Annotated in this window: 48 protein-coding genes and 1 tRNA gene (1 of these 49 running past the window's edge); 27 read left to right on the plus strand and 22 right to left on the minus strand. The window is 63.6% G+C overall.

Annotated features, from left to right (window positions below):
* Positions 1-84: 84 nt before the first annotated feature.
* Complete coding sequence (locus tag AC1RTP_RS14740; RefSeq protein ID WP_498608377.1) at positions 85-1,743, minus strand: amidohydrolase; 1,659 nt, start codon at positions 1,741-1,743, stop codon at positions 85-87.
* 93 nt (positions 1,744-1,836) lie between these two features.
* Between AC1RTP_RS14740 and AC1RTP_RS14745 the strand changes: the two genes are divergently transcribed.
* From AC1RTP_RS14745 to AC1RTP_RS14755, 3 genes are all read left to right on the plus strand, one after another.
* Entirely contained in the window at positions 1,837-2,475 is a 639-nt protein-coding gene (locus AC1RTP_RS14745; protein WP_498608708.1) for a glutathione S-transferase family protein, read from the plus strand.
* 65 nt (positions 2,476-2,540) lie between these two features.
* Entirely contained in the window at positions 2,541-2,912 is a 372-nt protein-coding gene (locus tag AC1RTP_RS14750; protein WP_498608378.1) for a BlaI/MecI/CopY family transcriptional regulator, read from the plus strand.
* Positions 2,902-4,074, plus strand: coding sequence for a M56 family metallopeptidase (locus tag AC1RTP_RS14755; protein ID WP_498608379.1), 1,173 nt, complete (start codon positions 2,902-2,904; stop codon positions 4,072-4,074). The genes AC1RTP_RS14750 and AC1RTP_RS14755 overlap by 11 nt, the downstream gene beginning before the upstream one ends.
* A gap of 121 nt (positions 4,075-4,195) precedes the next feature.
* On the opposite strand, the gene AC1RTP_RS14760 is transcribed toward AC1RTP_RS14755, so the two are convergent.
* The 3 genes from AC1RTP_RS14760 to ada form a co-directional block, all read right to left on the minus strand.
* Complete coding sequence (locus AC1RTP_RS14760; protein ID WP_498608380.1) at positions 4,196-4,780, minus strand: hypothetical protein; 585 nt, start codon at positions 4,778-4,780, stop codon at positions 4,196-4,198.
* Between the two features lie 144 nt (positions 4,781-4,924).
* Positions 4,925-5,668: a 2OG-Fe(II) oxygenase gene (locus AC1RTP_RS14765; RefSeq protein ID WP_498608381.1), complete on the minus strand. Its 744-nt coding sequence runs from the start codon at positions 5,666-5,668 to the stop codon at positions 4,925-4,927.
* Entirely contained in the window at positions 5,665-6,747 is a 1,083-nt protein-coding gene (gene ada / locus AC1RTP_RS14770) for a bifunctional DNA-binding transcriptional regulator/O6-methylguanine-DNA methyltransferase Ada (protein ID WP_498608382.1), read from the minus strand. Before ada ends, AC1RTP_RS14765 begins: the two co-directional genes overlap by 4 nt.
* A 132-nt stretch (positions 6,748-6,879) precedes the next feature.
* Between ada and hutC the strand changes: the two genes are divergently transcribed.
* The 8 genes from hutC to AC1RTP_RS14810 all read left to right on the plus strand — a co-directional run bounded on the left by hutC (position 6,880) and on the right by AC1RTP_RS14810 (position 17,803).
* Positions 6,880-7,602: a histidine utilization transcriptional repressor HutC gene (gene hutC, locus AC1RTP_RS14775; protein ID WP_498608383.1), complete on the plus strand. Its 723-nt coding sequence runs from the start codon at positions 6,880-6,882 to the stop codon at positions 7,600-7,602.
* 53 nt (positions 7,603-7,655) lie between these two features.
* Positions 7,656-12,344: a PAS domain S-box protein gene (locus tag AC1RTP_RS14780; protein WP_498608384.1), complete on the plus strand. Its 4,689-nt coding sequence runs from the start codon at positions 7,656-7,658 to the stop codon at positions 12,342-12,344.
* Positions 12,337-12,747 (plus strand): response regulator, encoded by a 411-nt coding sequence (locus AC1RTP_RS14785; protein ID WP_498608385.1) that lies wholly within the window; start codon positions 12,337-12,339, stop codon positions 12,745-12,747. Before AC1RTP_RS14780 ends, AC1RTP_RS14785 begins: the two co-directional genes overlap by 8 nt.
* A 149-nt stretch (positions 12,748-12,896) precedes the next feature.
* Complete coding sequence (trxA, locus tag AC1RTP_RS14790) at positions 12,897-13,223, plus strand: thioredoxin TrxA (protein ID WP_055933746.1); 327 nt, start codon at positions 12,897-12,899, stop codon at positions 13,221-13,223.
* 138 nt (positions 13,224-13,361) lie between these two features.
* On the plus strand, positions 13,362-14,624 hold the full coding sequence (gene rho / locus AC1RTP_RS14795; protein ID WP_028101995.1) for a transcription termination factor Rho: 1,263 nt from the start codon (positions 13,362-13,364) through the stop codon (positions 14,622-14,624).
* Positions 14,625-14,923: 299 nt separating this feature from the next.
* Positions 14,924-15,193 (plus strand): type B 50S ribosomal protein L31, encoded by a 270-nt coding sequence (locus tag AC1RTP_RS14800; protein WP_498608386.1) that lies wholly within the window; start codon positions 14,924-14,926, stop codon positions 15,191-15,193.
* Between the two features lie 90 nt (positions 15,194-15,283).
* Positions 15,284-17,008, plus strand: a complete 1,725-nt coding sequence (locus tag AC1RTP_RS14805; RefSeq protein WP_498608387.1) for an ArnT family glycosyltransferase — start codon at positions 15,284-15,286, stop codon at positions 17,006-17,008.
* Between the two features lie 57 nt (positions 17,009-17,065).
* Positions 17,066-17,803: a substrate-binding periplasmic protein gene (locus tag AC1RTP_RS14810; RefSeq protein WP_498608388.1), complete on the plus strand. Its 738-nt coding sequence runs from the start codon at positions 17,066-17,068 to the stop codon at positions 17,801-17,803.
* Positions 17,804-17,818: 15 nt separating this feature from the next.
* Here AC1RTP_RS14810 and AC1RTP_RS14815 read toward each other — a convergent pair whose 3' ends face one another.
* On the minus strand, positions 17,819-19,006 hold the full coding sequence (locus AC1RTP_RS14815) for a DUF4382 domain-containing protein (protein WP_498608709.1): 1,188 nt from the start codon (positions 19,004-19,006) through the stop codon (positions 17,819-17,821).
* A 373-nt stretch (positions 19,007-19,379) separates the two neighbouring features.
* Here AC1RTP_RS14815 and AC1RTP_RS14820 point away from each other — a divergent pair, with 373 nt between their 5' ends.
* The gene (locus AC1RTP_RS14820; RefSeq protein WP_498608389.1) at positions 19,380-21,293 is read left to right on the plus strand and encodes an AAA family ATPase; all 1,914 of its coding nucleotides are present in this window, start codon (positions 19,380-19,382) and stop codon (positions 21,291-21,293) included.
* Between the two features lie 6 nt (positions 21,294-21,299).
* Here AC1RTP_RS14820 and AC1RTP_RS14825 read toward each other — a convergent pair whose 3' ends face one another.
* Both AC1RTP_RS14825 and AC1RTP_RS14830 read right to left on the minus strand, forming a co-directional pair.
* The gene (locus AC1RTP_RS14825; protein WP_498608390.1) at positions 21,300-21,686 is read right to left on the minus strand and encodes a hypothetical protein; all 387 of its coding nucleotides are present in this window, start codon (positions 21,684-21,686) and stop codon (positions 21,300-21,302) included.
* A 68-nt stretch (positions 21,687-21,754) separates the two neighbouring features.
* Entirely contained in the window at positions 21,755-22,153 is a 399-nt protein-coding gene (locus tag AC1RTP_RS14830) for a hypothetical protein (protein WP_498608391.1), read from the minus strand.
* Between the two features lie 532 nt (positions 22,154-22,685).
* Between AC1RTP_RS14830 and AC1RTP_RS14835 the strand changes: the two genes are divergently transcribed.
* Positions 22,686-22,770, plus strand: a tRNA-Leu gene (locus tag AC1RTP_RS14835).
* A gap of 44 nt (positions 22,771-22,814) precedes the next feature.
* Here AC1RTP_RS14835 and AC1RTP_RS14840 read toward each other — a convergent pair.
* The 8 genes from AC1RTP_RS14840 to AC1RTP_RS14875 all read right to left on the minus strand — a co-directional run bounded on the left by AC1RTP_RS14840 (position 22,815) and on the right by AC1RTP_RS14875 (position 33,842).
* Positions 22,815-25,472 (minus strand): ATP-binding protein, encoded by a 2,658-nt coding sequence (locus AC1RTP_RS14840; RefSeq protein WP_498608392.1) that lies wholly within the window; start codon positions 25,470-25,472, stop codon positions 22,815-22,817.
* Positions 25,473-25,533: 61 nt separating this feature from the next.
* The gene (locus tag AC1RTP_RS14845; RefSeq protein WP_498608393.1) at positions 25,534-25,929 is read right to left on the minus strand and encodes a GtrA family protein; all 396 of its coding nucleotides are present in this window, start codon (positions 25,927-25,929) and stop codon (positions 25,534-25,536) included.
* 3 nt (positions 25,930-25,932) lie between these two features.
* Positions 25,933-27,411 (minus strand): hypothetical protein, encoded by a 1,479-nt coding sequence (locus tag AC1RTP_RS14850; RefSeq protein WP_498608394.1) that lies wholly within the window; start codon positions 27,409-27,411, stop codon positions 25,933-25,935.
* The gene (locus tag AC1RTP_RS14855) at positions 27,408-27,899 is read right to left on the minus strand and encodes a hypothetical protein (protein ID WP_498608395.1); all 492 of its coding nucleotides are present in this window, start codon (positions 27,897-27,899) and stop codon (positions 27,408-27,410) included. The genes AC1RTP_RS14850 and AC1RTP_RS14855 overlap by 4 nt, the downstream gene beginning before the upstream one ends.
* A 3-nt stretch (positions 27,900-27,902) precedes the next feature.
* Entirely contained in the window at positions 27,903-29,843 is a 1,941-nt protein-coding gene (locus tag AC1RTP_RS14860) for a hypothetical protein (RefSeq protein ID WP_498608396.1), read from the minus strand.
* Positions 29,843-30,274, minus strand: a complete 432-nt coding sequence (locus AC1RTP_RS14865) for a GtrA family protein (protein WP_498608397.1) — start codon at positions 30,272-30,274, stop codon at positions 29,843-29,845. Before AC1RTP_RS14865 ends, AC1RTP_RS14860 begins: the two co-directional genes overlap by 1 nt.
* A 17-nt stretch (positions 30,275-30,291) precedes the next feature.
* Positions 30,292-32,277 (minus strand): hypothetical protein, encoded by a 1,986-nt coding sequence (locus tag AC1RTP_RS14870; RefSeq protein ID WP_498608398.1) that lies wholly within the window; start codon positions 32,275-32,277, stop codon positions 30,292-30,294.
* Positions 32,274-33,842 (minus strand): NAD(P)/FAD-dependent oxidoreductase, encoded by a 1,569-nt coding sequence (locus AC1RTP_RS14875; protein WP_498608399.1) that lies wholly within the window; start codon positions 33,840-33,842, stop codon positions 32,274-32,276. Before AC1RTP_RS14875 ends, AC1RTP_RS14870 begins: the two co-directional genes overlap by 4 nt.
* Positions 33,843-34,043: 201 nt before the next feature.
* Between AC1RTP_RS14875 and AC1RTP_RS14880 the strand changes: the two genes are divergently transcribed.
* Positions 34,044-35,903: a DUF3857 domain-containing transglutaminase family protein gene (locus tag AC1RTP_RS14880; protein WP_498608400.1), complete on the plus strand. Its 1,860-nt coding sequence runs from the start codon at positions 34,044-34,046 to the stop codon at positions 35,901-35,903.
* On the opposite strand, the gene AC1RTP_RS14885 is transcribed toward AC1RTP_RS14880, so the two are convergent.
* Positions 35,894-36,349, minus strand: a complete 456-nt coding sequence (locus tag AC1RTP_RS14885; protein ID WP_498608401.1) for a DUF2214 family protein — start codon at positions 36,347-36,349, stop codon at positions 35,894-35,896. The two genes, AC1RTP_RS14880 and AC1RTP_RS14885, sit on opposite strands and share 10 nt — an antisense overlap.
* Before the next feature lie 11 nt (positions 36,350-36,360).
* A complete protein-coding gene (locus tag AC1RTP_RS14890) occupies positions 36,361-38,676 on the minus strand; it encodes an NADP-dependent malic enzyme (protein WP_498608402.1) in 2,316 nt (771 codons plus the stop codon).
* Between the two features lie 355 nt (positions 38,677-39,031).
* Here AC1RTP_RS14890 and AC1RTP_RS14895 point away from each other — a divergent pair, with 355 nt between their 5' ends.
* Genes AC1RTP_RS14895 through AC1RTP_RS14905 form a run of 3 tightly spaced genes read left to right on the plus strand, consistent with a single transcriptional unit; the run spans position 39,032 to position 40,818 of the window.
* A complete protein-coding gene (locus tag AC1RTP_RS14895; protein WP_498608403.1) occupies positions 39,032-39,199 on the plus strand; it encodes a hypothetical protein in 168 nt (55 codons plus the stop codon).
* Between the two features lie 34 nt (positions 39,200-39,233).
* On the plus strand, positions 39,234-40,199 hold the full coding sequence (thiL, locus tag AC1RTP_RS14900; protein ID WP_498608404.1) for a thiamine-phosphate kinase: 966 nt from the start codon (positions 39,234-39,236) through the stop codon (positions 40,197-40,199).
* A gap of 49 nt (positions 40,200-40,248) precedes the next feature.
* Positions 40,249-40,818 carry an RDD family protein gene (locus AC1RTP_RS14905; RefSeq protein ID WP_498608405.1) on the plus strand — a complete coding sequence of 190 codons (570 nt, stop codon included), beginning with the start codon at positions 40,249-40,251 and terminating at the stop codon, positions 40,816-40,818.
* Here AC1RTP_RS14905 and AC1RTP_RS14910 read toward each other — a convergent pair.
* Positions 40,742-41,584 (minus strand): DUF6597 domain-containing transcriptional factor, encoded by an 843-nt coding sequence (locus AC1RTP_RS14910; protein WP_498608406.1) that lies wholly within the window; start codon positions 41,582-41,584, stop codon positions 40,742-40,744. The two genes, AC1RTP_RS14905 and AC1RTP_RS14910, sit on opposite strands and share 77 nt — an antisense overlap.
* A gap of 30 nt (positions 41,585-41,614) precedes the next feature.
* Here AC1RTP_RS14910 and AC1RTP_RS14915 point away from each other — a divergent pair, with 30 nt between their 5' ends.
* The gene (locus AC1RTP_RS14915; RefSeq protein ID WP_498608407.1) at positions 41,615-42,067 is read left to right on the plus strand and encodes a DUF3224 domain-containing protein; all 453 of its coding nucleotides are present in this window, start codon (positions 41,615-41,617) and stop codon (positions 42,065-42,067) included.
* Positions 42,068-42,262: 195 nt separating this feature from the next.
* Here the strand turns inward: AC1RTP_RS14915 and AC1RTP_RS14920 are convergent, their stop codons facing one another.
* From AC1RTP_RS14920 to AC1RTP_RS14930, 3 genes are read right to left on the minus strand one after another with little or no spacing between them, the layout of a single operon-like run.
* Positions 42,263-44,857, minus strand: a complete 2,595-nt coding sequence (locus AC1RTP_RS14920; protein ID WP_498608408.1) for an EAL domain-containing protein — start codon at positions 44,855-44,857, stop codon at positions 42,263-42,265.
* Positions 44,854-46,881 (minus strand): sensor histidine kinase, YfiR-like protein-associated, encoded by a 2,028-nt coding sequence (locus AC1RTP_RS14925; RefSeq protein ID WP_498608409.1) that lies wholly within the window; start codon positions 46,879-46,881, stop codon positions 44,854-44,856. The genes AC1RTP_RS14920 and AC1RTP_RS14925 overlap by 4 nt, the downstream gene beginning before the upstream one ends.
* On the minus strand, positions 46,878-47,405 hold the full coding sequence (locus tag AC1RTP_RS14930) for a TOL_0243 family YfiR-like periplasmic protein (RefSeq protein ID WP_498608410.1): 528 nt from the start codon (positions 47,403-47,405) through the stop codon (positions 46,878-46,880). Before AC1RTP_RS14930 ends, AC1RTP_RS14925 begins: the two co-directional genes overlap by 4 nt.
* A 252-nt stretch (positions 47,406-47,657) precedes the next feature.
* Here AC1RTP_RS14930 and AC1RTP_RS14935 point away from each other — a divergent pair, with 252 nt between their 5' ends.
* Positions 47,658-48,140 (plus strand): CinA family protein, encoded by a 483-nt coding sequence (locus tag AC1RTP_RS14935; RefSeq protein WP_498608411.1) that lies wholly within the window; start codon positions 47,658-47,660, stop codon positions 48,138-48,140.
* 6 nt (positions 48,141-48,146) lie between these two features.
* On the opposite strand, the gene AC1RTP_RS14940 is transcribed toward AC1RTP_RS14935, so the two are convergent.
* Positions 48,147-50,114 carry a 3'-5' exonuclease gene (locus AC1RTP_RS14940; RefSeq protein ID WP_498608412.1) on the minus strand — a complete coding sequence of 656 codons (1,968 nt, stop codon included), beginning with the start codon at positions 50,112-50,114 and terminating at the stop codon, positions 48,147-48,149.
* Positions 50,115-50,133: 19 nt separating this feature from the next.
* Between AC1RTP_RS14940 and AC1RTP_RS14945 the strand changes: the two genes are divergently transcribed.
* The 8 genes from AC1RTP_RS14945 to AC1RTP_RS14980 form a co-directional block, all read left to right on the plus strand.
* Complete coding sequence (locus tag AC1RTP_RS14945; protein ID WP_498608413.1) at positions 50,134-51,030, plus strand: metallophosphoesterase family protein; 897 nt, start codon at positions 50,134-50,136, stop codon at positions 51,028-51,030.
* Between the two features lie 14 nt (positions 51,031-51,044).
* A complete protein-coding gene (locus AC1RTP_RS14950; protein WP_498608414.1) occupies positions 51,045-51,773 on the plus strand; it encodes a P-loop NTPase family protein in 729 nt (242 codons plus the stop codon).
* Positions 51,773-52,192: a hypothetical protein gene (locus AC1RTP_RS14955; RefSeq protein WP_498608415.1), complete on the plus strand. Its 420-nt coding sequence runs from the start codon at positions 51,773-51,775 to the stop codon at positions 52,190-52,192. The genes AC1RTP_RS14950 and AC1RTP_RS14955 overlap by 1 nt, the downstream gene beginning before the upstream one ends.
* Before the next feature lie 99 nt (positions 52,193-52,291).
* A complete protein-coding gene (locus AC1RTP_RS14960; RefSeq protein WP_498608416.1) occupies positions 52,292-52,609 on the plus strand; it encodes an ArsR/SmtB family transcription factor in 318 nt (105 codons plus the stop codon).
* The gene (locus tag AC1RTP_RS14965) at positions 52,606-53,634 is read left to right on the plus strand and encodes a cation diffusion facilitator family transporter (RefSeq protein WP_498608417.1); all 1,029 of its coding nucleotides are present in this window, start codon (positions 52,606-52,608) and stop codon (positions 53,632-53,634) included. Before AC1RTP_RS14960 ends, AC1RTP_RS14965 begins: the two co-directional genes overlap by 4 nt.
* A 192-nt stretch (positions 53,635-53,826) precedes the next feature.
* Positions 53,827-55,098 carry a dicarboxylate/amino acid:cation symporter gene (locus tag AC1RTP_RS14970; protein ID WP_498608418.1) on the plus strand — a complete coding sequence of 424 codons (1,272 nt, stop codon included), beginning with the start codon at positions 53,827-53,829 and terminating at the stop codon, positions 55,096-55,098.
* Positions 55,099-55,123: 25 nt separating this feature from the next.
* Complete coding sequence (locus AC1RTP_RS14975) at positions 55,124-56,227, plus strand: porin (RefSeq protein ID WP_498608419.1); 1,104 nt, start codon at positions 55,124-55,126, stop codon at positions 56,225-56,227.
* Between the two features lie 25 nt (positions 56,228-56,252).
* Positions 56,253-57,671, plus strand: the 5' portion of a protein-coding gene (locus tag AC1RTP_RS14980; RefSeq protein ID WP_498608420.1) for a sensor histidine kinase. 423 nt of this gene lie beyond the right edge of the window; only the first 1,419 of its 1,842 coding nucleotides appear in the window; it begins with the start codon at positions 56,253-56,255; its stop codon lies beyond the right edge, outside the window.

Here is a 57,671-nt window from a genome sequence, read left to right on the forward strand (position 1 = left end):
GTGTAGAAGAGAAAGGACACGGGCTCTGCCGCTTGCGGCAGAGCCCGTGTCCGTTTGCTCGACCTGACCCCGACTTTTATCCCGCTATTTACGGAAGACTTGCTTGCCGCCGACCCAGGTTTCTAAAACGTTAATTTTGCCGATTTGTTCAGCGGGGACTTTGAACAGGTCTTTGTCGGTGAGGATGAAGTCGGCCCATTTGCCTTTTTCCAGCGAGCCGACGGATTGCTCCTGGTGCGCGGCCCAGGCGGCGTCCAGGGTGAAGCAGCGGAACGCTTCGGTCAGCGTCATGGCCTGGTCTTTGTACCAGCCGCCGGTCGGTACGTCCTGCATGTCCTGGCGCGTGACTGCGGCGTGGATGCCTTGCAGTGGATTTGGCGACTCGATCGGGAAGTCGGAGCCGCAGGCGATGCGGCTGCCCTGCTTGAGGAAGGTGTGCCAGGCGTAGGCGCCTTTGATGCGCTGCGGGCCGACGCGCTGTTCGGCCATGTTCTGGTCGGAGGTGGCGTGGGTTGGCTGCATCGAGGGCACAATGGCCAGTTGCTTGAAGCGCGGGATGTCGCTCAGCTGGACGACCTGCGCGTGCTCGATGCGGTGGCGCTTGGCGGCCAGCGGGTACTGCTTGCCCAGTTGTTCGAAGCTGTCCAGGATTTGCTTGTTGCCGGCATCGCCAATGGCGTGCACATTAACCTGGTAGCCGGCCTTCATGGCCTTTTCCATCTTGTCGTGGATGGCGAGGTCGGTGTTGAACAGCAGGCCGCGGGTGTGCGGCGCGTCGCTGTATGGTTCGATCAGCGCGGCGCCGCGGCTGCCCAGGGCGCCGTCGGAATACAGCTTGACGGCGGCCAGCGCGTAGTGGCCGTCGGCGTAGGATTTCAGCGGGCCGTTCTTCGACAGCTTTTCGAAGTCGGGGCCGACGTCGCCGATCATGGCGTAGACGCGGGTGGTGAGCTTGCCGTGGTCGGCGTAGTCGCGGAACAGGCGGTCGGAGCCCGCGTCGATGCCGGCGTCGTGCACGCTGGTAAGGCCGACGCTGGAAAGCATGCCCAGGGCGCCGTCAAGCATGGCGCGCGCTTCGCTCTCGGTCGGCTTGGGCAGGATCTTGTAGACATGCTCCATCGCGGTGTCGACCAGGATGCCGGTGGCGTTGCCGTTGGCATCGCGTTCGATCTTGCCGCCTTCGGGATCCTTGGTGTCGCGCGTGATGCCGGCTGCTTCCAGCGCCTTGGTGTTGACCCACATGGCGTGGCCGTCGATGCGCTCCATGGCGGCAGGGCGGTCGCTCACCACCGCATCAAGTTCGGCGGCCGTCGGGAAGCGGCCCAGCTTCCAGATTTCCTGGTTCCAGCCCTTGCCGATCACCCATTTGCGTTGCGAGTTGGCTTGCGCGAATTTGGCGACCGATGCTTGCGCCGCCGCCAGCGAAGTCGGGCTGTACAAGTCGGCGCTGGTGGCTACTTCACCCAGTCCGAAAACGTGGCCGTGGGCGTCGATCAGGCCAGGCAGCACGGTCTTGCCCTGCACGTCGATGCGCTTAAAGCCCTTGGCTTTGGCGGCGACTTCCTTTGCGCTGCCGACTGCGACCAGCTTGCCCTTGTCGTCGAAGGCTAGCGCCTTGAACTGCACCAGCTGGCCTTTGGCGTTAAGAGTGTAGCCGTTGGCGTTGTCGATCATGGTGCCGGCGGTGGCAGTGGCGGAAAGGGCCAGCGCGGCGGCGGCCAGCAGGGTGCGGCGGAAGTGCATGGATTCGGTCCTTTCGAATTTGAAAGCAAGATCCAGAGTGTAGCGTGCTTCGTGCGCTGGTCCAATGTCGCTTTGCACAATGGAGCCTTGAATATGTTGACGCTTTTCGATTACCTGCCTTCGCAGAACGCCTACAAAGTCCGCCTGCTGCTGTCCCACCTTGGCCTGCCCTATCGCACGGAGCTGGTGAGCATCTTCGAGCGTGAGGGCCAGCGCGCCGAATACCTCGCGGTGAACCCGTCCGGCGCGGTGCCGGCGCTGCAGCTGGAGGATGGACGGGTGCTGGCGGAGTCCAACGCCATCCTCACCTACCTCGCAACGGGCACCCCTTATTACCCGGACGACGCATACGCGGCGGCCAAGGTGCAGCAGTGGATGTCGTTCGAGCAGGACTACGTGCTGAGCATCGCTTCGCTGCGGCACTGGACCATGACGGGTAAGCTGGCGCGCCGGCCGGCGGCGCTGGTAGCGATGCGGCGCGGGGGCGGGCTGCGGGCGCTGCAGATCCTGGAGCGCGAACTGGCGATGCGACCGTTCATCGCGGGCGAGGACTACACCATCGCCGACATCTCGCTGTTCGCCTACACCCATCGCGCGGACGAGGCGGGACTGCCGCTGCGCGAGTTCCCGCACGTTTGCGCGTGGATCGAGCGGGTGCGGGCGCAACCTGGCTTCCTCAACGAGCACCATCCCTATTCCATCGATCCGCATTCTTCGTCCGAACTGCCCTGAGCAGCGCCTTGACATGATCGATTACAAGTGTAATCATGCGCCATCGATTACACGCGTAAATGAATATGTCCATCCAGATCAGTGAAGCCGAGGCACTCGTCATGGAGGTGCTGTGGCAACAACACCCGCAGGGCGCCGACGAGATATGCGCGGCGTTGGCGGCGCAGCAATGGCAGGACGCCACCGTCAAAACCCTGCTGAACCGCTTGCTGAACAAGGGCGCCATCAGCGCCGAGAAGGATGGGCGACGCTACCTGTATGCGCCGCTACTCAAGCGCGAGCAATGGCTGGCCGCCGAGAGCAAGGGTTTCCTCGACCGTCTGTTCGACGGCAAGGTGGCGCCGCTGGTGGCCCACTTCAGCCGCCATCGCAAGCTCAGTAAATCCGACATCGCCGAGCTGAAACGCCTGATCGGGGAGCTGGACGATGGCAAATGAATTGCTGTGGCGCGCCTTGCTGGCCAGCCTGTTCGCCAGCGCGATGATGCTGCTGTTGCGCCGTCCGCTGCGCGCCGTGTGCGGCGCCGGGGCGGCTTATGCTGCCTGGGCCATCGTTCCGGCCAGCATGCTGGCAGCGCTGCTGCCGCACAGCGACGCTACCGTGCATTGGGCGATCGGCGTGCCGGCCGCACCGGCCGCACTACAGGCGGTGCAGGCCCGCGCCAATGCTGTCGTCTGGCCGTGGCACACCTGGCTGGTCAAGGCCTGGCTGGCCGGCGCGCTTGTATTGGCAGCCCGCTTTGCCTGGCAGCAGTGGTGCTACCAGCGCGGCTTGCGGCGCGGTCCTGCGTCGGCGCGTGTGCTGCGCAGCGGGATGGCAGGCTGCGGGCCGGTGCTGCTTGGCGTGTGGCGTCCGCGGCTGGTCCTGCCTGCCCGCTTCCGCCAGGACTATGTCCATGCGGAGCGGCGGCTGGTGCTGGCCCATGAACGCATCCACGCTGAACGCGGCGACTTGTGGGCTAACGCGGCTTGTGCGCTGCTGCAATGCCTGGCCTGGTGCAATCCGCTGATCCATCTTGCTGCCGCACGCTTCCGCCTTGACCAGGAACTGGCGTGCGACGAAACCGTCCTGCGCCGCCACGGCCAGGCGTCCACTTATGCCCGCGCCCTGCTTAAGACGCAGCTGTCGGCGCAAGGCATTCCCCTGGCTTGCCAATGGCAGGCCGCCCATCCACTGAAGGAGAGAATCGTGAACTTGAAGTCGACCATCACCCCGGCCCAGCGTCTGGCCGGCCGTTTTGCCGCCGGTATGTTGCTGGCCGCCTGCAGCCTCGCTACCTGGGCGGCGCAAGCCGGCACTACGGCGGATAAGCATTACTTGGTGACGCTGAGCATGCTGGGTAGCAATCCGACCGTTTTGATGAAAGCGGGCGAGCCGGCCGAGATCGCGATGGGCCAGGGGGCCGATGAGTGGCGTACTCGCCTGGTCGTCACGCCGCACGAGGGCCAGGTGCAATTGCGCGCCCTGGTTACCCACGGCGGAAAGCAGGTCGACGACTATACGGTGGTTGGCCCGCTTGAGCAGGATATTTTCATCGGCTCCAAAGACGTGGAAGAGTTCAAGGCTAAGCTGCGCGTGCGCGAAAAGACTGGCGCTTAAGCTGTTCGTTCAGGGCGGCGGCGAGAACACGTGCGAGGTGTTCTCGTTTAGGGGACCAAAACAAAGTGTCTGAAACTTTGTCTGAAACTGCCTGAAACCGTCCTGAAATTGTCTGAAACAGCTAATCATCAGGAAGGATGTCCGTGCGCCGCTCTAACTTGCCTTGGCGTCGGGTGGCAGCCTTTTCAATCAATGCCAGCGCGTTTCGCAGGCTTTGCGCCATGACAGCGGGCGCCGTTGCGGGCTCATACGGGCGAAATGCCGGAACAGGTTCCGCACGTGGGCTGCGCAGTTGTTCCTGGCGAATGAAGGCGGCGTTCTTCCAGTAGCGCTGGCCGGGAAGGCGCAACCAGAGGTCGCGCCATGCATTGCGAGCCGTACCCGCGACCTCGGCGGCGAATTGGTTCGGCGTCATGGGCCTGCCATCGTAGATCACGGCATCACCGACGACCTTCGCAAACGCATGGCATCCCCGGTAGAGCATTTTCAATTCCGTTCCCTCGGGCAGGAACAGCCGCTTCCATTGATAGCCGGGGAGTGGCTTATCGCCGGTGCTGGTCTCGCCGCGCGCGGCCGCAAGCCACGCAGCGAGCGCGCCTTCGACGATCTCGAGCAGGTCGCGCTCGTCCCCAAATTCTTGCAGATAGTTTGCTAACTCGAGAAATAGTGCACTCGAAATTTGCACTGACACAAGTTTGCGGCTCATGATTTTCCTCCCTTGAACGAATAGTCCTTAGACATGGGAGGAAAACCTAAGTTCAGACAATTTCAGAACGGTTTCAGGCAGATTCAGACAAGGTTTCAGACAATTTGTTTTGGCCCCCTAAACAAGGTCACCTTTCGCGAGTCCTCAATCGGCATCGTGGAAGATGATGCCTAGGGTATGGCGATGGCCGCCGCGCAGGCGGCTGACGCCGTGCCGCATATTCACGCGGTAAGTGCCCCGCGCCCCTGGAACAGGGCGATGAAACACCGGGAAGATCACGCAATCGCCCTGCCGCAAAGGCACCACTTCCACGCGCGACTGCATGCGCGGGCGCTGCTCCGTCAAAACGAACTCGCCGCCCTCAAAATCCTGGCCCGGCTGCGACAGCAGGAAAGCCGCCTGCAGCGGAAACACATGCTCGCCATATAGATCCTGGTGCAAGCAATTGAAGTCCCCCACCCCGTACTGCAGCAGCAGCGGCGTTGGCCGGGTCTGGCCGGCGGCATGGCAGCGCGCGATGAATTCCGCATGCACTGAAGGAAAGCGCGGCTCCAGCCCCATGGCCGCGTACCAACGGTTGGCAATCGGCGCCAGGTGCGGATACAGCGCGCCGCGCAGTTCCGCCACCAAGTCCGGCAATGGATAGCGGAAGTATTGGTACTCCCCCTTGCCGAAGCCGTAGCGCTGCATGATGACCCGGCTGCGATACAGCTCCAACTGCGAATACCCCGCCGCCAGCTGCATGCACTCCTCCGGCGACAGCACGCCGCGCACCAGTGCACAGCCATATTCATCGAGATCGGCAGCGATTTGCCGCCAATTGAAAGCAGCCAGGCGCGGCGAAGCTTCCGCCGCAACCAGCGGCGGCGCAAACAAATCGCCCGTCATGCCGCCGCCTCGTCCGCCCTCGCTTCAGCCTCGCGTTCAAGCAAGGCCGCCTTGCGCTCAACGCCCCAGCGGTAGCCGGAAATCGAACCATCGTTGCGCACCACGCGATGGCAGGGAATCGCCACCGCAATCGCATTGGCAGCACAAGCGCCCGCCACCGCACGCGCCCCTTTGGGCGCCCCGACCCGCTGCGCCAGTTCAGCATAGCTGACCGTCTCGCCCGCCGGAATCTCGCGCAAGGCTTGCCAGACGCGCTGCTGGAAGGCCGTGCCGCGCACATCAAGCGGCAGATCGAGGCCAATCTGCGGCGCTTCGACAAAGGCGATCACACGCGCCACCACCTGTTCATACGCGCCCTCCGCGCCGCGCAGCTCCGCCTGCGGGAAGCGGTCCTGCAAATCATGCGCCAGCGCCTGCGGGTCGTCGCCCAGCAAGATGCAGCAGATACCGCGCTCGGTACTGGCCACCAGGATCGCTCCCAGCGAGCACTGGGCGATGGCAAAGCGGATCACCGCCCCGCGCCCGCCCGCGCGCCACGCCGACGGCGTCATGCCCAGTGCGCCCGGCGTGGCGGCATAAAAGCGCCCGCTGGAATTGAAGCCCGCCGCATAAATCGCATCGGTGACGGAAGCCTCCTCGGCCAGCCCCTGCTGCATGCGCCGCGCACGCGCCGCCGCCGCATAGGCTTTCGGCGTCAGGCCGGTGTGGGCTTTGAACACGCGGTGGAAGTGGAAGCGGCTCATGCCGCCGGCCTGCGCCAGCGCCTCGAGGTCGGGCGCCGTTTCGGCAGCATCGATCAGGCGGCACACCTGGGCCACCATGGCCGCGTGGCGCTCGGCCAGCGGCGACTGCTCCGGCTTGCAGCGCTTGCAGGGGCGGAAGCCGGCCGCCTCGGCAGCGGCAATGCTGGCGTGGAATGCCACGTTCTCGCGCAGGGCCGGGCGCGCGCCGCAGGAAGGGCGGCAAAACACGCCGGTGCTGCGCACGGAATAATAGAACTGGCCATCGGCCGCGCTGTCGCGCGCCTGCACGGCGGCCCAGCGCTCGTTGTCGGTCAGGAAACGGTTCTTCGGGTTCATCGTTAGCTCCAGTCGGTAGTATGCCACCATGCTAGGCAGCCCGTCGGCCGACGGCACTCCGCCGCTTGCTATTGAATTCCCGGATGCTACAATCGCCGCACCCTAAGCACCCAAGCAGCCCTGGAGCCCGGTTTGGAAGAACAACTACAACAACACGACACCCCCATCTTTCAACGCATCAAGGACTTCCTGCTGGCGCAAATCGGCGCCGGCGCCTGGAAAGAAGGCGACGTGATCCCCTCCGAACAAGCGCTGGTCAAACAGTTCGGCGTCTCACGCATGACGGTCAACCGCGCCGTGCGCGAACTGACGGCCGAAGGCGTGCTGACGCGCCGCCAGGGCGCCGGCACCTATGTCGCGCAGCAGAAGTACCAGGCCACCCTGCTGGAAATCAAGAGCATCGCCGACGAGGTCAGAGCGCGCGGCCACGCCCACCGCAGCGCGCTGCAACTGCTCGAACGCGCCAAGTCCAGCGATTTGCAGGCGCTGGCCTTCGACCTGCCGGCCGGTCACGAGCTCTACCATTCGATCATCGTCCACTTTGAAAACGGCGTGCCGATCCAGGTGGAAGACCGCTGGGTCAACCCGCTGTGCGCACCCGACTATATGGTGCAGGATTTCAGCCAGGTCACACCGAATGAATACCTGGTGCGCGCCGCCCCCTTGCAGGCTGCCACTTACAGCATAGAAGCCTTGGTGCCGCCGCGCGAGATCGCCGAGATGCTGGCCATGGATGCGCGCCAGCCCTGCCTGGTGCTGAAACGCCAGACCCAATCGGCCGGCCGCGTCGCCTCGCTGGCCACCATGTGGCATCCCGGCCATCGCTACCAATTTGGCGGGAGCGTCCCGGCCTGAGCAATGCTATAGTTGACCGCACCGCCAGCGGCTGCTGGCCAGAAAGGGATGCCTTGACGTCACCGCGCCTGAATGCCGCCCCTGCCCGCGCGCCTGCCGGCCCTGCCAGCGCAGCCCGCGCTCGCCTGCGCCTGCGTCAGCTGGCCCTGGCTGCGGCCCTGATGGCGGCAGTTCCCTTGGCCAGCGCCGTCGACGCCGTCACCATCCAGCTCAAGTGGCAGCACCAGTTCCAGTTCGCCGGTTTTTACGCGGCCCAGGCGCAAGGCTATTACCGCGACGCCGGCCTTGACGTCACGCTGCGCGAAGCCACGCCGGGACAGGACACCGTGCAAGCCCTGCTCGATGGCGAGGCCCAGTATGGCGTCGGCGACAACGCCCTGCTGCTGCGCCGCGCGCAAGGCGCGCCGGTGGTGGTGCTGGCCTCCCTGTTCCAGCATTCTCCGGTCGCCCTGGCGCTGCGCCTCGATGGCGACGGCGCCCGCCCGGCCTGGCCAGGCGCACGCGTAGCGCTCGGGCCGGACGACGCTGAACTGCGCCTGATGCTGCAGCGCCAGCGCGTGCCCATGAAGGAACTGGCCCTGCTGCCGCGCAGCGCCAGCCCGGACGACCTGGTAAACGGCCGCCTCGAGGCCCTGTCGGTGTACAGCAGCGGCGCGGTGTTCCAGCTGCAGCGCGCCAACCTGCGCTATGAATTGCTGCTGCCGCGCAGCGCCGGCATCGACTTCTACGGCGACGTGCTGTACACCACCGAAGCCGAACTGCGCGACCATCCGGCGCGCGCCCGCGCCCTGCGCGCCGCCACCCTGCGCGGCTGGCGCTATGCGATATCCCACCCGCAGGAAATCGTCGACCTGCTGCGCGCGCGCTACCCCGAGCGCCGTTCACGCGAAGCGCTGCTGTGGGAAGCGCAGCAAATACTGCCGCTGCTGGAACAGAACCTGATTGAATTCGGCTACAGCAATCCGCACCGCTGGCAGGCCATGGCCGACCAATACGCTGCTGCCGTCATGCTGCCCAAGGGCTTCAAGGTGGACAGCTTCCTGTACCACGACGACGCGGCCACCCCGACCTGGCACCTGGCGCTGGGCGTCGCCCTCGCCCTGCTGGCCGGCGCTGCCTTGTGGCGCCTGCTGCGCGTCTCGCGCGCCCTGCGCGGCGCCGAGCTGCGCGTGGGCGACGCCGAGCGCCTGGCAAGCTTCGCGCTGGAAGGCGCCGGTGAAGGTTCCTGGGATTGGCAGCCGCAGCAACGCGCCCTGCACCTGTCCGCGCGCTACTGCGAAATCCTGGGCTACGCGCCGGGTGAGCTGCGCCCCGCCAACGCGGAGCAGTGGCTGGAACTGGTGCACCCCGACGACCGCAGCCGCATCGGCGCCGAAATCGCCGCGCTGGACGACCCGGCCGTCGGCCGCACCCCGTTCACCATGGAATTCCGCATGGCCTGCCGCGACGGCAATTGGCGCTGGGTGCTCGCGCGCGGCATGGTGCTGGCGCGCGATGCCGCCGGCCGGCCGCTGCGCATGTCCGGCACCCTGGGCGATATCTCCGACCGCAGTGCGGCCGAACTGGGACGCATGGCCGCCATGCTGGACGCCTTGCCCGGCGCCCTGCTGCTGGCCGAACGCGGCGGGCGCGTGCGCCAGGCCAATGCCGCGGCCGAAGCGGTCTTCAGCGCTGAAGCGGGCAAGCTGGCCGGCACCTCGATGGAGCAATTGATCCCGGACGCCATGCGCGACACGCCGGGCCGCCCGCGTGAATTGTTCGCCCGCCCCAAAATGCCGGGCCGCGTGCTGACCGCGCGCCGCAGCGACGGCGCATACTTCCCCGCCATGGTGCAGCTGGCGCCGCTGCAGCTGGGCGGCCAGGCCCTGGTGCTGGTGTCGCTGCGCGATATGACCCAGCGCCAGCGCGCCGAAGAAGCGCTGCAAGCCTCGTCCGAACGCTATCGCCTGATCGTGCAAACGGCGGCCGAAGGCATCTGGATGTGCGACGCCAACGAGCAGACCAGCTTCGTCAACCCCACCATGGCGCGCATGCTGGGCTACCAGGTGGAGCACATGATGGGGCGTCCGATGGCGGACTTCATGGACCCCGACTGCGCCGCCATGCGCCTGCGCCGGCAGCCCGGCGCCGCAGCCGCCAGCGAACCGGCCGAAGGCCGCTTCTACCGCCAGGACGGCTCTTCACTGTGGGCGCTGCTGTCGACCAGCACGGTCAACGCCGATAACGGCAGCTATGCCGGCACCCTGACCATGGTGACCGACATCACCGACCGGCGCCTGGCCGAACTGGCGCTGCGCCACTCCAACCAGCGCCTGGCCTCGGTGTTCAACGCCGTCACCAATGGCCTGCTGGTGTTCGACGCCGCCGGCAATATCATCGAATGCAATGCCGCCGCCAGCCGCATGCTGGGGCGCGCCGCCGCCCGCGGCGCCGGGCAGTGGGACGGCGTGCACGAGGATGGGCGCCGTTTCAGCGCGCCAGAACACCCGGTGGCGCAGGCCCTGGTTTCCGGCCAGCCGGTGCGCGACGTGGTGATGGGCGTGGCCGGCGCGGGCGGCGAAACCTGCTGGCTGTCGGTCAACGTCGAACCGCTGCGCGAAGAGCGCGGCCCCGGCAGCATGCTGGTGGCCAGCCTGACCGACATCACCTACCGCAAGCGCAGCGAAGACGCGCTGCGCCAGGGCGAGCAGCGCTTGCAGGAAATCATACAGATGATGCCGATCGGCCTGTTCATCAAGGACAAGGACAGCCGCATGCTCCTGATGAACCGCGCCTGCGAACAGCAGTTCGGCTACAGCTTCGATGAATTGAACAATGGCGACTACACCGCCTTCCACGCCCCGGAAGAAGCGGCCGCCTTCCGCCAGCGCGACCTGGAAGCGTTCGCCGGCCGCAGCCTGATCGACTTCGAGGAAACCATCTGGAACCCGGCCCTGGGCCGGTCGCGCCAGCTGCGCACCTTCAAGAAGCCGGTGTATGACGCGCACGGCGCGCCGGCCTACCTGATCGGCATGGCGATCGATATTTCCGACAGCAAGGCCAATGAACGGGCCCTGCGCGAACTCAATGAACACCTGGAAGAACGCGTGGCGCAGCGCACCGCCCAGCTGGACGAAGCGCGCCAGCAAGCGGAGGAGGCCAGCGCCGCCAAAGGCCAGTTCCTCGCCAAGATGAGCCACGAAATCCGCACGCCGATGAATGGCGTGATCGGCATGGCTTACCTGGCGCTGAAGACCGAGCTGGAGCCGCGCCAGCGCGATTACCTGGAAAAGATCCGCTTCGCCGGCGAACACCTGTTGCGCATCATCGACGACATCCTCGACATCTCGAAGATCGAAGCGGGCAAGCTGGAAATCGAAGACGTCGACTTCTCGCTCGACCACGTGATCCAGACCCTGACCACGGTGGTCGCGCCAAAGGCGGCCAGCCGCGGCCTGCGCCTGACTTTCGAGCTCGATCCTGCGCTGCCGCAGGTGCTGCGCGGCGACCCGCTGCGCCTGGGCCAGGTCCTGATCAACTACGTCAACAACGCGATCAAGTTCTCCGAACAGGGCAGCATCGAGGTCAGCGTGCAGCAGCTGCTGGCCGACGAGGAAGCCTGCCTGCTGCGCTTTGAAGTGCGCGACAACGGCATCGGCCTGTCCGAGGCCGAGCAAGGCAAACTGTTCCAGGCCTTCCAGCAAGCCGACACCACCATCACGCGCGAATACGGCGGCACCGGCCTGGGCCTGGCCATCTGCAAACAACTGGCCCAGCTGATGGGCGGCGAAGTCGGCGTCGAGAGCGCGCCCGGCGCCGGCTCCACCTTCTGGTTCACGGCGCGCCTGGGCGTCTCGCCGCGCGGCCTGCCGGACGTGATCAATGAAGTCAACGCCGCTGCGGCCGCCCTGCTGGACAGCGCGCGCAGCAGCGCCGCCATGTCGGCCCTGAAGGACGCGCGCATCTTATTAGTCGAGGACAACACCTTCAACCAGCAGATCGCGCTGGAAATGCTGGAAGAAGCGGGCTCCTCGGTGTGCCTGGCCAATAACGGCGCCGAAGCGCTCGACCTCCTGCACCAGGCCGACTTCGACTGCGTGCTGATGGACGTGCAAATGCCGCTGATGGATGGCCTGGAAGCGACGCGCCGCATCCGCGCCGACCCCGCCCTGGCCGCCACCCGCGTGCTGGCCATGACCGCCACCGCCACCAAGGACGACCGCGAGCGCTGCCTGCAAGCCGGCATGGACGACTTCATCGCCAAGCCTATCCAGCCGGCCCTGATGTACCAGAAAATCGCCAGCTGGCTGCCCGAGCGCGAAGCCGGCGCCGCCAACGATGACAACGCCCGCCCGCGCCCCGCCGGCCGCGCCGCCTTCCGCCCCACCCTGGCCGGCGACCCGGCCATCATCGACCTGTCGGTGCTGGCCCAGCTCCTGGGCTACCACCCGCACAAGATCCGCAAATTCGCCTTCAAATTCCTGCAAACGACGGAAGCGGGCTTCAATGAAATGGAAGCCGCCCTGGCCGCCGGCGAACTGCAGAAGCTGCGCGAACTGGGCCACCGCATCAAGAGCAGCGCCCGTGCCGTGGGCGCCCTCGGCATGGCCGAGCTTTGCCTGCAAATGGAACAGCTGGCGCCCGATGCCGACGCCAACACCGGCGCCGCCGCCGCCCGCAGCCTGCTCGACCGGCTATGGCCGCTGCTCAGCGCCGTGAGCGAGCACATCATGACCAATACTACTTTCGCCGACGATGACTGACACTCCCGCCACCCCGCTGCGCATCCTGCTGGTCGACGACGACCCCTTCATGCTGAGCATGCTTACCGACATGCTGGAAGACCTCGGCCAGCTCAATGTGCGCAGCGAAAGCGACGCCCGCCAGGCCCTGCTGGCGCTGCCGCAATTCCGCCCCGACCTGCTGGTGTGCGACCTCTCGATGCCGGACATGGACGGCATCGAATTCCTGCGCAAAGCCGCCGACAGCAGTTTTGGCGGCGCTGTCGCCCTGCTCTCGGGCATGGACGCCGGCATCCGCCAGGCCGCCGACACCCTGGCCCGCGCCCACGGCCTGTCCCTGCTCGGCACCCTGGCCAAACCCGCCACCCCGTCCGCCCTGGGCGAACTGCTGGCGCAAGCCGCCGCCCGCCGTGCAGCGCCATGAGTACACGGGCTGAAAAAATCGGTTATTATTTGGGCCATTCCCGCCCTGATTCCCTGTTGACTTCCCAGTATTGAATTAGTGCAGTTCGTCGCCAGATGGGCGATAACGGCAAGGGATATTCCCGGGCGAACTAACAACTAAGGAAAACCATGAGCGACTTGATCAAACACATTACCGACGCATCCTTCGACACCGACGTGCTGAAGTCCGACCGCCCAGTGCTGGTGGACTTCTGGGCCGAATGGTGCGGTCCTTGCAAGAGCATCGCCCCGATCCTGGAAGAAGTGGCCAAGGAATACGATGGCAAGCTGACCATCGCCAAGCTGGACGTGGACAGCAACCAGGCCGTGCCAGGCAAGTTCGGCATCCGTGGCATCCCGACCCTGATCCTGTTCAAAAATGGCGTGCCAGCCGCACAAAAAGTCGGCGCGATGGCAAAAGGTCAACTGACCTCTTTCATCGACAGCAATATTTGATGTAAGATAGGCGGTGCTGCGCCCGCAGCCCGCCTGAATGGCGGGGAAAGTGCCCAAAAACCTTTCCCCTTAAATAAATAGACCCACGTAGTTCCCTCCCCTACCCTTACTTTCCCGTCACGGGACACTCAAACAGCTATGCACCTTTCTGAACTTAAGGCTATGCACGTTTCAGCTTTGCTGGAAATGGCAATCAGCCTAGATATCGACAATGCGGCCCGCCTGCGCAAGCAGGAACTGATGTTCGCGATCCTGAAAAAACGCGCCAAGGCCGGCGAACAGATTTTCGGCGACGGCGCCCTGGAAGTACTGCCTGACGGCTTTGGCTTCCTGCGCTCGCCAGACGCTTCCTACATGGCGTCGACCGACGATATTTACATTTCCCCGTCCCAGATCCGCCGCTTCAACCTGCACACCGGCGATTCGATCGAGGGCGAGGTGCGTACCCCGAAGGATGGCGAGCGTTACTTCGCCCTGGTGAAAGTGGACAAGGTCAACGGCGAATCGCCGGAAGCGTCCAAGCACCGCATCCTGTTTGAGAACCTGACCCCGCTGCACCCGACCGTGCCGCTGCGCCTCGAGCGCGACATGGCCGGCACCGAGAACATCACCGGCCGTATCATCGACCTGGTGGCGCCGATTGGCAAAGGCCAGCGCGGCCTGCTGGTGGCATCGCCGAAGTCCGGTAAGTCCGTGATGCTGCAGCATATCGCGCACGCCATCACCACCAACCACCCTGACGTGACCCTGATCGTGCTGCTGATCGACGAACGTCCAGAGGAAGTGACCGAGATGCAGCGCTCCGTGCGCGGCGAAGTGGTGGCGTCGACCTTCGACGAACCAGCCACCCGCCACGTGCAGGTTGCCGAGATGGTGCTGGAAAAAGCCAAGCGCCTGGTCGAAATGAAGAAAGACGTCGTGATCCTGCTGGACTCGATCACCCGCCTGGCGCGCGCCTACAACACCGTGATCCCGGCTTCGGGCAAGGTGCTGACCGGCGGCGTGGATGCCAACGCGCTGCAGCGTCCTAAGCGCTTCTTCGGCGCCGCGCGTAATGTGGAAGAAGGCGGCTCGCTGACCATCGTTGCCACCGCGCTGATCGAAACCGGTTCGCGTATGGACGATGTGATTTACGAGGAATTCAAGGGTACCGGCAATATGGAGGTGCACCTGGAGCGCCGCCTGGCCGAGAAGCGTGTCTACCCTTCGATCAACCTGAACAAGTCCGGCACCCGCCGCGAGGAACTGCTGATCAAGGCCGACCAGCTGCAGAAGATCTGGATCCTGCGCAAGCTGCTGTACTCGATGGACGAGATCGAGGCGATGGAGTTCATCCTCGACAAGATGCGCGCCACCAAGAACAACGGCGAGTTCTTTGAGATGATGCGCCGGGGCGGGTAAACCGTCCAAAACCGGTAAACCGGGGTACGGCCCGCAGGGCCGTACCCCGTACGGTCTCATGGCCGGGGGTGAGGGTTGCGTCTTTGATCTTTTCAAAAAGTCAAAGACCCACAACCCTTCCCCCGGCTTTTACACACCTGGGGTCCGACCCTGCGGGTCGTACCCCGGTTTACCGGTTTTCGGGGTTTTTAAGGTATAATCGCGAGTTCATTTAAACCCTGGCAAGTGATCAGCAATCGGGTCGAGAGGCAGTAAGGACCGACGAAGTGCTGTTTGGCTACCAATATTGAGAGAAAAGCATGAAAGCTGATATCCATCCAGATTACCGCGAAGTCCTGTTCCACGACGTGTCCTGCGACTTCAAGTTCATCACCCGCTCGACCATCCAGACCCGCGACACCGCGACCCACGAAGGTAAAGAGTACCCACTGGTGAAGATCGAGGTTTCCTCCGAATCGCACCCATTCTTCACCGGCCAGCACAAGATCGTCGACACCGCCGGTCGCGTGGAAAAATTCCGCCAGAAGTTCGGCAAAGTCGGTTCCAAGACCGCAGTTGCAAACGGCTAATCCCCGTCGCAGCGAAAAAAAGGCAGCCGCGGCTGCCTTTTTTCTTTTTACCCGTCATACTCCAGCTTTCCAAAGAATAAGCCCTGACCGATGAAGCCAGTCCGTCTTCCCGCCGCCGCCACCCGCACCCTGCCCCGCTGGGCGTTTTTCGCCCTGGGCTTGCTGTACATCCTGCCGGGCCTGATCGGACGCGAGCCATGGAAGAACGATGACGCCGCCAGCTTCGGCGTGATGTGGACCATGGCGCACGGCGTCTGGCAAGACTGGCTGTGGCCGAATGTGGCCGGCCTGTCGATGACGGACGAAGGCCCACTGGCCTTCTGGCTCGGCGCGCTGGGCATCAAGCTGACCGGCTGGGCCATCGGCGACGTGCTGGGCGCACGCGTGGCCACCCTCGGCATCTTCCTGCTGGGTGCCATGTCCCTCTGGTACACCACCTTTAACCTGGGTCGCCGCCCGGAAGCGCAGCCGCTGCGCCTGGCCTTCGGCGGCCAGCCTGAACCGAACGATTTCGGCCGCACCCTGGCCGATGCCGCCGTCCTCATCTACCTCGGCTGCCTTGGCTTCCTGGTCCACAGCCATGAAACCACGGCCGAGCCGCTGCAGACGGCCCTGCTGGCGTTCACGCTCTACCGCAGCGTGCGCTATATGGAACTGCCATCGCTGCGCAATGCGGCCCTGGCTGGCCTCGCCCTCGGCCTGATGACGCTGGCGCGTGGCTGGGTGGTCCCGGCAGCCCTGGTGCTGGCCCTGTTCGCCTGCACCCGCTTCCTGGCCATGCCCGCCGGCCGCTCCCTGCGCGACCTGGCCTTTGCCGTCGTCGTGGCCGCCGGCGTGACCGCTCTTTGGGCCGTGCCGGCCTTGCTGGCCCGCCCTTACGGCCAGGAGCCGCTGAGCGCCTGGATGGCCTGGAACGCCGCCCAGCTCAAGGTCGGCGGCTTCGAAGGCTTGCGCACTTTCTTCCGCACTGGCGTCTGGTTCTTCTGGCCGGCCTGGCCGTTTGCCGCCTGGGCCGTGTGGGCCTGGCGCCGCCAGAGCAACCTGCTGCACATCGTGGTGCCCACCACCTTCGTCACCGCCGCCACTATCCTGGTGCTGCTCAACCCGGCGCCCGAACAAGGCCATATGCTGATGCTGCTGCCGCCGCTGGCCATTATGGCCGCCTTCGGCTTGCTGACCATGAAGCGCGGCGCCATCAACGCCATCGACTGGTTCAGCGTGATGGTGCTGACCCTGTGCGCTGCCGTGATCTGGATCTTCTACTACGCCCAGCTGAGCGGCTGGCCGGCCAAGCCCGCGCACAATGTGCTCAAGCTGATTCCGGGCTTCACGCCTGAAATCAGCTGGCTGTCCCTGCTGGTGGGCGTGTGCGCCACCGCAGGCTGGTTCGTGCTGGTGCACTGGCGCCTGTCGCGCCGCCCGGCCGTGCTGTGGCGCGCCGTGGTGCTCTCGTCCGGCGGCCTGATCCTGATCTGGATTTTGCTGATGACCCTTTTCCTGCCGAACGTCAATTACAGCAAGAGCTACGCGACCGTGGCACGGCAAGCTGCTGCCGCCCTGCCGGCCGGCATTGATTGCGTGCAAAGCAATACCACTCCGGCCCAGCGCGCCTCCTTCGCCTTCTTCGGCAAGCTGCCGTTCAATGGCGTGGAAAATCGTGCCTGTCAGATAATGCTGTTGCAGGATAGCATCAAAGTGCGCGCCCAACAGCAACAGCCCGGTCCAGAGTGGCAGCTCCTATGGGAAGGCCGCCGCGCCTCGGACCGCAGCGAGCGTTTCCGCATCTTTAAGCGCCGCACGGAACAAACACACTGATTGTCGATGCCCCCGCCTCCCTGCTATCCTGTAAGCGACGATAGCAAAGAGGTAGGCATGGCGGTAGGAGTAATGTATCTGGCAATGTTGCTTGCCGCGGGCGCACCAGCGCTGGCGGCCCCATCGCTCATGATCACCGCCGAACATTCGCCACCGGCCAGCATGAAGGTCGACGGCCAGGTAGTGGGTCGCGAAGGCGAGAAGATCCGCGAAATGCTGGCACGCTCCGGCTTTGCCTACAAAATCGATGTGCTGCCCTGGAAGCGCGCCTACACCATGGCGCAGCGCGATCCCTACACCTGCGTGTATTCCACCTCGCGCACGCCTGAGCGCGAACTCCAGTTCAAATGGGTAGGCCCGACCGACGAAGCGGAATGGGTGCTGATGGGCCGCGCCGACCGCAAATACAATCTGCATTCACTTGACGATGCCCGCAAGCTGCGCATCGGCACTTATAACGGCGATGCGCGCGATGAATTCCTGCGCGCACGCGGCTTCGAGGTCGACGGCGCGCCCAACAACGACGCCAATCCAAAGAAGCTGCTGCTCGACCGCATCGACTTGTGGGCGGTCGGCATGCGCAACAATGACCGCAGCGCGCTGGCACAGAACGTCGACCTGGAACGTATCGTGCCGGTGCTGACCTTCCACCATGTGAAGGTCTACCTGGCCTGCAACCCCTCGGTGCCCGATGCCATGGTTGAACGCATGAATGCCGCCCTCGACAGCATGCGCAAGGACGGCACGTTCATCCGGCTGGAAAAGAAATACGAGCAGTGGCCTGCTCGTAAATGATCCCCTGAACCGCGCTTAAGGCGTCAGGCTGAAGTTGACATTAGCCTGGCCGCCGGCGCTGACGTTGACTGCGGCCACCGACTTGGTGGCATAGCCCGCTGCAGACGCATCCAGCTTGTACTGGCCCGCGCCCGGGACAGCCGTTGCAACAGCGAACGCCAGCGGCAGGGTTGCGCTATACGCAGCATAGCGCGGCGCCACGGAAGGCAAACCCAGCATTGTGTAAGCGCCGCCACCGATGGGGGTCTGGGTGAACTTCAGTGTCACGGTCGGGCCGCCGCTGATTGCTTGCGAGGCATTGACCAGGGCTGGCTCGGTAGCGCTGCCCGGGGTCTGGGTCACGCTGCCACTGATGGTATTGGTCAGGCCTGCCACCGGTGCGATTGGCGCGGCGGACGTGCTGAGCGAAGTCATGGCGGTGGCGGTGACCGGCACGGCGCCCACCACATTGGCGGCATAGCCATCGGCCGTAATCACTACATCGTAATTGCCGGCTGGCAGGCGGGTCAGGCCGAATTCCCCCGAGGTCGCGTTCGGTGCGGTGGAAGCGACGATCACGCCGTTCTGCTGCGCCGACACGGTCACGCCATGCGAGAGCGCCGAGGTGGCGACAAAGCCGCTGATGCCGTTCAGGGTGGTCGGCACAACTTTCACCACCGGCTTCAGGCTGTAGCCGCCATTGCCCTTGCTGACGATGGATTTGCAGGCGTCGAAATCGAGCACCAGGTCCACGCGCTGGCCGGCGGCCACGTCGAATTCGTTGACCAACTTGATGCCGCTCTGCACCGCGCTTGGCGTATCGATCGCGATCTCGGCGGTGGTGCCGGACTTCACAACGGTATTGGCGTTGGCGCCACCGTCGAGCACCAGTCGCAGCTGGCTGTAGTGGCCGGCGCCCAGAGATGCGGTGCCCAGCGCGTCCAGGGCGCCGTTGTTCAGGTTAAGCAGGTTGATCTTGCGCGCCGGCGACAGCGTGATGTCGGTCCAGCCGCCATCGGACTCGCTGGCGGAAGCGCTGGCGTTGATACGCACTTTGGACACGGTCACATTGACCGCATCGAAGCCGCAGGCCGGGGCATCGGTCAGGGAAACGCCCACCGTGCCGAGGGTTGCGGTCGGCTGCGAGCTGGCGCCACCGCCACCACAGGCGGTCAACAGGCTGGCGGCAGCAAGCAGGGAAAGGGTTGCAATGGAGGATTTCAGTTTCATATATGCCTCTTTATGGTTGTGGTGTGCGGGCAATTATCTATTTCCACACGGCAACTACGAAGCGTTTTTCGCCTTTCGTAACGGTCTGTTACACTCTTCCGGCTTAGTTGCAGCTTAGTAGCAACATCCGCCAAGACAGGGGCCATGACATAGAATTACGACTCATGGCAAAGCCACAAACGACTTGTCATTTATTACTGTTGCGCAACTAAAGTTTTTTTGGGACGCACTAGACACAAGGCTGGAATACGCCGTTATAGTCCCCATATGCGAAGTGTTGCCGTACAGCACTTCAGACAATCGGGGCCAGCCGAGGCAATAGCCGCCGGCCATAGGCCCACTCGAAACCTTTGAGTTTTCCAGGCCTATGTTCAATTTCTACAAGCTCCAACTCGCCCTCAAAAACCCTCTGGTGCGCATCACCCTGGTGATGCTGGCCACGGCCGCCCTTGCTTTCGCCCTGCTGCGCGGCGAAGTGGCCCAGGATGGCGCACCAGTCATGCGTTCGCAGAATATCGGCGAGATCACCGCCCTGGTGGCCGCGCGCGACAAACTGGATTACCTGCTGATCGCGCGTCCGCTGGCCGATTCGCCGCGCTACATCTACAAGTATAAGAACGACGCCACCCTGCACGTGGTGGTCGTGCCCAGCACCTCGCACCAGAGCCTGGAGCGCGAAGTCCTGCTGCGCAATAACATCCCCTACGCCATCGCCAAGGAAGACTTCCTGGCCGCCCACAAGGGCGTGCTGCTGGATGACGGCGGCCAGTGGGCAAGTGTGCAAGTTTTCCTGAAACGCCACGCTTTCGACATCTTTGTCGTCGGCCTGGTGCTGTTCGTGCTGAGGTGGGGCGTGCCAGGCATGGGCCCGAACGCCTCCGTGATCACGCCGGATAAGCTGAAAGGTTCGATGGACGACCTGATCGGCATGGAAGACATCAAGCAGGAAGTGCTGCACCTGGAAGACATGATCCGCAACCGCGAAGTCTACAAGCAGCACAATATCGACAAGCCTTTCAACGTCATGCTGACCGGCCCTGCGGGTACCGGCAAGACCAAGCTGGCCGGCTACCTGGCCAAGAAACTCGGCTATCCGCTGATCCAGGCCTCCGGTTCGGCGCTGGAATCCGGCTACGTGGGCGGCGGCTCGAAAGCCCTGAACGCGCTGTACAAGAAAGCTTGCGCACGCGGCAACTGCATCATCTTCCTGGACGAAGCGCAGGCCCTGTTCATGCCGCGCGGCCGCGGCGAGAAGAAGTGGGAAGACGATACCGCGAATACCCTGCTGGGCTTGCTGGACGGCGTGAAGAGCGAACAAGGCCAGGGCGTGATCTGGATCGTCGCTTCCAACTTCGACGATGCCTCGTCGGAAATGGATGAAGCAATGCTGCGCCGCTTCAGCGTGAAGATCAATTTCCGCCTGCCGAACAAAGGCGAGCGCCGCGCCCTGCTGGACTCCTTCCTCAAGCGCAAACAGGAAGGCCTGGTCGACTGGAACCATATGGACCTGGACCAGGTTGCCGACATCACTGCCAACCTCAGCCCTGCGCTGCTGGAAACCGTGGTCGACCGCGCCTCCATGATTTCGATCCAGGAAAAGTCCGTGATCAACACCGACCTGATGTTCCGCGCCTTTGAACGCGCCACCATCGGCCTGACCGACCGCGCCACCACCGCCGAGAAGACCCGCCAGCGCGAGCGCATCGCCCTGCACGAGCTGGGCCACTTCTTCATGCAGATCGATCCATACCTGCGCGCCGGCCTGCCGCTGGCGGAGGTAAAGGAAAAATCGCACCTGCTGAAGATTTCCACCGAGGCGGTGTCGAAGATGAATGCGCTGGGCTATGTGCTGAGCGCCGGCGACGATATGTCCCTGCGCACCCTGGAAGAAATGGAACAGGACGTAATGCAGCTGTACGGCGGCGTGGCGGCGGAAGAATTGTTCTACGGCGCGCGCGGCATTTCCGTGGGCAGCCAGAACGATATCGAAAAGGCCACCAAGATGCTGAACATGATGGTCAACCGCCTGTCCATGTACTCGCGCTCCAAGCTCGATTACAGCCAGCTGCGCGGCGACACCGGCGACGAGCACACCTTGGTGCAGGTCGAAGCGAAAGCCGACGAGTTGTACAGCACCACGCTGGCCGCCATGCGCGACTACCGCGCCGTGATGGAGTCCATCAAGCAGGAACTGATGGAGCGCTATGTGCTGTCGAAGGATGACATCTTTGCGCTGCTGGAAGAGCGCCTTGACCCGGCGCCCCTGCAGCAAGCTGCATAAGCCTCGCTAGCGCGAAGCGACAACCGTGATATTGCTGCCGGCCGGCGCTAGCGCCATCGGCAGTTTTTCATAATTGCGGATGGTGACGCCCGAACCATCGCGGTCGAATTCAATCCGCGCTCCCGCAGCGGTCATTAAGACGCCCATTGCGACCGGGAACAACTCGGCGCGCTGCTCGCCATCGAGCTGGGCGAAGAATTGCTTGCGGAATTGGGAAAACTCGATGCTCCTGCCGTTGCTCAGGTCATAGGTGTAGGCGTAGTCGCGGAACTCACTGCGCTGCATCTGATAGCTGTTGGGCGCTGGAACGCGCACCGTCAGTTCGTCTCCCGCCAAGGCGGAAGCGCTGCACAACAAGGCGAATGCGGCAGCACTCGCTGCCAGGGTTTTCATGTGCGGCTCCTTCGAATAAAGCGGTGTGGCGCACCGCTTTGATGCGCCACCGCCGCTGCATTGTCGGATCAGCGCGCAGCAATCACGCGCACATTGACGGCATTCATAGCCAGTGCTGTAGGCAGACGTTCATAGTTGTCGATCGCCAGTGCATCGCCTTCCCCCTGGAATTCGATGCGGGCTCCGGCAGCTGTCATGAAGACGCCGGACTGCACGGCATACATTTCGACACGGTCGCCGTCTTTCAGGGTTGCCCAATAACGGTTGCCCGTCTGGGTGAACTTGATAAAGTTGCCATTACTCAGGCTATAGCCCGCAGCATAGGCATTGAACTCGGCCGGCGCCAGCTTGTAGGCCGATGCATTGGCCTTGATCTGGACGGTAGGATCGTTTACATCGGCAGCATATGCGCTGCCACCCAACATAAGTGCAGCCACGGCACTCAACATCATCAGCTTTTTCATCATCTTCTCCGATTGTTTGCCTGGTGCCCCGCCGTCAGAAAGGGTGCGGGGTCAATTCAAAGGTAGCAAAGCATTGTTCGGATGTGCAGCTTCGGGCGACAGACAGCGCGTTCTAAGGGATAGAACGCATGGCGCGCTGACGAACTGCATGGTCGGTATGGAGGACTTGCTGTCGTATGCAGCAATATTGTCCGGGAGCTTCCATTCCCTCGTTGGGGTGGGTGCTCGGGGCCGGGGCGGATGGGGTGCATCCACGCCGGCTGTCCAAACCTGGTGCCCTGCGCCGCCGCCGGTAGACTGGGCGCTGTGGGAACAATCCGTGGTTGCCGCCGATGCGGCTCACAGCTTGCTGCGGCCCTGTGCAGGCCGCTAAGTGTCATGTCGACTGTCGTTCATCCTACGCTTGCCGGTTCTAGCTGAAAAGCTACCAGTCGCTCATTTTTTTCAATTTGCCGCCCCAGCCCCATAGCCTAAATATTTACTGCAGGGTTGCCGCGAGGTGGCAAATCGGTAATAATGCGTGTCGCGTTATGTGGCCCGAGTGGTGAAATTGGTAGACGCAGCGGACTCAAAATCCGCCGCCGCAAGGCGTGCCGGTTCGATTCCGGCCTCGGGCACCACATACTCCCTGACCTTCAATATAGGCTGCGGCACTGGCCGTGGCTTACCCAGTTTCCCGTCTTTCCCCACCTATTTTTGGCTGTAGCCGAGTCATCAGCTCGAAGCGGCTGTGCGCGCCCAGTTTGTCCAGCAGGGCCGAGACATGGTGTTCCACCGTGCGCGGCGAACGCACCAGGCAGCGTGCAATATCGGCATTGCTGCGCCCTGCCAGCAGCAAATCCAGGATCTGCGCCTCGCGCCGCGTCAAGCCTTCGGGATGGCTGCGCGCCGCGCCATAGGGCCCGCGGCGGGCCTTGGGCAGCTGCGGGCCTTGCCCGAGCTGGGAGGCCTGGGCCCGCGCGTGCGCCGCTGCCGGCCGCGCGCCCAAGTCCTCAAACAGTTCGAGAGCGCGCAAGGCGGCCGCGCCGGCCCCCTCCCCTTGTACAGACAACAGGGCCAGGCCGGCCTCGAACGGCAGGCCCAGCTCGCGCCACATGGCGCTGGCCGCTTCCCCATTCCCTGCCAGTTCAGCCGCGACCGGCGCCGGCAACTGCAAGGTTTCACCGGAGGCCAGGGCCGGCCATGCCTGGAGGCCGGCGCGGTGCTGCCAGAGCACGATCTCGCCCCGGTCCCACATATTGACGCCGGCGATATCGTGTTGCGCCAGTGCGTTCAGGCCGGTACGGCAGGCCGCCAGCTTGCCCTCGACCCAGGCCGCCTCGATCAGGCCCAGGCTGGCTTCCACGATGCGCTGCGGCTCGCCGGTGGCCAGCGCGCCCTGCCAGGCTTCGTCCAGGTAATGCCGCCCTTCCGGCTGGCCGAGGCGGGCGCAGGTGCGTCCTAGCACGGTCAGCGCCGGCAAGCGCATGACCAGGGTCAGCTGCGGTAATTGCAGCACGCCGTCGGCGATGGCGCGCGCTTCCAGCAGGCGGCCCTGGGCCATGCGCAATTGCGCCTGCCAGCCGACCAGGTAATGGGTCCAGGCGTCGAGGTCATGTTCGGTGTCGAAGGCGATGCCCTCGCTCAACACGCGTTCGGCAAGAGTGAAACGTTTGGCCGTCACCGCGCATTCGCTGAGGTTGGTGTAGCAGCGCGCCGCGTGCTCGTGATAGCCGTGCTCCAGCGCCAATGCCAGGCTTTCTTCCAGCATCGCCTGGCCGGCCGGGTCGCCGCCGAACAGGCGCACCGTGCCCACATTGTTCAGCGCATGGATACGCGTTTCCACATCGCCCAGTTCGGCCGCCAGCGCCAGTGCGCGCTCCCCCCAGGCGATGGCGCCTTGCGGCCTGTCCTGCAGCATTTCGTGCTGCGAGCGCAGGCTGTAGGCCATGGCCAGCTCGCTGCTGTGCGGCAGCTGCTCGAGCGTGGCGATGGCTTCCATGCCATAGCGTCCCGCCACTTCGGACTCGCCACGGTACCAGTGCAGGCGCGACAGCCAGCGCAGGTTGAAGCCAACCTTGTCTGCGCGGCCCAGGCTGCGCCACAGTTCAATGGCTTGGTGGCGCGCCGCGATCACCTCATCGTCGATGCGCACCAGGCCGGCCTCGTAGGACCATTCTTCATACAGCTGCGCAGCTTCCGGCGCCGGGGTGGTGGCGCCGACAAAGCGCAGCGCCGCGGCCAGATGGGCTGCGGCCTGGCGGTGTGCGCCCAGCCGCGCTGCCTCGCGCGCGGCGCGCGGCGCCAGGCGCAGCACGCGGATCGGATCGTGCGCGGCCGCAGCATGATGTACCAGGCGCGCCAGTTCCACCGGGCGCTGCGCCGAATTCAGGGCATCGCTGACGCGGTCGTGCAGCTCGCGCAGCCGCGCCGGCGCAATCTGGCTCGCTACCGCCAAACGCGCGAGTTCATGACGGAACATGAAGTGACCGGCCGCGGTCGCCAGCAGCAGGCCGCGTTCGCTGCAGCGGTCGCAAGCCGCCATTGCTTGCGGCCCCAGCACGCCGGCCAGCAGCCAATCTTCGCAAGGCACCGGGCTCACGCTGAGTATTTCGAGCAGGGCGCGCTCTTCCCCATCGAGGCGCGCAACGCGCGTCCATACCGCATCGCGCACCGACAAGGGCAGGCTGTCGCAAGAATCAGCAGCGGCCAGCAGTTCGGTGACGAAGAAAGGATTGCCGGAAGTGATGCGATACAGTTCATCTGAATCACGTCCCGATGCTGTAGCAAGCCGCGCCACCGCTTGCGGCGACAGTGCCGGCAGCGCAATGCGCTGCGTGCTGGACGGCGGCAAGTCGCCGACCCAGCGCCAAAACGCGTGGCCCGCCATCAGTTCATCGCTGCGCACACTGGCCAGCAACAGCACGCGCATGCCCCCCACGCGCCGCGCCAGGTATTTAAGCAAGTCTAGGGTGGCCTGGTCGGCCCAATGCAAGTCTTCCACCAGCAGGACGCTGGCCCCCGGCGCAGCACCCAGCCAGGCCAGCAGCTTGGGGAAGAGGCGTTCGCTGCCGGCCGCACCGTCGAGCAGGCCAGCCAATTCCGCGCCCAGGCTCGGCGCCATATCGCGCAAGGGACCCAGTGCACGGGGTGTGAATAAGTCTTCACAGCCGCCTTGCAGCACTTGATAGCCCGCGTCCAGGCTTGCCGCGAACTCCTTCAGTAAACACGATTTGCCAATGCCGGCTTCGCCGATGACCAGCGCAGTCGCGCCTTGACCCGCTGCTGCCTGCCTGGCCATTTCCCGCAAACGTTTTAAAGGCGCTTCACGTTCGATCAGCATGGTCTTCTTTCAGTCACACCTAAACATTTAAGCAAAGGCAGGCCTGATTACAAGGACCATCTCAGGTAAACAACAGCAGCTTGCGCGCTCCGAAATTGAACAGCACGATTGTGGCGCCGGCTACCATCTTGGCGGCCAGGTAACCCAGTCCGAACTGCTCAACCAGCAAGCCAATGACCAGGGCATTCAGGACCAGCCCGGCCGCGCCGACCAGGGCGAAGATCGCCAGCTCATGGCGCCAGTCCGCCAGCCGGCGGAAGTCGAACACCCAGCGGATAGAAAAGATGTAATGGCACAGGATACCCAGCAGGTAGCCCAGGCATGCCGCCACCAGGTAGTACACGCCCGCATACTCGACCAGCAGGTAGAGCGTCAGCGTGTCAATGCCGAAGGCCAGCGCGCCGACCGCGGCATAACGGATGAACTGGGACAGGACCCGGGCCGATGGGCGTGCCATGCTCTATTTGAAAATCCGCGGCTTGGTGGTGATGAAGTATTGCGACTCAAAGTCCCACCCGCATTCATCGAAAAATTCCGGCGCATGAATATCGCCGCTGCGCGAAAACTGCGAAGCCCAGCTCTGTCGCTTCGACTTGCCTGCGTCGACGATCTTCTGGCCTGCGCCATTGCTGGCGTGGTAGATCACCTCACTTGCCGTGGTCGGCAGGCATAAGGCAAACGCCAGCGCAGCAAGCGCAAGCTGCTTGCGCGTCCGCGGCGCGGCGAGCAGGGCCTGTGCGCTACGCAGTGCCAGCACGAGCAACGGTCCCATCGAGCCGCGCGCGGTAAAGTCGAGCGTAGCGCCATGCAGCATGGGGATCAGCAGCAACGTTGCAATGGCCACCGCGCAATATGAGTCTTGCCATATCCGGCGGCGCAGGATGAGGGCGAATGGCAGCAGCTCGACCAGGAAGAAAGGTACGTAAGAGGTGTACTGTGTGACGTTTTCGCTGAAGCATTCGACGCACATGCCGGCCTGCGGCATTTCAGTTGCCAGGTAGGAGATGCTGATCAGTGCAAAGACACCGCCTCCAACCACGGCCGACAGCGCCGGCAGCGTGAACGCGTGGCGCCAGTGCGGCAACGCACGGTACAGCACCAGGGGCAGCAGGCCGATCATGCCATATGGAGACCACAGGGCCATCAAGCCATACACCAGCACCAGCCGCTCCACCGCACGGGCGCCGCGGTCGCTGACGAGCATGGCGGCGGCCACCAGCACCGGAATCGACTGGTGCGGCACCCAGGCCAGGTTGGTCAGGATGGAAGCGAATTGCAAGCCCACCATGAAGGAACGCGTGACCCAGCCTTCGTAGTGCACGCCGAACCAGACTGGCAAAGGCCGGTCGTCCAGCGCACGCAGGCTGTGCTCGGCCAGCGCATCGGCGCCGCCGATCATCAACACCAGCACGATGGCCGCGAAAGCAATCCAGGCCGGACGGCGCAGCCAGCTGCTGACCAGCAGGCGGAAAAGCAAAGTAAAGCCCAGCAAATACCAGGCCGCCGTGGCAGCCGCGGTGGACAGGCCGGTCACCTTGTGCAGCAGGGCCGGCACCAGGTAAGCGGCGAGGTAGAAGCGCAGGTATTTCGATTCACCCTGCAGCTCGACCTGCACCGGCCACGGCTTGTCGGCGATCTCGTTGATCAGGGCCCAGTGCTTGATCCAGTCGTAAGCTGCGTGGCCGGTAAAGATGCCGACTAAGGCCACCAGGGCGGCGGCGGCCAGCAGGGGCGCCACGAATTCGCGCCAGTTGATGCGCCAACTTAGCGGCAAGGCCGCCTGCCAGATGGCGTAGGCCAGGAGCGCCGCCAGCGGCAAACCGAGCACCGGGCGCACGAAGCCCACCAGGAAAATCAGGCATGGCAGCGCGACATACAGCAAGGCCAGCGTGAAAGCCCCGTCATGCTCATTCACGGCCAGGGTATTCGTGTTGCTCACCGCTTTTCCTCGCAGGCGAAAATAGCTTGCGTAATGCGGAAGGCACGGTCCAGGAAGCGGCCGGTAGCGGTCAGCGAGTATCGGCCGCCATGCTCTTCGATCGAACCGGTCGCAGCCTGCTCTTTCAGGCGCTTGTCGACGGCGCCCTCTTGCAGGAAGCCGTTCACGAACACTTGCGAGACTTCTTCCTTGCTCATGCCGGCCGGCGCTTCACCCATGCGCATCAGCATTTTCACCGAATAAGCGCGGTCCACCGTGGTCGGGACAGTGAACACGAAGCAGTAGATCAACAAGAAGGCCAGCATCGAATCCTTCAGCGCTTGCGGGCGCGGGACGGTGTGGCGTTTCCAGTCCAGTGCGAACTGGGCCGCGGCCACCAGTACGGCCAGGCCGATACCCTGGTAGAACAGGATGCCATGCGGCCGCAAGTGGCGCAGCGTGATGAAGAGAATGAAGAAGATGGCGACAGCCAGCAGGATCTTACGCATTGCCTAGCTTTGGTTCGTTGGGATCGGAGGATTATAGTTGCGCAGCAAGGCGCAGTCATACAGATAGTAGATGCGGCCGTCGACGCTGTCGCGCACCTGGGCCGCGATGCCGGCCTTAAAGCGTTGCGTCAGCACCGCAAAACCCAGTGCCGGATCGCTGCAGACAAAACGCAGTCCTTCCAGGCTTGGTTGCGGCAAGGCCGCCATTTTGCGCTTGGCGCTGCGGGCATCGTATTCGCGTACCGAGTCGGGCACGCCGAGTCGTTCCAGGCGTTCCAGGCGACGGGCACCTTCCAGCGCCGTGCCGCGGTTAAAGGCCAGGCCGGCCAATTGGGCGTTGCTGACATAGCTGGAACGCTCGAGCAGGAACCAGGAGGCGCCCACATCGTTTTCCCAGTACACGACAGCATCGGTAGGGACCAGGGGCTGGAAGGCCGCCTTGGCGTCGCGCCGCGCTTGCTCCGACATGTTATAGGCGAAGTCCTGCGGCTTGAGCCTCAGCGCGGCCGCCGTGCCCAGGCTGCCCAGCGCCAGCAGGCAAGCCAGCAAATACGCCGGCCAGCGTTGTACTCGCGCGGCGCCTTGCGACAAACCCCAGACCGCCCACATGAGCGCCGTGCCGATCACGGCGCAGGCGCCGGTCTTGAGCAGGGTCCAGCCCCAGATACGGATGGCCGAGTCTTCCAGGTATTTCGCAACCAGGGCGCCGTTATCCGTAGCGTGCTGCACGATCTCGGCCAGCCACATGCTGCCCAGCGCCAGCAACAGGCCGGTGAGCAGCTTGCCGGTATTGCCCGGCAATTCCAGCGGCTGCGCGCGCCCCAGCTGCCAGCACAGCAAAGCAGCGGCCGGAATGGCCAGCGCGCCGCCAAAGCTATTGCGAATCAACACGGCAATGACCAGGGCCAGCAGCAGCAAGCGAATCACCCCGCCGCGCTGCCAGAAGGCCGACAGCAGCCAGGCCAGCGCAATCCAGGAACCCAGCTGCAGCAGCCACAGGGTACGCCAAGGCTGGACCTGGATCAGGAGCAGATTGTGTACCAGGCTGGTACCGGCCCAAGTGGCCAGCAAGCCCAGGGCGCCGGTCAGAGCCAGGCAGCCGTAGAAGCGTGCCGCCACAGCAGGCGCCAGGCGCGACGCCGCCAGCACCAGGCTGAATGCCACGGTGGTCCGGCTAAGCCAACTGGCCGCCTTCCAGCTGTCCCAGGTGTGCACCCAGGCCAGGCGCGAGACCAGGGCCAGCCATTGATCATCCATGCTCGACAGCAGGCGATCAAACGGCGCAAGGCCAGCAATGGCGGCCAGCAGCACAGCGCCGGCCAGCACTAAGGCAACGAGCGCAAAGCGGCGTTCGCGGCCCTTGGCCAGGTAGAGCAGGCCAAACAGGGCGGCAACGGCGGCCATCAGCGGATGCATCAGGAAGGCTAGCGCCAGCGGCAGCACGCCGCGCCGCCATTGGCCACGCAGCAGGTAGCCCAGCGCCAGCATGCTCAGGGCTTCGGCAAAGATGCGCGGCGTGACGAAAGGTTCGGCCAGGGTCAGCAGGTGTTGGGCTGGGCTGTAATCGGTCGGCAGCAGGAGCAAGCCGGCCAGTCCCAGCCAATAGGCGCGGTCCTTCAGGAAAGGCGCCAGCAGAAAAGCGGCGGCGGCAAGCCATAGCGCGCTGCCCAGCAGATACATCAACAGGCCGGCAGCCGGCAAACCCAGGACCTTGATGACCGCGGCGTAAATAGGACTGAACAGGGTGAAACTGTCCTGCGAACCGTAGAGGAAGAAGAGGTCGTTGCGGTAGTTATCGGGATGCAGGCGGTGCAAAGCCTGCAGGGCATAAAGGCGGCCGTCGTGCCAGAAGCCGGTCCAGGCATGCGCCAGCAGCCAACAGGCTGCCAGCATGAGCAGCAGCGGTAGCCAGCGTTTGTCCCACAGCCCGCCTTGCCCCGGCATCAGGCGGTTTTCCTGGCCGCCGAGAACAGCAGCACCTTGCGGGCGCCGAAGTTGAAGAACAGGATCAAGGCCGCAGCGACCAGCTTGGCCGCCAGGTAAGGTGCGGCAAAGGTTTCCACCAGCAGAGTGATGATGAAGCCATTGAGGATCAGGCCGGCAATCCCGATCAGGAAGAAGATGACGAATTCACGCTGCCAGTTGCTGACGCGACGGAAATCGAACACCCAGTTCACCGAAATCAGGTAGTTGACGATCATGCCCAGCAGATAGGACACGCAAGCGGCCAGCAGATAGTGTAAGCCCAGGAAGTGGGCCAACACGTACAGTGCGCCAAAGTCCACCACGAAGGCCGAGCCGCCCACGAACAGGTAACGGACGAATTGCACCAGGCTGCTGGAGCTGCGCTGCTTGCCCAATAATTTCATCAACATCGCGATTCCTTTCAATCTCAGTCGACCTGGCCGCGCAAGCGGTTACAGTCGTACAGGTAGTAACTTGTCTCGAATTCCGGGTCGTCCACATGGGCCACCTGGCCGGCGCCAAAGCGCTGCTCCAGCACCACGAAGTCGAGCGCAGGGTCGGCGCATACCGAACGCAAGCCGGCCAGGCTCGGGCGCGGCAGCCTGGACAGCAGCATCGAGCGCTCTTTCCTATCCTTGCCGAACAGGGAATCCCCATTGCCCATCTGCTGCAGCCGCACCAGGCGGCGCATGCCTTCCACCGCCGTGCCGCGATTGAAGACCATGCCGAACACCTGCATGCGCGAGGCATAGCCGGAGCGCTCCAGCACAAACCAGCTGAGGTCTTCCTGCCCATGCCAGTACACAGTAGCCAGCGGCGCGATCAGCGGCTGGAAAGCCTTCTTCAAGGCCAGCCTTGCTGTGGGCGACATCTTGGCCTGGTTCACGCTGTAGTCGCTGCTTAGGCAGAGCGAAGCGCCCAAGCCGCCCACTGCGAGCACACCCGCAGCCAGCCAGCCCACTGCACGGCCAAGGCCGGCGCAGAACCAGATACCCAGCAGCATTGCCATACCGAGGGCGGCGCCGCCGCCGAGGCGCAACAAGGCCCACGCGCGCATGCTGTCCATCGATTCGGGATCGGCGTAATTCCATGGCATGACCAAGCCTTGCGGAATGCTCTGGCCGTCGGCATTGGCGATCCAGCCGGTCGCCAGAACCGCCACGCCCAACAGCACCAGCCCATACAGGCGGTTAGGCAGTGCCAGCGGCTTGGCGCTGCGCGATTGCCAGCACAGTCCCAGTGCCGCAACGATTGCCAGCATGCCGCCGTAGCTGTCGCGCGTCAGGTAAGCCACACCCAGGGTCAACAGCAGCACGCGGAACACGCGGCCGCGCCGCCAGAAAGCGGCGGCCATCCAGGCCAGCGCAATCACCGAAGCCAGTTGCACCAGCCACAGCGAGCGCCAGGGCTGCAGCTGCAGCACCAGCAAATTATGGAAGACGCTGGTGCCCAGCCAGCTGGCCAGCAAGCCGGCCGCACCGGTCAGCGCGCTGCACCAATAGAAGCGGGCACGCCAACCGGCCGACAGCCAGCCCGCGGCCAGCACCAGGCTGAAGGCGACTGCCATGCGGCTGGCCATTTGTTCAAAGCGCCAGGAGTCCCAGGCCACGATAGGCAGGATATCCACCACGTGGCGGTACCATTGCTGGTCCATGGTTTGCAGCAGGCGGTCGAAAGGCTTCACGCCCAGTACGGCAACGGCGACAAAGGTCAGCGCCAGCGCCGCCACGGCGGCCTGTTCGCGCCGGGTCAGCATGCGCGACAAATAGAGCACGCTAAACAGCGCAACGCCCATCAGCATCAGCGGATGCAGCAGGAAGCCCAGCACAAAGGCCGCGCCGGCCAGCAGGCGCTGGCCGCGCATCAGCCAGGCGATGGTCAGCATGCCCAGGGCTTCGCCAAAGATGCGCGGGGTCAGGAAGGGCTCGGCCAAGCCAAAGGCGCGCACCGGATCGTAATCGGAAGGCAGCAGCAGCAAGGCGCCCAGGCAGAGCCAGGGCCAGACGCCGCGCCGGAAAGCGGACAGCAGGAAGGCCGCCGAGCCGAGCCACATTGCAGCACCCAGCCCATGCAGCAGGCGCGCGCCCGCTTCGATGCCGAAGAACTTGATGAAGCCTGCGTACAGCGGGCTGAAAATGGTGAAGGAGTCTTGCGAGCCGTAGAGGAAGAACAGGTCGCGGCTGAATTGCAGCGGGTTCAGCCAGTGCATTGCTTGCACCGCATACAGCCGCCCGTCGTGCCATAGGCCATCCCATGGCCGGGCAAACAGCCACAGCGCCAACACGCCCATCAGCATCAGTGCCGCACGCCCGTCCCAACGCCGCAGCAACGGTACAGGCGCGCCACGCCGCTCCACCTGCCGCTTGGGGGCGGCAGGTTGAAAGTCAGGGAGCTGGCGCAGCGGCTGCGTCATGCCGCTTTCTTCTCTTCGTGGTACTCATCATCGATATTGACGTCCCACAGCGGGTCTTTGGAGGCGGCGCCGGAGGCGATCGCTTCCACTGCCAGCTTGGCGGTCAGCATCGAGTGATCCTGGTTGTTGTAGCGGTGCATGCCGTTACGGCCCACCAGGAACAGGTTGCCAATGGTGTCGGTATAGTTGCGCACCACGTCGAACTGGTCGTAGGAACCGAAATAGGCCGGGTAAGCCTTAGGCACGCGCACCACCGTGCCGTCCAGCACATTGATGCCGGTCAGCATGCCGATCTTGGCCAGCTCGGCGGCGCCGAACTTGATCAGCTCGGCATCGTTCATCTGCCACAGGTCGTCGTCTTCGTTGCAGAAGTACTCCAGGCCCATCCACATGGTGTCCTCATCCTTGACCAGATGCGGGCTCCAGTTGTTGAAGATCTGCAGGCGGCCGATACGCACGTCTTTTTCCTGGATGTAGATCCAGTTATCAGGCAGCGCCTGGCCATCGGTATTCAGCACGTCGGATTTCTTCACCAGCAGGCCAACGGTCAGGAAGTCGCGGTACATCAGGCCATCGGCCACCTTGCGCACTTCGGCCGGCACATCGTTCATGCCCTTGACCAGTTCGCGCACCGGCATGGTCGACACCGCGTAGTCGCACTCCAGGCGGAACTTCTCGCCGGTGGCTTTGTCGGTGCCGCTCACGGCCACCGCCTTGCCATCCTTCGTTTCCACATTGGTCACGTCCTGGTTGTAGCGGATTTCGCCGCCAGCCTCAGTGATCATGCGCGCCACTTCCTGCCACATCTGGCCTGGGCCGAATTTCGGGTACAGGAACTGTTCGATCAGGCTGGTCTCGGTGCCCTTCTGCGACACGCCGCCCTTGCTCTTGAACACTTGCTTGACCGCGTGCCACAGCGCCTTGCTGATGTTCAGGCCCTTGATGCGCTGCGCGCCCCAGTCGGCGCTGATCTGGTCGCACGGGATGCCCCACACCTTGTGGGTGTAATCCTTAAAGAAGGTTTCATACAACTCGCGGCCGAAGCGGTTGATCATGAAGTCTTCCAGGTTCTTTTCCGGGGTGCGCGGAAACATCATGATCCAGGCGTAAGTCACCCCGACCTTGGTCAGCCGCCACAGGCCCAGCTTGCTGGCGGTGGAAGCGTTCATCTTGATCGGGTAATCGAAGAAACGGCGCAGGAAGAAAATGCGCGACAGGCGCGAACGCACCAGCATGCGGCGGTCGTCGTCGCTTTCCAGCGCGCTGCCGGCCACTTGCACCGAAGTTTTCTTGTTTTGGTAGGTCAGGTCGAGCGAGGCATTGGCCGCGGCATCGATCGGCAGGATTTCCTGCCACCAGTTCATGACCCAGTCGGATTTGGAAAAGAAGCGGTGGCCGCCCAAGTCCATGCGATTACCGTTATGGCAAACGGTACGGGAAATGCCGCCAACCTCATTGCTCGCCTCCAGCACGATGGGGCGGACCTTGGTAGTGCGGATCAATTCCAGAGCCGCAGTCAGGCCTGCGGGACCGGCGCCGATGATCACGGCGTGTTGCTGCCCCATGACAACTTCCTTCCAGTAATTTAATCAATGAAAGTTGCTGCTCACAAATTAAGCAGCAAACCCCAGAATTTTACCGTGGAGAAATTATAAATGCTATAACGGGCAATCGAATTGTGGTGTGGAACCAATGAATTAGGAGGGTTTCCCTAGTTGACGGAAATATAACCTTGCGCAGAGAATTAACATTTTTGCCGTAAACCAATGCGCCCCACCCTGTTCGCCCTCCTGCTCAGCACCGCCTTGCACCTGCCAGCCCATGCCAATGACGATGCCACCGACCGTTCCATCACCGTGCTGCGCGAGACCCACCATGCCCTGGTGCAGAAGGATGGCAGCTATATCTACACCCTGGAATACCTGACCCAGCTCAACGACGCACGCGCCGTGCAGAACTCCGGCCAGCGCAGCTACGGCTTCAACGCCACCCACGAAGAACTGGAGATCGTGGAGGCCTACACGGAAAAGCCGAACGGGCGCCGCATCATGGTGCCGCCCGAGCAAATCAAGCTGCAGCAGGAACCGGCCTACCGCGGGGCAGCCATGTTCCAGGACATGCAGGTGAAGGTGGTGGTGTATTCCGACATCGCCATCGGCGACAAGCTGTACACCAAGGTGCGCACCAAGCGCAAGAAGGCCCAGTTCGACGGCCACTTCGCCGACAGCACCTTTCCGCCCTTCAAGCCCACCCACCAGTACACGCTGACCTACGACCTGCCGGCCGATATGCCGCTGTATTCGGAGGCGGATGGCTTTGCCGCGCAGCCGCCGCAAACGGCCAACGGGCGCACGCTCTACCGCTGGGACTACACGCCTTCGAACAACCCGCGCATTGAAGCGGCGACCGTCGACTACTGGGACTATGGCCGCCACCTGGTCGTATCGACCATGAAGGATTACGCAACGCTCGGCGAGGCCTATGACCGCACTGCCGCACCGGCGGCTGCCGTCACGCCGGCCATTGCGGCCAAGGCGCAGGAAATCACGGCCGGCGTAGAAGGCGACCGTGCACGCGCCATCGCCATCAATGAATGGGTACGCAAGAATATCCGCTACGTGGGCATTTACCTGGGCAACGGTGGCGTGGTGCCGCACAGCGCGGACAGCGTGCTGTCCAACCGCTATGGCGACTGCAAGGACCACACGGCGCTGATGGAAGCGCTGCTGCGCGCGGCAGGCATCGAAGCGACGCCGGTGCTGATCCCGGCCAACGCCGCGTTCCGCCTGGTGCCGGTGGCCAGCCTGGCCACCTTCAACCACGCCATCAATTACATCCCGAGCCTGGACCTCTACCTCGACTCCACCGCTGAAAATATCGCCGGCGGCTTCCTGCCCGCGAACGAACTGGGCAAGCAGGTGATCCTGACGCGCAGCCACACCCTGGGACGCACGCCGGCCAGCCAGGCTGCCACCGTGCGCAACCGCTACGACGTCACCATCGACGCCGATGGGGGCGCCGACTTCAAATTCACCCGGCGCGACACCGGCTGGTGGGCCGAGCCGTCGCGCTGGGGCCATAGCCGCTGGCGCGAAGAAGACCGTGCCCGCACCGTGGAGAATTTACTGAAAGGCGCCGGCATGAAGGGGAGCGGCAAGATCGAGCTGGGCATCCTGACCGGCAACGCCCCCGACTACAGCTATTCGTATTCAGGGCATACGGAAAACCTGACGTACCTGCCGGGTACGGTCGGCATTGGCACCTGGACCGGGCTGGAGTCCAATATCTCTCAGACTGCTTTCAACATGACGTCGGAAAGCAAACGCACCCAGCCCTTCGTCTGCTATGCCGCCGACTTTGAGGAAGAAGCCAACTACCACTTCCCGTCCGGCGCGACGCTGCTGGCGGTGCCGGATGATGTGACGGTGAACGGGCCGATACTGCAATACCGCTCGCGTTACGAGCGCACAGCGGACGGCATCCGTATCGTGCGCAGCATGAAGATGGAGAAGGCCAGCGGCCCGAAATGCTCTCCGGATGATTTCGCGGCCATGCAGAAGGACGTGCGCAGCATCGTACGCGATGTGCGCACGCAGTTCATCCTGCAGATGAAACCTCAGGCGTAACCGTAGCCGCGCGCCATGGCGGCGGCGGCGATCGGCAGCAGGGCGAAGATGTGGATCTCGGTCATCAGCGTTTTGCGGATGGAACGGATTTCCTCTTCGCCCGGCGCGAAAGCGGCATCAGCCGCCTGCGCCTTGCGCCAGCGCAGCAAAGCGCGGGTCGGCTTGATCGACAACAGGCCCACGATGGCAAACAGCACCACCTTGGTCCAGAACACGTGGTTGTGGATGTAGAACTCCGAACCCTTGGCGCCGAAGAACACACGCGAAAAGCCGATCAGAAGGAGCGACGCCGACATGATGCCGAGCGCCACATCATACTTGGCCGCAAGCTGCACGGCCGGCGGCTGCATGCCAGGCCGCACCAGCACCAGCTGGGCGGTGATGGCCGCTGCGATGCCGAAAGCCAGCAGATGGTGAACGGAAGCGAGCAGCAGGTCGACCATCATGGCCGGCCTCCTTAAGCGCGTTCCGACACAGCATCCACCACGCACAGCGCCGTCATATTGACGATGCGGCGCACGGTAGCCGACGGGGTCAGGATGTGCACCGGTGCGGCGCAGCCGAGCAGGATCGGGCCGATCGCGATGCCGTTGCCGGCCGCGGTCTTCACCAGGTTATAGGCGATATTGGCGGCGTCGATGTTCGGCATCACCAGCAGGTTCGCGTCCTGCTTCAGGGTGGTGGTCGGCAGCAGCTTGTGGCGGAACTTGGTGTCCAGCGCGGTGTCGCCGTGCATTTCACCGTCCACTTCCAGGTCCGGCGCACGCTGGCGCACCAGCTCCAGCGCAGCGCGCATCTTCTGCGCCGATTCGCTGTTGGAGGAACCGAAGTTCGAATGCGACAGCAGGGCCGCGCGCGGCACCAGGCCAAAGCGCTTCATCTCTTCCGCCGCCATGATGGTGATGGCAGCCAGCTCATTGGCGTTCGGATTCTCGTTGACGTGGGTGTCGACCATGCACAGTTGGCGCTCAGGCAGCACCAGGATGTTCATCGCCGCGTACACGCAGGCGCCCGGGCGGCGGCCCAGCACCTGGTCAATGTAGTGCAGGTGCAGCTGGGTGGTGCCGAAGGTGCCGCAGATCATGCCGTCGGCATCGCCCTTCTTGATCATCATGGCGCCGATCAGCGAATGGCGGCGGCGCATTTCCAGCTTTGCGTATTCCTGCGTCACGCCTTTACGAGCGGTCAGCTCGTAGTATGCCTGCCAGTATTCGCGATAACGCTCGTCGAAGTCAGGGTTGATCACGTCGTAGTCCACGCCCTGCTTCAGGCGCAGGCCGAATTTCTGCACGCGCGCATCCAGCACGGCCGGACGGCCCACCAGGATAGGACGCGCCAGTTTTTCGTCGACCACCACCTGCACCGCGCGCAGGATGCGTTCTTCCTCGCCTTCGGCGTAGACGATGCGCTTCATTTCCGCCGGAGTCTTCTTGGCCACCGAGAACACCGGCTTCATGAAGGTGCCGGAACGGTAGACGAATTGCTGCAGGCTGTCGGCGTAAGCCTCCAGGTCCTTGATCGGACGGGTGGCGACGCCGGAATCTTCCGCCGCTTTGGCCACGGCCGGCGCGATCTTGGTCAGCAGGCGCGGATCGAACGGCATCGGGATCAGGTACTCAGGACCGAAGGCCAGGTTGGCGATGCCATAGGTGGTGGCGACGATGTCCGACTGTTCGGCGTGCGCCAGGTCGGCGATCGCGTGCACCACGGCGATTTCCATTTCGCGGGTGATGGTCGAAGCGCCGCTATCGAGCGCGCCGCGGAAGATGTACGGGAAGCACAGCACGTTGTTGACCTGGTTCGGGTAGTCCGAACGGCCGGTGCAGATGATGGCGTCGCCGCGCACCGCTTTCACGTCTTCCGGCAGGATTTCCGGATTCGGGTTGGCCAGGGCCAGGATCAGCGGGTTAGGCGCCATCTGCTTGACCATATCCTGTTTCAGCACGCCGCCGGCGGACAGGCCGAGGAAGATATCGGCGCCCTTGATGCACTCGCCCAGGGTACGGTGCGGGGTCTCGCGCGCGAAGCGCTCCTTGTCCGGGTCCATCAGCTCGGTGCGGCCCTTGTAGACCACGCCGGCCAGGTCGGTGACCAGGATGTTTTCAATCGGGAAGCCCAAGTCGACGATCAGGTCCAGGCAAGCCAGGGCCGCAGCGCCGGCGCCGGAGACCACCAGTTGCACGTTCTTGATGTCCTTGCCGATATATTTCAGGCCGTTCAGGATGGCGGCGCCAACGATGATGGCGGTGCCGTGCTGGTCATCGTGGAAGACCGGGATCTTCATCTTTTCGCGCAGCTTGCGCTCGATGTAGAAGCACTCAGGCGCCTTGATGTCTTCCAGGTTGATGCCGCCGAAGGTCGGCTCCAGCGAGGCGATGATATCGACCAGCTTGTCCGGGTCTTGCTCGTTGATCTCGATGTCGAAGACGTCGATACCGGCGAACTTCTTGAACAGCACGCCCTTACCTTCCATCACAGGCTTGGATGCCAGCGGGCCGATATTGCCCAGGCCAAGAACGGCGGTACCGTTGGAGATCACGGCCACCAGGTTGCCGCGCGCAGTGTATTTGTAGGAGTTGGCCGGGTCGATGACGATTTCTTCGCATGGCGCGGCCACGCCCGGGGAGTAGGCCAGCGCCAGGTCGCGCTGGTTGGTCAGTTGCTTGGTGGGGGTGACGCTGATTTTGCCTGGCCTTGGGCACTCGTGGTATTCCAGAGCCGCGGCGCGCAGTTGTTGGCGAAGTTCTTCTTTCTTGTCAGATCCCGAATCCATGCTGTACTGCCCCTTCTATCCTGTGTCCGAAAGCCATCGATTCTAGCAGATAGAGGGCTTGCTCTAACGTAGGTATTTATACCGATTCCAAATAATCATCGGTTTCAATTGACTTTCATTTAAGAATAATCGAGTTTCGGGGAATTTTTCTCAAGTGAAAACTATTGTACTAGGGCAACGCAATTTTCCTTCGAAATACAATGTCGCGAGGGCGACAATGCTGACTTGCGGCACGAAACTATAAAATCTTGTTGCGCTAAATCGAATTTGCTTGGAATATTCGGCGCAAACAACTTTACTTATGGCACTTTTGTTCTTAGACTGAATTTACTGGCACTTTACGAAGGGAAAAACCATGCGCAACGCACTCTGGCATTCCTGGTCCCGTATGTCCGGCATCCTGTTTCCACTGAGCGCAGCTGCTTTATTTTTCACTCCGCAAGACTCCAACTGGGTCGTAATGTTGGCCATGGCCGCTCTCGCATCTGGCGGTACCTGGGTCTACCTGCGCGACAAACACTAAGGACGATGCCGGCCCGCCCCGTTAGAATGGCGGGATGCTTTCCGAATTCGACCTGATCAAACAGTACTTCGTGCGGCCCACCCCGGGCCGTGCGACCCTTGGCATCGGCGACGACTGCGCCCTGCTCACCCCAGCGCCGGGCATGCAGACTGCCATATCCTCCGACATGCTGGTCGAAGGCAGGCACTTCTTCGCTGGCGAAGACGCCCAGCGCCTCGGCCACAAGAGCCTCGCAGTCAACCTGTCCGACCTGGCCGCCATGGGCGCCCGCCCGGTGGCTTTCACACTCGCACTTGCCCTGCCCGCAGCCGAACGCGCCTGGCTTGAAGGATTTTCACGCGGGCTGTTCGCGCTGGCCGACGCGCATGGCTGTGAACTGATCGGCGGCGACACCACTAAAGGCCCGCTGAACATCTGCATCACCGTATTCGGCGAGGTGGCCCCCTCGCGCGCCCTGCGCCGAAGCGCCGCCCGGCCCGGCGACGACATCTGGGTCTCCGGCACCCTTGGCGACGCGCGCCTGGCCCTGGCCGGCTACCTCGGCGAACTGACCCTGGCAGCCGAAGCGTTGAACGCCGCCGGCAGCCGCATGCATACCCCTACGCCACGCGTCGCGCTGGGCGTGATGCTGGCCGAGCGCGGCCTGGCCCACGCCGCCATCGACATCTCCGACGGCCTCGTAGGCGACCTTGGCCACATCCTCGAAAAATCCCACGTCGGCGCCACGCTCAACGCCGACGCGCTGCCCGCCGGTCCCGTACTTGCAACCCAGCCGCAAGCCCTGCGCCGCGCCTTCACCGCCGCCGGCGGCGATGACTACGAAATCTGCTTCACCGCCCCCGCCGCCAACCGCGACGCCATCCTAGCCGCCGGCGAAGCATGCAACACCCCGGTAACGCGCATCGGCCACATCGACGCCAACGCCGGCCTGCGCTGGACCGCCGCCAACGGCGCCCCCCTCACGCTCGAACTCTCCAGCTTCGACCACTTCAGCAACTGAACTTATGTCATATCGCGAAAAATGCGAAGGCCTCGAAACTGAGGAACTCTTGAACCTGCTGCGTCTCGACTTGGTCGAAGGCGCTGAAGCGATCGTCCTGGATGTGCTGGCGGCGCGAGGCGTGTCGGCTGCAACCATCGAGCGGGTAAGGGCAAGCGAAGCGGCGCGCAAGGAGGAAGAGCTCCATCAGCAAGAGCGTATGGCCAGCCAGGGTGCGCGCCTGCTGGCTTTTGCCATCGATGTTGGGGCATCCACACTGGTCTTCAGCTTGCTCATGAAAATACTTGAGCCAATGCCGAACGGCAGTGCGGAGACAATCTTGTTGATCCTTTGGTGGACATACATGCTGCTGCGCGACGCCATTCCAGGCGGGAGCATCGGAAAACGCTTGCTGAAAATGCGTGTCGTGCGGATTCCCGGCGAGCGCCGCATGACGCTGCGGGCCTCGTTCTTCCGCAACTTGACACACCTCTTCTTCGTGATAGACGGCCTGTTCATCCTGGGTGAACGCCGCATGCGGCTGGGCGATATGCTTGCCGGGACTATCGTCCTGCGCCGAGCCGAAGCTGGCGCAGGTACTCCCCAGGCGGTTTCCCCACCAGAGCCGCAAAATCCTTGATGAAGTGGGCCTGGTCAAAGTAGCCCAGGTCCAGCGCCAATTGGGCCAGTGAGGCGCTTTCGCCGGCCTGCAAGCGCGCCACCGCTTCGTGCATGCGATAACGCATGATCACCCATTTCGGGCCGACGCCCACGTATTGCTGGAACAAGCGCTGCAAGGCACGCTTGTCCATTCCCGCCTGCGCCGCCAGCGCATCGACCGTCAGCAGCGCCGGATCGCCCTCAACTGCGGCCACCAGCGCCGCCGCGCACTCCACGTCCGCATCCGGCTGCCGCAGCATTGCCAGCAGAAATGCTTCCGCCGCCGATGCCATTGCACCGGCCTGGCCGCCGCTCGGCGCCGTACATGCACGCAGCTGGTGCACAAGCTCCTCGCCCGCCATGCCGAAAACTTGCGCCAACGGCAGGCGCTGGTCCGCTATTTCCGCGACAGCGCGGCCAAGAAAGGGCCGGAAGCCGCCCGGCCTGAACTTAACGCCGAAGGCAAAACCCTGCCCTTCAAGCTGCTTGGTATAGCGTGCCGTATGGACGCCATACACGCCATCCGTATCGTGCTCGACTACCAGGTGCACGTTCGGGTGTGGCAGTGTTTCCTGCTGTTGCGGCGGATGGCCCTGCATATCCCATCCTACGAACCAGTAATGCTCGACCAGGCCGGCGAGCGCCGCGCCAGGTGCCAGCCGTTCGTGGTGGAATGAACCCGCCGCAAAATGGGGCACCAGGACGCCGCGCGGCTCCGTTTCGATTTGTCGCGTTTTTCCAATCATCAGGGAAGGGAATCTATCACAATGGCTCGCATGAAAACACTGATCCCCTTACTATTCGCATTCGCCGCCGCAGCGGCCAACGCAGGAGACAAACCCATGCAAATCGAAGGCACGTTCGACGTAAAGCTTGCGCCCCAGCCACCGGCCGATGGCCAGACCTGGGGACGCCAAACCATCACCAAGATTTTCCACGGAGGGCTCGACGGCACCAGCCGCGGCGAAATGCTGGCCGCCGGCACAGCAGTCAAAGGTTCCGCCGGCTACGTTGCGCTGGAACAGGTTACTGCCACGCTGAATGGCCGCAAAGGTAGCTTCTTTTTGCAGCACTTCGGCATGATGAACAGAGGCACGCCAACGCTGACGGTCAGCGTGATCCCCGACTCCGCCACCGGCGAGCTGACCGGCCTGCAAGGCACGATGACCATCGACATCAGCAACGGCCAGCACCGCTACACCTTCACCTACGAACTACCCCAACACTGATGTCATGAAGCGGTAACAAGCAGCGACTATTATCCTGCCTGTCTCCAACATATCACTCCCGTGGAATGTTTTTACGCCGCCCCCGCCGTTGAGCGCGGGCGGCATTTTTTTTGAAAGTCGGGGTCAGGTCTGGCAATCGGACATTTTGCTGCGCAAAATGTCCGTTTGCCAGACCTGACCCCGACTTTTAAGCTGTTAACCAGTGAGGGCGGTGTGGTCTTCGCCGGGTTCGCCGGCGCGGCGGCCGGTGCCGTGCATTAGCCAGTAGTGGTGAAAGGCCAGTCGGATGTTGTCGCGCAGCTGGGTGTCGTCCCAGGGCTTGGTGTAGAAGCGGTAGATCGCGCCGCGGTTGATCGAGTCGAGTACGGCTTCCAGGCCGGTGTAGCCGGAGAGGATGATGCGTATCGTGTCGGGGTACATTTCCTTGACCTTGGCCAGGAACTCGGTGCCGCTCAGGATGGGCATGCGCTGGTCGCAGACGATCACCTGCACGGGGTACAGCGCGAGCAGGTCGAAGCCTTCTGCTGGGGAGACCGCCGTCAGGATGCGGTAGCCGTCGCGCCGGAACAGGCGGTGCAGCGAGGACAGGACATTGACGTCGTCATCCACCAGCAGCAGGGTTTGCGGCGGTTCGGCGGCGACGTTGGGGTCGGGCGGCAGGCTCTTGCCGGATTCTGCCAGCGCGCCCATTTCGGCGGCTGCCAGCGGGCGGCTGAAGAAGTAGCCCTGGATTTCATCGCAGCGGTTGCGCCGCAGGTATTCCAGCTGCGGGCGCGTCTCGACGCCTTCCGCAATCACGCGCAGCTTCAGGCTGTGCGCCATGCTGATGATCGCCAGCGCAATCGCTGCGTCGTTGGGATTGGTGGTGATGTCGCGCACAAAAGCGATATCAATCTTCAGCTTATCGATCGGGAAGCGTTGCAGGTAAGCGAGCGAAGAATAGCCGGTGCCGAAATCGTCGATCGCCACCTTGATGCCCAGTTCCTTGAGCGCTGACAGTACCTGGATGGTGCGCTCGGCATTCGACATCAGGGCCGTTTCCGTCAACTCCAGCTCCAGCAATTCGGGCGGAACCTGGTGCCGTTCCAGCGCTTCTTTGACGTCTTTTTCCAGGTCGCCCTCGACGAATTGGCGGCTGGCGACGTTGACCGCAACATGCACACCGCCGACCGGCGTGCGCAACCATGATGCAATCTGGCGGCAAGCGGCGTCGATGATCCAGCTGCCGACACGCACGATCAGTCCAGTGTCTTCCAGCACGCTGACGAATTCTGCCGGGTACACCAGGCCGTAGCCGGGACGGTTCCAGCGCAACAGCGCTTCCGCCCCGCTGATGCGGCCCGTCGTCAGGTTAACCTTGGGTTGGTAATGCAATTCCAGTTCGCTATTGTCCAGGGCGCGGCGCAGCGCCATTTCCAGGTCCAGCCGCGCCAGCACCTGCACGTTCATGCCGGCGGTGAAGAAGCGGTAGCCGTCGCCGCCCGCATCCTTGGCGCGCTCCATGGCGGTGTTGGCGTACTTCACCAGGGTTTCAGGGTCATTGGCGTCGTCGGGGTACATGGCGATGCCGATGGAGGCGGTCAGCGTGGCCTGGTGCTGGTCCAGTTCGAACGGGTTGCGCAGGGCTTCGCGCACTTCGTTCGCGACCAGCACGGCGTCCTGCTGGTCGCGCGTCATGGTCAGGATCAGCGCAAATTCGTCGCCGCCCAGACGGCCTACCGTGTCGCGCAGGCGCACGCACTGCACCAGGCGGTTGGAAAATTCGTGCAGCAGCTGGTCGCCCATGGCTGCACCCATCGAGTCGTTGACCTTGCGGAAGCGATCGAGCCCGATGAACAGCACCACAATGCGCCATTCCTTGTCCTGCGCCAGCTCAATCGATTCGGCCAGGGTCTGGAAGAACAGTGTGCGGTTGGGCAGGCCGGTCAGGCGGTCGTAGTGCGCCATGTGGCGCAGCCGCTCTTCGGCCAGGCGGCGCTCGGTGACGTCGCGCGCCACGCAGATCAAGGTGCGGTGCGCCGATTCGCCTTCGCTTTGCAGCAGCCAGTAGACCTCCACCGGCACGGCCGCGCCGTCGCTGCGCAGCAGTTCGATTTCCGTCAGTTCCGGCGCGCGGTGCAGCTGCCCTGCCGCCTCGCCAGCACGCTCCGCCTGCTCCGACAAGGCCTCGCGCCCGCCCAGGCCCAGCCGGCCCGGCTCCAGCGTCAGCAACTGCCCGCGCGGATGGCCCAGCATGCGGCAGGCGCCTTCGTTGACATCCACCAGCGACAGCGTATTCGTGTCGATCAGGAAGATTGCGTCGGCGGTGGCATCCATGGCGCTACGGAAGCGCTGCAGGTCGGCCGTGCGCGCGCGCACGGTCTGTTCCAGCACCTCGTTGTAATCGCGCGCCTGTTTGTGCAGCAGCCGGACCTCCAGCATATTGTGGATGCGCGTCAGCACCTCCACGGGATCAAAAGGCTTGCTGACGAAATCGCGCGCGCCGGCATCGAGGGCAGACAGCTTCTGGTCCGGCTGCGCCGTCACCACCAGCACCGGCAGGTATTCCGGCTCCAGCGGCTTGAGCGCCTCCATCACGTCGAAGCCGCTCATGCCCGGCATATGCAGGTCGAGGATGATCAAGTCATAGCGGTGCTCTTCATGCCAGGGCGCCACCACGCGCGGGTCGGTAGTGGAGCTGACCTGCACATAACCGCTGGTTTGCAGCAGGTATTCCAGCAGCTGCACATTGACCGGCTGGTCATCCACAATCAGGATGTTGGCGTTCAGGATATCGTCGCGGCTGATCACTTGGACGTACTCCCTTCTTCCTCCCTGCGCGCCAGGAAGGCCATGGTGCTGTTGATCGCTTCCGTGAATTCGTCGATGTTGATCGGCTTGATCAGGTAGCGGAAGAATCCTGCCGCCAGGCCTTTTTCCACGTCGCGAGGCATGGCGTTGGCGGTCAGGGCGATTACGGGGATATGCGCGGTGCGTGGGTCATTGGCCAGCAGCTTGACGGCGTCGATGCCATTCATGCCGGGCAGGTTGATGTCCATCAGGATGATGTCCGGCTGGTGCGCTCGCGCGAGCTCCAGTCCAAGGTGGCCGTCGGGCGCGGAGATCAGTTTCAGGTCGGGGCGGAAGCTGATGATCTCTTCCACCAGCTTGAGGTTGGCCGGATTGTCCTCCACATACAGCACCGTGGTCGGTTCGCCTTCCACGTGTCGAGGGTGTTCAGTTGGGCGTTCGGCATTCGGATCGATGCGCGACGGCACCGGCTCGGTGGTGGCCAGCTCAATCCAGAACATGCTGCCCACGCCCTGGCTGCTGGTGACGCCGATGGTGCCGCCCATCAGCTCCACCAGGCGCTTGGTGACCACCAGGCCGATGCCGGTCCCCTCCTCCGCCCCGCTCTCCTGGCCCAGGCGGTTGAAGGGCTGGAACAGCTGCTTGACCTGCTCCGGCCTGAGGCCCATGCCGGTATCCTGCACCGATACCCGTACCAGGTTCTGCCCGCTCGGGCTGCAGTCGACCACCACGGCGCCGCCGTCACGGTTGTACTTGATGGCGTTGGAGAGCAAGTTCAGCACGATTTGCTTGAGGCGCGTGCGGTCGGCCGTGACATTGGCTGCGCATCCATCCGGGAACAACAGGCGGATGCCGCGCCCGGCGGCCAGCGGCGCCACCATGCTTTCGCACTCCTGCAGGATTTCATTGAGGGCCACCGGCTCCAGCGACAGCGCCACCGCGCCCGATTCGATCTTGGCCAGGTCGAGGATTTCGTTAATCAGCGTAAGCAGGTGGCGGCCCGACTTCAGGATATGGTTGGCGAATTCGCGCTTTTGCACCAGGGTGGAAGGCAGCTTTTCCGAAGTCAGGATCTGCGCGAAGCCGAGGATGGCGTTCAGCGGCGTGCGCAGCTCGTGGCTCATGGAGGAAAGGAAGGCCGACTTGGCCTGGTTGGCGCTCTTGGCCTCCTCCATCGCCCCCGCCAGCTCGTGGTTGGCCTGTTCCAGCTGCATGGTGCGCGTGTGCACGCGCTCTTCCAGCTCTTCGTTCAGGCGCATGACTTCCTGCTGCGCCTTGCTGCGCTGTTCTGCCTCGCGCGCGATCTCGCTGTTGGAAGTTTCCAGCTCGCTCGTGCGGCTCTCGATTTCGCTCAGCATCTTGTTGAAGGCTGCCGCCAGGTCCGCCACCTCGTCGTCGCTGGTGCCGGGTGCGCGGCGCGAATAGTCGCCGGTGGCCACCACCTCGCGCGCCACGTCGGCAATCGCCAGTACCGGCTGGGTGACCACCTTGTTCAGAGGCCGCATCAACAAGTAGGCAATTCCCATGGCCAGCAGCGTAGCGAAGATACCGATCGCCACATAGTCGCCAAAGCGTCCCAGGATTTCGTATTCCGCCTGCAGGTAGACAGTGCCCAGCAACTCGCCATTGTCGCGAATGCGCCGGAACAGCATCATCTTCCCGTCTTCGAAAGCCACGCCTTCCGCTTGCGGCGTGCGCGGCGCAGCGACGTCCAGGCCGGGCGCCACATAGGTGGCAAACAGCTGGCCGCGCGAATTGTAGATGGCGCCTGCATTGACCTTGGGCCGCAGGCGCAGCAGGGCCAAGTTCTCTTTGGCCAGGCGCGGATCGTCGAAGGTCAGCGCCGGCGCGCTCATATGCCCAAGCAGCTCGGCCTGGGTAATCATGTCGGAGCTCAGGGACTGGTGATAGGTGCGCAAGTCGTAAGCGATGATGGTGCCGAGCGATACCAGCAAAGACACCAGCGTCACCAGCATCACCACGCCGAGCAGCTTTTGCGGGAGGGAGCGACGGCGCGCGTTCATCCTGCCACCTGCTGCACGCGATAGGCGGCCGACAGCATGCGCGCGCTGATTTTCAGGCGCGCCGCCACCGCATGTTTCAGGGAGACTTCAAAGCGCAGGCGCTCGTCGGCGATGATGAAGTTGATCATGCTGCCGAGGCCATAAGTCTCGTCGGCATCGGTCACCGTCAGCACGGGCTGGCCGCGGCTGGCGGTCAGCATTTCCTGAGCGAGTGTCTTGTCCTGGGAGGCGATGAACAGCATGTGGATGCCGGCCAGGCTGTCGCCACGCTTGACGCGCTTGACCTGCAAGGGTCGGCCATTGGCGGTGTGTCCCGCCACCGTCTGCTCCAGCTGGTCGGCCAGCGCATCGGCGCCGGCTACGCCGATCACCACCGGGCTGTCGGCGCGGGCGAAGCTGCCCTCCGGCCATTCAACGAAACCAGCGAATTTGTATAGATAGGCGGCCTTGACCTGGCGTTCGAGGCTGGCATTGGCCTGGGCATGGGCGAGCAGCGGCCAATGCGCTGCCCAGAGCGCAGCCAATAGCAGCGCCACCCAGAAACCGGGACGTCTTCCTTGGAGAGTCCTCACTACCGTGCCTCGCGAAGAGGGGATTTGGGCCATTCTATCGCTGAGCCCAAAATAAGGGCGCAATTATTGATTTTCCGCACCACAGCAGCCTTCCCCGGCTTGCAAGTTAGTCGTGATACCACATTATTGCGCTGCAGCGTGGTCAATCCGCACAGCAGCGCGCTAGAATGGCTCAAACGCTTTTGTTTGCTAAAGGAGCCACAAGTGAGTACAGACATCAACGAACTGGCCGCCCAAGTGGGTAAGGCCCTGCAAGACAAAGGCTTGCTGTTAGCAACCGCGGAATCGTGCACCGGCGGCGGCATCTCGACTGCGATCACGGACATCGCCGGTTCCACCGGATGGTTCGATTGCGGCTTCGTGTGCTACTCGAACGCATCGAAGACTGAAATGCTGGACGTGCCGGCGGCCATGATGGCGCAATTCGGCTCCGTCAGCGAAGAGGTGGCGGCGTCCATGTGCCAGGGTGCGCTGGGTTCCAGCAACGCCCATGTGGCAATTTCGGTGACCGGCATTGCCGGCCCGACCGGCGCGGTGCCGGGCAAGCCGGTGGGCACGGTGTGCTTCGGCTGGGCCAATGGCGATACGGTGCATACCGAACGCCTGGTGTTCGGCGGCGACCGACAGGCGGTGCGCACCCAGACCATCGAGCACGCGCTGAAAGGCCTGCTGCGCTTTGTTAACTAAGCCAGCTTAGTTCAGCAGACGGCTGCGGCGCTCCGCTGCAGCCGGTTCAAACAAGGTCAGCCCCGCGATGGCGCGGCTGATCGCTACATACAGGTAGCGCCGTTCCTCGGCGAATTCCTCCCCATTGCGGGTGGCGCGCGGGAACTGGCCTTCTTCCATATACGGCAGCAGCACGTGCCGCCATTCCCTTCCCTTTGCAGACTGCACGGTGGCCAGCGCCAGCGTTTTCACAGCGCCGCCGCGTGCCGTGGGCTTGCCGCGCGTCGCGACCTGGCGGCGACGCAGCTCTTCCAGGAAGGCCGGCGCTTTCGCTTCGCCCTGGCGGATGGCGAAATCCATGAAGGCGCGCAGGGTACGCAGCACGGAATCGGCGTGGGCGCGGTTGACGAAGGTGCGGCGGGTGGCGGCTGGCAGGTCGAGGCCATTGCTGGCCAGTTGCAGCAGTTCCGCTGCGCTGGCCGTTGCGGCTTGCGCCTTCATCTGGGCCAGCACCTCGGCCAGGCGCTGTTTCCAACGGCGGGTGGCGCCGTTGTCGTAATGCTGTTCGGCGCATAGCAGGCCGCTGAACATGAATTCCAGGGTTTCCGGGTCACGCACCACGGCGTCCTTCTGCTGCTGGTAGGCGTCGCCGGAACCGTACATGGCGTGGGTGGATTCGTAGTCGCGGCGGTCGCCGGAGACGGCGAAATAAGTTTGCAGGCCGTCGACCATCAGCTCGCAGCTCTCCTTGTCGGCCTTCAGCGTGCTGTAATCTCCGCTGGCCACGTGCAGCAGCGCGCGCAGGGCCATGATTTCCGGGCGTTTGAGGTAGGAGGCGAAGCCGTCGCAGTTGTACGGCAAGCCTGCATCCAGCAGCGCGTTTTCGATTTCCACGCTCTGGTCCACCTCGCGCAGGATGATGGCGAGGTCGGGACCCAGCGCCAATTCCTTCGCCTTGGCGACGACGGCCTGCGCGCAGGCTTGCGAGTCGGCCTGGTCGTATTCCACGTGACGCACTTCGGAGTACGTGTCCGGGTGCGACTCGAAACCGCACTTCGGCAATGCGCGTTCCAGCAGCTTTTTCAGCGACACGCCGCAGCGGCGCGACTGGGATAGCGGCAGGCGCTCTGAATCCGGGAAGGCCAGTTCGAAGCCGCCACCGGAGAAGCGCGGGTCGGCGCCGCGTTCAGCATTAATCACCTGGTGGCGGTCGCCCACCACCACCAGCCGGGCATTGCGGCGGAACAGCTGCAGCAGTTCGAATTCCGCCGCGTTCACGTCATGCCATTCGTCGACCAGCAACAGGTTAGCCTGCGGCATATCGTGCACGGCTTCGGGGAAACGGCGCAGGATGGATACCAGGTCGGTCGCGTAATCGACCGGCGCCTGCCAAAGAATATGGCCGGCTTGCGGCTGGCGACGGCGTTCGAATTCGTGGAAGATTTCCACGATCTCCCGGTCTTCCAGCTGGAACTGGTTGCACATCTCATCAAAGGTGAAGTCGTCGAAGACTTCATCCTCAAAGCGCAGCGTGGCCAGGGTGGCCTTCATCTGCGCCAGCAGTTGCAGCATCATTTCCACGCGCTGGGTGCTGCGCTCGAAATCGAAATCGAATTCCGTGTAGCGGCCTTCGTGGCGTTGCCACACCGTATTGGCGGCAGCCACCAGCATGGGGCGCATCTGCTCAAGGCTGGACCAGCGCTCCGGCAAGTCGAGCCAGTTGCCGTGTTCCGCGATGCGGGTCAGCTGTGAACGCGCCAGCGCTTCGACCGTGAGGACCTGCACCTTGCGGTCCGGGCATTCCAGCGCCAGCTTCTCGTAGAAACGCTGGCGCGCACCTTCCGAAAAGCACAAACCCAGGACGACTCCCGGTTCCCGTGCCGCCAGCATGGACAGCGTGGTAGTCTTGCCAGTCCCGGCGCGCGCCTCGATCATCAAGGTCTGGGCGCGGGAATTCAGGATCGCTTCCTGCTCGCTGGATGGTGAAACTCGCATGCCTGTCCGAATGGTGCCAATGAAAAGACGCATTCTACCTTGGCTGGCCGCAGCCGCAGCCCTCGCCGGCGGCGGAGCGTCCGCACGCCCGCTTACCGTGTACGCCGCCGGCGACATCGCCGACTGCCGCTACAGCCGCGCAGCCTACTCGGGCGCCGCCGACACCGCCGCCCTGATCGCCAAGGGCGACCCGCAGGCCCTGGTCCTCTCCCTGGGCGACCACACTTATCCAAATGGCACGCAAGCCGAATTCCGCGACTGCTACGCCCCCACCTGGGGCCAATTCAAGGAGCGCACCCGCCCCACCCCCGGCAATCACGAGTACGGCAGCGGCAAGGCCGATGGCTACTACGAATATTTCGGCGAACTGGCCGGCCCGCGCGGCCGCGGCTATTACAGTTTCGACAAGGGCGGCTGGCACTTCATCTCCCTGAACAGCCATATGAACGCAGCCGACCACCAGCGCCAGCTCCTGTGGTTGAAAGACGACCTGGCCGCCAACAAGGCGCGCTGCACCCTCGCCTACTGGCACGCGCCCATGTATAGTTCTGGCGGGCACACCCCATCGAAGAAGATGCAGGACGTATGGCGCGCCTTGCAAGAAGCCGACGTCGAGCTGGTGCTGTCCGGGCATGACCACGACTACGAGCGCCTGGCGCCGATGGATGCCGACGGCCAGCCCGATAAGGCGCATGGCGTGCGCCAGTTTGTGGTCGGCACCGGCGGCAGCTTCCTCACGCCCTTCCTCTGGCTGAACGAGCAGAGCGAAGTACGCTCCAACTGGCGCACCGGTGTGCTGAAACTGGTATTGAAGGAAAACAGCTACGCATGGGAGTTCCTGGCGGTCGAACCGAAGGCGCAGCCAGAACACCCGCAGCAGGAAGCCAGCGACAGCGGCGCGGCCAACTGCCACTGATAACAGGAGCATCAATGCAAAACACGGTTCACTTCGTCCTGCAAGGCAAGGGCGGTATCGGCAAGACGTATGTATCGACCATCCTCGCGCAATGGCTGCAAACCAAGAGCGAGACCCCGCTGCGCTGCTACGACACCGACCAGGAAAACACCACCTTCTCGCGCTACAAGGCGCTGGACGTGAAGCATGTACCGGTGATGACCGAATCGCGCACCATCGACCCCAAGCGCTTTGACGCGCTGATGATCGACATCCTGGAAGCAGACGGCAATTGCGTAATCGACAACGGCGCCAACACCTTCTCGCCGCTGATGGCCTACCTGATTGAAAACGACTGCTTCAACCTGCTGGAAGAATCGGGCCGCAAGGTGTACATCCACACCATCGTCGGCGGCGGCGACACGCTGCATGACACCGCGATGGGCTTCGTGACCACTGCCAAATCGACCCAGGTGCCGCTGGTGCTGTGGGAGAACGAGCATTTCGGGCTGTTGCAATCGGCGTCCGGCAAATCCTTCCTCGAATCACAGACCTACTCGGACAACTCGCAGCGCGTGCGCGGCCGCATCGTGCTGGCCGCACGCAATGCCGACACCTTCGGCGCCGACGTGAAGAAGATGAACACCGGCCGCCTGACCGTGGACGAGGTGAAGGCCAGCGATAAATTCAATGTGATGGAAAAGCAGCGCATCAAGGTCGTATTCCGCGACCTGTTCGAACAACTCGACCTGGTGAACTGGTAATGGCCCTCGACCCGCAGAAACTGCGTTTGCATGTGTTTGAAAAGACCGGCATCAAGGTAGATGTCGATGATCCGATTTTTGCGCTGGTGGCGCTGAACGAAGCCGTGCTGGAAGAAGCAGTCGAGCGGCACCTGTCGCGCTTGGATGGCGCACACGCCCCCGCCGCAGCACCGGGCGCCGCCTACGTGCCCCCGCCCGGCGCCCGCCCCATCCCCACCTCTCACGAACCGTTTTCCCGCCGCGAACTGCGCCTGCTGGCAGCCGCAGCCGGCGTAGCGGTACTGACCGCAGCCCTGGTGCTGATCGGCCAAGCCATTTTCAGCAAACCCTCTGGCATCCCCCCGGCCAAGCTCGAGCGCGCCCTGCAGACCCTGGACGCCAAATCCCGCGCCGCCTTCGAAGCCGAACTCTCGAAATAAAAGTCGGGGTCAGGTCGAGCAAACGGACACAAATGTCCGTTTGCTCGACCTGACCCCGACTTGCATGCTAACATATGAATACCTATTCACTTGTTTGCTATGGCTATCTATCCTGACAACGATGCTTCCGTCGCGGAGCTGGCTGATTTATTCCATCTTTTAGGCGATCCGACCCGGCTGCGTATCGTGCTGGCCTGCCTGGAGCAGCCGATCGCGGTGAGCGATATCGCGGGCTCGCTGCAATTGAGCTCATCCCTGGTCAGCCACCATTTGCGCCTGCTGCGCGGGGCGCGTATCGTCAAGTCGGAGCGCCAGGGCAAGCAAGTCTTCTACTCCACCGCCGATGCCCATATCAGCGGTGTCCTGCGCGATATGCTGGAGCACATCGCCGAACCACCCAACGGTAACGAACAATGAGCGCGCACCACCATCACGGACATGGCCACGATCACGGCCACGGTCATCACCACCACCATCACGGCGATCCTGGCCACGGCCGCGCCTTCGCCATCGCGATCACGCTGAACGCGGCCTTCGTGGCGATCGAGTTTTTCTACGGCTTCCTCGCCAACTCCACCGCACTGATGGCCGATGCGGGCCATAACCTGTCCGACGTGCTGGGCTTGATGCTGGCCTGGGGAGCGGCCATGCTGGCCAAGCGCGAACCGTCCGGCCGCTACACCTACGGCCTGCGCAGCAGCTCGATCCTGGCGGCGCTGTTCAACGGCATGCTGCTGATGGCGGCGACCGGTGCAATCGCCTGGGGCGCGGTGGAGCAGTTGATGGAGCCGCATCCGGTGCAAGGCTTTACGGTGTCCGTGGTGGCCGGTATCGGCATCGCCGTCAACGGTATCTCGGCCTGGCTGTTCATGAGCGGCAGCAAGGATGACATCAATATCCGCGGCGCTTACCTGCACCTGGCGGCCGATGCGGCGATCTCGCTTGGCGTGCTGATTGCGGGCCTGCTGGTGTCCTACACCGGCTGGGCGTGGATCGATCCGGCGGTGTCGCTGGTGATCGTGGTGCTGATCATGAAGAGCACCTGGTCCCTGCTGCGCGAGGCGCTCGATATGACGCTGGGCGCGGTGCCGGGCAATGTCGATGCATCGGAAGTGGAGGCCTTCCTGCTGGCGCGCCCTGGCGTGAGCGGGGTGCATGACCTGCATATCTGGTCGATGTCCACCACCGATATCGCGCTGACCTGCCATCTGGTGATGCCGGGCGGTTATCCGGGTGACGTGGCGATCGATGAAATTGCGCGCGGGCTGAAGGAGCAATTCGGCATCCAGCACACGACTTTGCAATCCGAGCAAGGCACAACGCAGCATGAGTGCAGCCTGCACGGCCACATCCATGCGCAGGAAAGCGAGGCCGGCGGCAAATGCGGCCACGATCATGACCATGATCATGACCATGACCACGGTCACGGCCACAAGCACTAAGTCCAAAAACTCATAATCACCCCGCAAGGCCGTCCAATAAATGGGACGGCCTTGTTGCTTTTTGGCATCGATTGACGCCACCACCATGTTATAAATCAAACACTTACCGATATTCCTGCAGCAGGCACACGGCTTGCTGATGTGTCCGGACCTCGCCAACCGCGCGAGGGCCTGACAACAACGGAGACCGGTATGCAAAAGAAGCGCCCCCTCACCCTCTATATCCTGCTCGCGATGCTGCTTGGCATCGCGGTCGGCTACGCCTGTAACACGGTATTCCCTGACAAAAAGCTCACTGCCGACATTTCGGCCCACATCTCGCTGGTGACCGACATCTTCCTGCGCCTGATCAAAATGATCATTGCGCTGCTGGTGTTCTCCACCTTGACCACCGGCATCGCCAACCTGAGCGACGGCAAGGCCGCAGGCCGCATCGGCGCCAAGGCTTTCGCCTGGTTCGTAGTCGCCTCGCTGTGTTCGCTGGCCCTGGGCATGGTGCTATCGAACCTGATGCAGCTGGGTACCCACCTGGGCCTGCCGTTGCCGGCCATCGACGCCAGCACCGGCCTGAAAACCTCGGCCTTCACGCTGAAAGACTTCATCACCCACGTGGTACCGAAGTCGCCAATCGAAGCCATGGCCAACAACGAGATCCTGCAAGTGCTGGTGTTCTCGATCTTCTTCGGCAGCGCGCTCGGCGCACTGGGCGAGCACGGCAAGAAGCTGCTGGACGTGGTTGACCAGCTGGCGCAAGTGATGCTGCGCATGACCGGCGCCATCATGAGCATGGCCCCGCTGGCAGTGTTTGCGGCCATGGCTTCGGTGGTCACCACCAACGGCCTCGGCATCCTCGCCACCTTCGCGAAATTCATGGGCGGCTTCTACCTGGGCCTGTTCTGCCTGTGGGTCATGCTGATCGGCGCAGGCTTTGCCGTACTGGGTCCGCGCGTGCTGCGCCTGGTGGGCCTGATCCGCGAACCATTCCTGCTGGCCTTCTCCACCGCCAGCTCGGAAGCGGCCTATCCAAAGCTGCTGGTGGCGCTGGACAAGTTCGGCGTGCAGCGCCGCATCTCCAGCTTCGTGCTGCCGATGGGTTATTCCTTCAACCTGGATGGCTCGATGATGTATTGCACCTTTGCCGTGCTGTTCATCGCCCAGGCTTACGGCATTGACCTGTCGCTCGGCACCCAGATCACCATGCTGCTGCTGTTGATGCTGACCTCCAAAGGCATGGCCGGCGTGCCACGCGCCTCGCTGGTGGTGATCGCCGCCACCCTGACCCAATTCCACATTCCCGAAGCCGGCTTGCTGCTGCTGATGGGCGTGGACCAGTTCCTCGACATGGGCCGCTCGGCCACCAATGCCGTCGGCAATGCGATCGCCACCGCTGTCGTGGCGAAGTGGGAAGGCGCCCTGGGCGAGGAAGCAGAAAACGACGAGCACGCCTATATCCGTGCCGCATAAGAAAACACAATCACAGGAGAACTTCATGAAAACCATTAGCGCCACCCTGCTGGCACTGGCGTGCTGCAGCGCCTACGCCCAATCCAACGTGACCGTCTACGGCGTGGTCGACGCCGGCCTGGTGTTCGAACGCGACGCCCCAACCGGCAATACCAGCAATGTGAGCAGCGGCGCCGCTTCCGGCTCGCGCCTCGGTTTCAAGGGCAAGGAAGACTTGGGCAACGGCCTGTCGGCCGGCTTCGTCATCGAGAGCGGCTTCGGCATCGACACCGGCGCTTCCGGCCAGGGCGGCCTGACCTTCGGTCGCCAGTCCTTCGTATCCCTGAGCAGCAACACGCTCGGCACGATCAGCGCCGGCCGCCAGTACTCGCCCTACTACAAGCTCCTGCGCGATATCGCTGACCCGTTCTCCGATGGCCTGGCGGGCCAGGCGGCCAACCTGATGGTGCCCAACCGCCGTATGGACAATTCCGTACGCTACGCCTCGCCCAAGCTGGGCGGCTGGTCGACCGAACTGGTCTACAGCGCCGGCGAGGTGGCGGGCGACGCTACCCGCAAGCGTGCCCTGAGCGGCGCCATCAACTACGCCGAAGGTCCCCTGAGCGTGGGCCTGGCGCACTTCCGCCGTGAGAACGCCACCATCGCCCAGCATGCATACAACACCCTGTTGGCGGCACGCTACACGGTGGGTAATTACCAGCTGCACGCCGGCTATGCAGCTAACCGCGGCATGGGCACGGTGGGCGGCGGCGGTACCAGCCTGCTGGGCGGCGGCACTGCCACCAACACCAGCACGATCACCACCGCCAGCGCATCGAGCGTGGTCACCAACGCCACCGTCGGCCTGCCCGGCGCCTCCAGCCGCGACCTCGTACTGGGCCTGTGCGCCACCTTCGGCCCGCATAGCTTCGCCGGTTCCTGGGTACGGCACCTGGACCGCAGCGCCGCCGACCAGGATGCGCGCCAGTTCGGCGTGGCTTACCTTTACAGCCTGTCCAAGCGCACCGACCTGTATTCCGCCTTTGGCCACATCAACAGCCACAATGGCGCCCCCTTTACAGTCGGTAATGCCACCGACGACGGCAAGGGCCGTACCGCCATCAATCTCGGGCTGCGCCATTTGCTGTAACCCAGGTTTGATATAGTTGGCCTTGATGCCAGCCCAGCCAGACACCCTCGCAGCACCCCAGGCGCAAACGCGCCCGGGCCAACACGTCCGTACCCTGCTGGGCCTGGTCCTGCTGGCGGGGCTGTCCCTGCCCTACCTGGCTTACTGGTGGGCCTACCAGCTCACCACGGAAAGCCTGCGCGCGGCTGGCGCCCAGCGGCTGGAGGTCTACGCCAACAGCCTGGAAAACCTGCTCGACAAATACGACCTTGTACCGCGCATGCTGGAGCTGGAAAAGGACGTGATCCAGCTGCTGGAAAAGCCCGGCGACGAGGATGCCCGCAACAGCGTCAACGAATACCTGGAAGGCCTGAACAAGAAGGCCGAGTCGAGCAATATCTACATCGTCAACCTGCAAGGCCGCACCCAGGCAGCCAGCAACTGGCGACAGCGCGACAGCTTTATCGGTGACGACGTCAACTTCCGCCCCTATATTCGCAACGCCCTGCGCGGCCGTCCCGGCGGCTTCTACGGCGTGGGCACCACCAGCCTGGAGCCGGGCTACTTCTACGCCCACGGCATCTACAAGGATGGCCGCATGCTGGGCGTCGCTGCGATCAAGGTCAGCATCGAAAGCCAGCAGTTGAGCTGGACTCAGGGCGCCGACAAGGTGGCGCTGGTAGATGCCAATGGCGTGGTCTTCCTCAGCTCCGAGCCGGAATGGAAATTCAAGGCCCTGAAGCCGCTGAGCGCCAATGCGCGCGCCGAGCTGGCGCAGACCCGCCAGTACTTCGCCCAGTCGCTGCCTGCGCTGACGCTGGCGCATGACGAAGCGCTGGCCAATGGCAATCGCCTGCTCGCCATCCGGGAAGGCCACGCGCGCCAGGGTATGCCGCCGCTGATGCTGGCGCAGACCCGCTCCTTGTCCCCGCGCGACTGGACCTTCATCTACCTGTCCGACCTGGATGCGGCGCGCGGCAATGCCAGCATCGCCTTCCTGTTCGCGCTGCTGGGCTATGGCTTCCTGATCCTGCTGTTCATGTACTGGCGCCAGCGCGTGCGCGCCAAGGACGAACTGGAGCGCATGGTGGATGAACGCACCGCCAGCCTGGCGCGCATGACCCAGGACTTGAGCATGGAAGTGGATGTCCGGCGCCAAGCCGAGCAGCAGTTGCAGATCACGCAGAACGAGCTGTTCCAGGCAGGCAAACTGGCGGTGCTGGGTCAGATGTCGGCCAGCATCACGCACGAACTGAACCAGCCGCTGACGGCGCTGCGCACCATGTCCGACAATGCCGTGCTGCTGTTCGAGCGCGGCCGCATGGACGATGTGCGCAACAACCTGAAAACCATCTCGCAGGTGGTGGCGCGCATGGGTACCATTACCGGCAAGCTGAAAGGCTTCGCCCGCAAATCGAATGCGGAGCTGGGACCCGTCTCCATCCACACCTCGATTTCCAATGCC

It is taken from the genome of Pseudoduganella sp. GW821-FHT11H04, from assembly GCF_058807935.1.

Coding starts and splice junctions, on each gene's coding strand:
- AC1RTP_RS14745 (WP_498608708.1), top strand. CDS start 1,837: ATGTTGACGCTTTTCGATTACCTGCCTTCGCAGAACGCCTACAAAGTC.
- AC1RTP_RS14885 (WP_498608401.1), bottom strand. CDS start 36,349: ATGATGGTCGACCTGCTGCTCGCTTCCGTTCACCATCTGCTGGCTTTC.
- AC1RTP_RS14880 (WP_498608400.1), top strand. CDS start 34,044: ATGCGCCCCACCCTGTTCGCCCTCCTGCTCAGCACCGCCTTGCACCTG.
- AC1RTP_RS14870 (WP_498608398.1), bottom strand. CDS start 32,277: ATGACGCAGCCGCTGCGCCAGCTCCCTGACTTTCAACCTGCCGCCCCC.
- AC1RTP_RS14820 (WP_498608389.1), top strand. CDS start 19,380: ATGTTCAATTTCTACAAGCTCCAACTCGCCCTCAAAAACCCTCTGGTG.
- AC1RTP_RS14785 (WP_498608385.1), top strand. CDS start 12,337: ATGACTGACACTCCCGCCACCCCGCTGCGCATCCTGCTGGTCGACGAC.
- AC1RTP_RS14910 (WP_498608406.1), bottom strand. CDS start 41,584: ATGATTGGAAAAACGCGACAAATCGAAACGGAGCCGCGCGGCGTCCTG.
- AC1RTP_RS14875 (WP_498608399.1), bottom strand. CDS start 33,842: ATGGGGCAGCAACACGCCGTGATCATCGGCGCCGGTCCCGCAGGCCTG.
- thiL (WP_498608404.1), top strand. CDS start 39,234: ATGCTTTCCGAATTCGACCTGATCAAACAGTACTTCGTGCGGCCCACC.
- AC1RTP_RS14890 (WP_498608402.1), bottom strand. CDS start 38,676: ATGGATTCGGGATCTGACAAGAAAGAAGAACTTCGCCAACAACTGCGC.
- AC1RTP_RS14810 (WP_498608388.1), top strand. CDS start 17,066: ATGGCGGTAGGAGTAATGTATCTGGCAATGTTGCTTGCCGCGGGCGCA.
- AC1RTP_RS14740 (WP_498608377.1), bottom strand. CDS start 1,743: ATGCACTTCCGCCGCACCCTGCTGGCCGCCGCCGCGCTGGCCCTTTCC.
- ada (WP_498608382.1), bottom strand. CDS start 6,747: ATGAACCCGAAGAACCGTTTCCTGACCGACAACGAGCGCTGGGCCGCC.
- AC1RTP_RS14895 (WP_498608403.1), top strand. CDS start 39,032: ATGCGCAACGCACTCTGGCATTCCTGGTCCCGTATGTCCGGCATCCTG.
- AC1RTP_RS14765 (WP_498608381.1), bottom strand. CDS start 5,668: ATGACGGGCGATTTGTTTGCGCCGCCGCTGGTTGCGGCGGAAGCTTCG.
- AC1RTP_RS14750 (WP_498608378.1), top strand. CDS start 2,541: ATGTCCATCCAGATCAGTGAAGCCGAGGCACTCGTCATGGAGGTGCTG.
- AC1RTP_RS14755 (WP_498608379.1), top strand. CDS start 2,902: ATGGCAAATGAATTGCTGTGGCGCGCCTTGCTGGCCAGCCTGTTCGCC.
- AC1RTP_RS14945 (WP_498608413.1), top strand. CDS start 50,134: ATGAAAAGACGCATTCTACCTTGGCTGGCCGCAGCCGCAGCCCTCGCC.
- AC1RTP_RS14800 (WP_498608386.1), top strand. CDS start 14,924: ATGAAAGCTGATATCCATCCAGATTACCGCGAAGTCCTGTTCCACGAC.
- AC1RTP_RS14940 (WP_498608412.1), bottom strand. CDS start 50,114: ATGCGAGTTTCACCATCCAGCGAGCAGGAAGCGATCCTGAATTCCCGC.
- AC1RTP_RS14960 (WP_498608416.1), top strand. CDS start 52,292: ATGGCTATCTATCCTGACAACGATGCTTCCGTCGCGGAGCTGGCTGAT.
- AC1RTP_RS14825 (WP_498608390.1), bottom strand. CDS start 21,686: ATGAAAACCCTGGCAGCGAGTGCTGCCGCATTCGCCTTGTTGTGCAGC.
- AC1RTP_RS14950 (WP_498608414.1), top strand. CDS start 51,045: ATGCAAAACACGGTTCACTTCGTCCTGCAAGGCAAGGGCGGTATCGGC.
- trxA (WP_055933746.1), top strand. CDS start 12,897: ATGAGCGACTTGATCAAACACATTACCGACGCATCCTTCGACACCGAC.
- AC1RTP_RS14830 (WP_498608391.1), bottom strand. CDS start 22,153: ATGATGAAAAAGCTGATGATGTTGAGTGCCGTGGCTGCACTTATGTTG.
- AC1RTP_RS14975 (WP_498608419.1), top strand. CDS start 55,124: ATGAAAACCATTAGCGCCACCCTGCTGGCACTGGCGTGCTGCAGCGCC.
- AC1RTP_RS14915 (WP_498608407.1), top strand. CDS start 41,615: ATGAAAACACTGATCCCCTTACTATTCGCATTCGCCGCCGCAGCGGCC.
- AC1RTP_RS14965 (WP_498608417.1), top strand. CDS start 52,606: ATGAGCGCGCACCACCATCACGGACATGGCCACGATCACGGCCACGGT.
- AC1RTP_RS14925 (WP_498608409.1), bottom strand. CDS start 46,881: ATGAACGCGCGCCGTCGCTCCCTCCCGCAAAAGCTGCTCGGCGTGGTG.
- AC1RTP_RS14865 (WP_498608397.1), bottom strand. CDS start 30,274: ATGTTGATGAAATTATTGGGCAAGCAGCGCAGCTCCAGCAGCCTGGTG.
- rho (WP_028101995.1), top strand. CDS start 13,362: ATGCACCTTTCTGAACTTAAGGCTATGCACGTTTCAGCTTTGCTGGAA.
- AC1RTP_RS14860 (WP_498608396.1), bottom strand. CDS start 29,843: ATGCCGGGGCAAGGCGGGCTGTGGGACAAACGCTGGCTACCGCTGCTG.
- AC1RTP_RS14845 (WP_498608393.1), bottom strand. CDS start 25,929: ATGGCACGCCCATCGGCCCGGGTCCTGTCCCAGTTCATCCGTTATGCC.
- AC1RTP_RS14840 (WP_498608392.1), bottom strand. CDS start 25,472: ATGCTGATCGAACGTGAAGCGCCTTTAAAACGTTTGCGGGAAATGGCC.
- AC1RTP_RS14855 (WP_498608395.1), bottom strand. CDS start 27,899: ATGCGTAAGATCCTGCTGGCTGTCGCCATCTTCTTCATTCTCTTCATC.
- AC1RTP_RS14760 (WP_498608380.1), bottom strand. CDS start 4,780: ATGAGCCGCAAACTTGTGTCAGTGCAAATTTCGAGTGCACTATTTCTC.
- AC1RTP_RS14970 (WP_498608418.1), top strand. CDS start 53,827: ATGCAAAAGAAGCGCCCCCTCACCCTCTATATCCTGCTCGCGATGCTG.
- AC1RTP_RS14955 (WP_498608415.1), top strand. CDS start 51,773: ATGGCCCTCGACCCGCAGAAACTGCGTTTGCATGTGTTTGAAAAGACC.
- AC1RTP_RS14805 (WP_498608387.1), top strand. CDS start 15,284: ATGAAGCCAGTCCGTCTTCCCGCCGCCGCCACCCGCACCCTGCCCCGC.